This window comes from Veillonella nakazawae (assembly GCF_013393365.1).
GTDB lineage: Bacteria > Bacillota > Negativicutes > Veillonellales > Veillonellaceae > Veillonella > Veillonella nakazawae.
This window is the reverse complement of sequence record NZ_AP022321.1, coordinates 1,279,731-1,337,401: the sequence shown is the minus strand read 5'-3', so window position 1 is coordinate 1,337,401 and position 57,671 is coordinate 1,279,731. Positions and strand designations below refer to the sequence as shown.

At 37.6% G+C, this 57,671-nt stretch carries 51 protein-coding genes (2 of these 51 cut by a window edge); 45 read left to right on the top strand and 6 right to left on the bottom strand.

Translation table 11 applies throughout. The features are described 5' to 3' along the window. The 4 genes from ppx to VEIT17_RS06040 form a co-directional block, all read left to right on the top strand. On the top strand, window positions 1-1,545 hold the 3' portion of the coding sequence (gene ppx / locus VEIT17_RS06055) for an exopolyphosphatase (RefSeq protein ID WP_178885272.1). 3 nt of this gene lie to the left of the window's left edge; the window shows 1,545 of its 1,548 coding nt (coding positions 4-1,548); the start codon falls outside the window, past its left edge; it ends in the stop codon at window positions 1,543-1,545. Next, the gene (locus VEIT17_RS06050) at window positions 1,545-3,110 is read left to right on the top strand and encodes a Ppx/GppA phosphatase family protein (protein ID WP_129822828.1); all 1,566 of its coding nucleotides are present in this window, start codon (window positions 1,545-1,547) and stop codon (window positions 3,108-3,110) included. The genes ppx and VEIT17_RS06050 overlap by 1 nt, the downstream gene beginning before the upstream one ends. Next, window positions 3,100-5,217: a polyphosphate kinase 1 gene (gene ppk1 / locus VEIT17_RS06045; protein ID WP_129822830.1), complete on the top strand. Its 2,118-nt coding sequence runs from the start codon at window positions 3,100-3,102 to the stop codon at window positions 5,215-5,217. Before VEIT17_RS06050 ends, ppk1 begins: the two co-directional genes overlap by 11 nt. Before the next feature lie 426 nt (window positions 5,218-5,643). After that, the gene (locus VEIT17_RS06040; RefSeq protein ID WP_005387109.1) at window positions 5,644-6,621 is read left to right on the top strand and encodes a resuscitation-promoting factor; all 978 of its coding nucleotides are present in this window, start codon (window positions 5,644-5,646) and stop codon (window positions 6,619-6,621) included. Window positions 6,622-6,778: 157 nt separating this feature from the next. Here the strand turns inward: VEIT17_RS06040 and msrB are convergent, their stop codons facing one another. The 3 genes from msrB to VEIT17_RS06025 all read right to left on the bottom strand — a co-directional run bounded on the left by msrB (window position 6,779) and on the right by VEIT17_RS06025 (window position 10,111). Continuing rightward, window positions 6,779-7,717, bottom strand: coding sequence for a peptide-methionine (R)-S-oxide reductase MsrB (gene msrB / locus VEIT17_RS06035; RefSeq protein ID WP_178885270.1), 939 nt, complete (start codon window positions 7,715-7,717; stop codon window positions 6,779-6,781). Next, window positions 7,718-8,839, bottom strand: coding sequence for a 5-methyltetrahydropteroyltriglutamate--homocysteine S-methyltransferase (locus VEIT17_RS06030; RefSeq protein WP_178885268.1), 1,122 nt, complete (start codon window positions 8,837-8,839; stop codon window positions 7,718-7,720). It abuts the gene before it with no gap. Between the two features lie 333 nt (window positions 8,840-9,172). Next, window positions 9,173-10,111, bottom strand: a complete 939-nt coding sequence (locus VEIT17_RS06025; RefSeq protein ID WP_178885266.1) for a LysR family transcriptional regulator — start codon at window positions 10,109-10,111, stop codon at window positions 9,173-9,175. A gap of 104 nt (window positions 10,112-10,215) precedes the next feature. On the opposite strand from VEIT17_RS06025, the gene rnmV reads away from it, so the two are divergent. Both rnmV and rsmA read left to right on the top strand, forming a co-directional pair. Next, on the top strand, window positions 10,216-10,743 hold the full coding sequence (gene rnmV, locus VEIT17_RS06020) for a ribonuclease M5 (protein ID WP_129822838.1): 528 nt from the start codon (window positions 10,216-10,218) through the stop codon (window positions 10,741-10,743). A 13-nt stretch (window positions 10,744-10,756) separates the two neighbouring features. Beyond that, window positions 10,757-11,611, top strand: coding sequence for a 16S rRNA (adenine(1518)-N(6)/adenine(1519)-N(6))-dimethyltransferase RsmA (rsmA, locus tag VEIT17_RS06015; RefSeq protein ID WP_105085385.1), 855 nt, complete (start codon window positions 10,757-10,759; stop codon window positions 11,609-11,611). 123 nt (window positions 11,612-11,734) lie between these two features. On the opposite strand, the gene VEIT17_RS06010 is transcribed toward rsmA, so the two are convergent. Together VEIT17_RS06010 and VEIT17_RS06005 are read right to left on the bottom strand one after the other, a co-directional pair. Then, window positions 11,735-12,982, bottom strand: a complete 1,248-nt coding sequence (locus tag VEIT17_RS06010) for a sodium/glutamate symporter (protein WP_060924806.1) — start codon at window positions 12,980-12,982, stop codon at window positions 11,735-11,737. Between the two features lie 451 nt (window positions 12,983-13,433). Then, window positions 13,434-15,029, bottom strand: a complete 1,596-nt coding sequence (locus tag VEIT17_RS06005) for a peptide chain release factor 3 (RefSeq protein WP_060924805.1) — start codon at window positions 15,027-15,029, stop codon at window positions 13,434-13,436. A 176-nt stretch (window positions 15,030-15,205) separates the two neighbouring features. Between VEIT17_RS06005 and VEIT17_RS06000 the strand changes: the two genes are divergently transcribed. Beyond that, on the top strand, window positions 15,206-17,515 hold the full coding sequence (locus tag VEIT17_RS06000) for a DNA topoisomerase 3 (RefSeq protein ID WP_178885264.1): 2,310 nt from the start codon (window positions 15,206-15,208) through the stop codon (window positions 17,513-17,515). A gap of 39 nt (window positions 17,516-17,554) precedes the next feature. Here the strand turns inward: VEIT17_RS06000 and VEIT17_RS05995 are convergent, their stop codons facing one another. Beyond that, window positions 17,555-18,853 carry a DEAD/DEAH box helicase gene (locus tag VEIT17_RS05995; protein ID WP_178885262.1) on the bottom strand — a complete coding sequence of 433 codons (1,299 nt, stop codon included), beginning with the start codon at window positions 18,851-18,853 and terminating at the stop codon, window positions 17,555-17,557. Window positions 18,854-19,402: 549 nt separating this feature from the next. Here VEIT17_RS05995 and VEIT17_RS05990 point away from each other — a divergent pair. The 38 genes from VEIT17_RS05990 to VEIT17_RS05805 all read left to right on the top strand — a co-directional run. Then, window positions 19,403-19,636, top strand: a complete 234-nt coding sequence (locus VEIT17_RS05990) for a FeoA family protein (protein WP_178885260.1) — start codon at window positions 19,403-19,405, stop codon at window positions 19,634-19,636. Between the two features lie 9 nt (window positions 19,637-19,645). Further along, window positions 19,646-22,015 carry a ferrous iron transport protein B gene (gene feoB, locus VEIT17_RS05985; RefSeq protein WP_178885258.1) on the top strand — a complete coding sequence of 790 codons (2,370 nt, stop codon included), beginning with the start codon at window positions 19,646-19,648 and terminating at the stop codon, window positions 22,013-22,015. Window positions 22,016-22,246: 231 nt separating this feature from the next. Continuing rightward, entirely contained in the window at window positions 22,247-22,453 is a 207-nt protein-coding gene (locus VEIT17_RS05980; RefSeq protein WP_178885256.1) for a FeoB-associated Cys-rich membrane protein, read from the top strand. A gap of 107 nt (window positions 22,454-22,560) precedes the next feature. Next, window positions 22,561-22,821 (top strand): DUF6110 family protein, encoded by a 261-nt coding sequence (locus VEIT17_RS05975; RefSeq protein ID WP_005376730.1) that lies wholly within the window; start codon window positions 22,561-22,563, stop codon window positions 22,819-22,821. A 16-nt stretch (window positions 22,822-22,837) separates the two neighbouring features. Beyond that, on the top strand, window positions 22,838-24,976 hold the full coding sequence (locus tag VEIT17_RS05970) for a heavy metal translocating P-type ATPase (protein ID WP_178885254.1): 2,139 nt from the start codon (window positions 22,838-22,840) through the stop codon (window positions 24,974-24,976). Window positions 24,977-25,091: 115 nt separating this feature from the next. Next, the gene (locus VEIT17_RS05965; protein ID WP_060924801.1) at window positions 25,092-25,496 is read left to right on the top strand and encodes a hypothetical protein; all 405 of its coding nucleotides are present in this window, start codon (window positions 25,092-25,094) and stop codon (window positions 25,494-25,496) included. Continuing rightward, window positions 25,489-26,331: a hypothetical protein gene (locus VEIT17_RS05960; RefSeq protein WP_119208339.1), complete on the top strand. Its 843-nt coding sequence runs from the start codon at window positions 25,489-25,491 to the stop codon at window positions 26,329-26,331. The genes VEIT17_RS05965 and VEIT17_RS05960 overlap by 8 nt, the downstream gene beginning before the upstream one ends. Before the next feature lie 49 nt (window positions 26,332-26,380). Beyond that, window positions 26,381-27,169 (top strand): ECF transporter S component, encoded by a 789-nt coding sequence (locus tag VEIT17_RS05955; protein WP_178885252.1) that lies wholly within the window; start codon window positions 26,381-26,383, stop codon window positions 27,167-27,169. Window positions 27,170-27,236: 67 nt separating this feature from the next. Next, window positions 27,237-27,380, top strand: coding sequence for a six-cysteine ranthipeptide SCIFF (gene scfA / locus VEIT17_RS05950; protein ID WP_004693318.1), 144 nt, complete (start codon window positions 27,237-27,239; stop codon window positions 27,378-27,380). A 166-nt stretch (window positions 27,381-27,546) separates the two neighbouring features. Further along, window positions 27,547-28,956 carry a thioether cross-link-forming SCIFF peptide maturase gene (scfB, locus tag VEIT17_RS05945; protein WP_039969275.1) on the top strand — a complete coding sequence of 470 codons (1,410 nt, stop codon included), beginning with the start codon at window positions 27,547-27,549 and terminating at the stop codon, window positions 28,954-28,956. A 35-nt stretch (window positions 28,957-28,991) separates the two neighbouring features. Next, window positions 28,992-31,271, top strand: coding sequence for a carbamoyltransferase HypF (gene hypF, locus VEIT17_RS05940; RefSeq protein WP_178885250.1), 2,280 nt, complete (start codon window positions 28,992-28,994; stop codon window positions 31,269-31,271). Between the two features lie 143 nt (window positions 31,272-31,414). Continuing rightward, on the top strand, window positions 31,415-31,657 hold the full coding sequence (locus tag VEIT17_RS05935; protein WP_156719259.1) for a HypC/HybG/HupF family hydrogenase formation chaperone: 243 nt from the start codon (window positions 31,415-31,417) through the stop codon (window positions 31,655-31,657). After that, on the top strand, window positions 31,626-32,744 hold the full coding sequence (gene hypD / locus VEIT17_RS05930; RefSeq protein WP_178885248.1) for a hydrogenase formation protein HypD: 1,119 nt from the start codon (window positions 31,626-31,628) through the stop codon (window positions 32,742-32,744). Before VEIT17_RS05935 ends, hypD begins: the two co-directional genes overlap by 32 nt. A gap of 1 nt (window position 32,745) precedes the next feature. After that, a complete protein-coding gene (hypE, locus tag VEIT17_RS05925) occupies window positions 32,746-33,753 on the top strand; it encodes a hydrogenase expression/formation protein HypE (RefSeq protein WP_178885246.1) in 1,008 nt (335 codons plus the stop codon). Window positions 33,754-34,011: 258 nt separating this feature from the next. Further along, complete coding sequence (locus VEIT17_RS05920) at window positions 34,012-34,458, top strand: hypothetical protein (protein WP_005387067.1); 447 nt, start codon at window positions 34,012-34,014, stop codon at window positions 34,456-34,458. Window positions 34,459-34,566: 108 nt separating this feature from the next. Then, window positions 34,567-35,685 carry a hypothetical protein gene (locus VEIT17_RS05915; RefSeq protein WP_178885245.1) on the top strand — a complete coding sequence of 373 codons (1,119 nt, stop codon included), beginning with the start codon at window positions 34,567-34,569 and terminating at the stop codon, window positions 35,683-35,685. Window positions 35,686-35,722: 37 nt separating this feature from the next. Then, window positions 35,723-37,276 (top strand): LptA/OstA family protein, encoded by a 1,554-nt coding sequence (locus VEIT17_RS05910; protein WP_178885243.1) that lies wholly within the window; start codon window positions 35,723-35,725, stop codon window positions 37,274-37,276. 13 nt (window positions 37,277-37,289) lie between these two features. Beyond that, on the top strand, window positions 37,290-38,153 hold the full coding sequence (gene galU, locus VEIT17_RS05905) for a UTP--glucose-1-phosphate uridylyltransferase GalU (protein WP_155086914.1): 864 nt from the start codon (window positions 37,290-37,292) through the stop codon (window positions 38,151-38,153). 189 nt (window positions 38,154-38,342) lie between these two features. Further along, on the top strand, window positions 38,343-38,909 hold the full coding sequence (locus VEIT17_RS05900) for a hypothetical protein (protein WP_178885241.1): 567 nt from the start codon (window positions 38,343-38,345) through the stop codon (window positions 38,907-38,909). An 8-nt stretch (window positions 38,910-38,917) separates the two neighbouring features. Beyond that, complete coding sequence (locus VEIT17_RS05895; protein ID WP_105094437.1) at window positions 38,918-39,430, top strand: biotin transporter BioY; 513 nt, start codon at window positions 38,918-38,920, stop codon at window positions 39,428-39,430. A gap of 66 nt (window positions 39,431-39,496) precedes the next feature. Beyond that, a complete protein-coding gene (locus tag VEIT17_RS05890; RefSeq protein WP_178885239.1) occupies window positions 39,497-40,603 on the top strand; it encodes a thiolase family protein in 1,107 nt (368 codons plus the stop codon). A gap of 1 nt (window position 40,604) precedes the next feature. Continuing rightward, on the top strand, window positions 40,605-41,900 hold the full coding sequence (locus VEIT17_RS05885) for an AMP-binding protein (RefSeq protein ID WP_178885236.1): 1,296 nt from the start codon (window positions 40,605-40,607) through the stop codon (window positions 41,898-41,900). A gap of 27 nt (window positions 41,901-41,927) precedes the next feature. Next, window positions 41,928-42,926, top strand: coding sequence for a nucleoid-associated protein (locus VEIT17_RS05880; protein WP_178885235.1), 999 nt, complete (start codon window positions 41,928-41,930; stop codon window positions 42,924-42,926). Between the two features lie 86 nt (window positions 42,927-43,012). Further along, window positions 43,013-43,504, top strand: a complete 492-nt coding sequence (ybaK, locus tag VEIT17_RS05875) for a Cys-tRNA(Pro) deacylase (RefSeq protein ID WP_178885233.1) — start codon at window positions 43,013-43,015, stop codon at window positions 43,502-43,504. Window positions 43,505-43,513: 9 nt separating this feature from the next. Next, window positions 43,514-44,224, top strand: coding sequence for a ribonuclease H1 domain-containing protein (locus VEIT17_RS05870; RefSeq protein ID WP_178885231.1), 711 nt, complete (start codon window positions 43,514-43,516; stop codon window positions 44,222-44,224). 22 nt (window positions 44,225-44,246) lie between these two features. After that, window positions 44,247-45,170, top strand: coding sequence for an NAD-dependent epimerase/dehydratase family protein (locus VEIT17_RS05865; RefSeq protein WP_178885229.1), 924 nt, complete (start codon window positions 44,247-44,249; stop codon window positions 45,168-45,170). A 20-nt stretch (window positions 45,171-45,190) separates the two neighbouring features. Beyond that, entirely contained in the window at window positions 45,191-45,469 is a 279-nt protein-coding gene (locus VEIT17_RS05860) for a DUF1294 domain-containing protein (RefSeq protein WP_178885227.1), read from the top strand. Between the two features lie 84 nt (window positions 45,470-45,553). Beyond that, window positions 45,554-46,990, top strand: a complete 1,437-nt coding sequence (locus VEIT17_RS05855) for a phosphoglucose isomerase-related protein (RefSeq protein WP_178885225.1) — start codon at window positions 45,554-45,556, stop codon at window positions 46,988-46,990. Window positions 46,991-46,999: 9 nt separating this feature from the next. Beyond that, a complete protein-coding gene (gene galE, locus VEIT17_RS05850; protein ID WP_178885223.1) occupies window positions 47,000-47,989 on the top strand; it encodes a UDP-glucose 4-epimerase GalE in 990 nt (329 codons plus the stop codon). Window positions 47,990-48,201: 212 nt separating this feature from the next. Then, window positions 48,202-49,314, top strand: a complete 1,113-nt coding sequence (locus VEIT17_RS05845; protein ID WP_105085552.1) for an IS1249 family transposase — start codon at window positions 48,202-48,204, stop codon at window positions 49,312-49,314. A 149-nt stretch (window positions 49,315-49,463) separates the two neighbouring features. Further along, window positions 49,464-50,294 carry a hypothetical protein gene (locus VEIT17_RS05840; RefSeq protein WP_178885221.1) on the top strand — a complete coding sequence of 277 codons (831 nt, stop codon included), beginning with the start codon at window positions 49,464-49,466 and terminating at the stop codon, window positions 50,292-50,294. An 89-nt stretch (window positions 50,295-50,383) separates the two neighbouring features. Continuing rightward, window positions 50,384-51,664 (top strand): type II secretion system protein GspD, encoded by a 1,281-nt coding sequence (locus tag VEIT17_RS05835; RefSeq protein ID WP_178886024.1) that lies wholly within the window; start codon window positions 50,384-50,386, stop codon window positions 51,662-51,664. Window positions 51,665-51,691: 27 nt separating this feature from the next. Next, a complete protein-coding gene (locus tag VEIT17_RS05830) occupies window positions 51,692-53,611 on the top strand; it encodes an ABC-F family ATP-binding cassette domain-containing protein (RefSeq protein ID WP_178885219.1) in 1,920 nt (639 codons plus the stop codon). A gap of 109 nt (window positions 53,612-53,720) precedes the next feature. Then, window positions 53,721-54,869 (top strand): ABC transporter substrate-binding protein, encoded by a 1,149-nt coding sequence (locus VEIT17_RS05825; protein WP_060924779.1) that lies wholly within the window; start codon window positions 53,721-53,723, stop codon window positions 54,867-54,869. 17 nt (window positions 54,870-54,886) lie between these two features. Next, the gene (locus VEIT17_RS05820; RefSeq protein WP_105086569.1) at window positions 54,887-55,768 is read left to right on the top strand and encodes a branched-chain amino acid ABC transporter permease; all 882 of its coding nucleotides are present in this window, start codon (window positions 54,887-54,889) and stop codon (window positions 55,766-55,768) included. Then, complete coding sequence (locus tag VEIT17_RS05815; RefSeq protein ID WP_178885217.1) at window positions 55,768-56,778, top strand: branched-chain amino acid ABC transporter permease; 1,011 nt, start codon at window positions 55,768-55,770, stop codon at window positions 56,776-56,778. The genes VEIT17_RS05820 and VEIT17_RS05815 overlap by 1 nt, the downstream gene beginning before the upstream one ends. 11 nt (window positions 56,779-56,789) lie before the next feature. Further along, complete coding sequence (locus VEIT17_RS05810) at window positions 56,790-57,551, top strand: ABC transporter ATP-binding protein (protein ID WP_060924776.1); 762 nt, start codon at window positions 56,790-56,792, stop codon at window positions 57,549-57,551. A gap of 1 nt (window position 57,552) precedes the next feature. Further along, window positions 57,553-57,671, top strand: partial view of an ABC transporter ATP-binding protein gene (locus VEIT17_RS05805; protein ID WP_060924775.1) — the 5' portion only. The gene runs 592 nt beyond the window's last position; only the first 119 of its 711 coding nucleotides appear in the window; its start codon is at window positions 57,553-57,555; the stop codon falls past the right edge of the window.

Here is a 57,671-nt window from a genome sequence, read left to right as displayed (position 1 = left end):
AAACGTATTGCATTTATAGATTTAGGATCCAACTCCGTTCGTTTTGTCATTTATGAGATTTCTAAGACCGGTAGTTATCGACTCATATATCAAGAAAAAGAAAGTGTCCGCTTAAGTGAAAATATGTGGGGCACTCATGAGTTAACGAAAGAGGCAATGGAGCGTTCTTTACGCGCATTAAAAGGCTTTGTTCATATGGCGGATGCTATGGGGGTAGATACCATAAAAGCTGTTGCTACGGCTGCAGTACGTCTAGCTAAAAATGGAGATGCTTTTATTAAAGCTGTAAAAGAACGAACTGGACTTAATCTAGAATGTATTGCTGGTGAAGAAGAGGCTCGCCTTGGGTTCCTTGGGGTTATTAATACGATTGGGCTCAAAGATTTTATTATCTTTGACTTAGGTGGTGCTAGTACAGAGGTAACGCTAGTAAAAAATCGACATATCGTGAAAGCTGTTAGCTTACCTATAGGGGCTCTAACCTTAACAGGAACCTATCAAAAAGGTGATGAGTATACTCCTAAGGAACTAGAAAAGATGACGAAGGCCGTAAAGAAAACCATTAAGGAACATACGTGGCTTCAAAATATAAAACTACCTCTATTAGGTATAGGTGGTACAGCTCGTAATATTGCTAAAATAGATCAACGTAAACTATCATATCCTATTACGAAGCTACATAATTATGAACTACCATATCATAGATTTCACGAAATCTTGGAAGATGTAAAAGGTAAATCCTTAGAGGCTCGTAAAAAAATTAGTGGTTTATCATCGGACCGTGCAGATATTATCATTGCAGGGCTTACTATTGTGGATGAACTATTTAACTATGTAAATACTAAGACACTCGTTGTGGGCGGTTGCGGTTTACGGGAAGGTTTGTTTTACGATTATTATGGAGAGAATTATTTAGGTGGAAATTCAATTATCGAAGATATTTTAGTCCACTCTGCGGAAAATGTACTGCTAGGTATGACAAAGCATGAGCTAGTGCATGCTAAGTATATTACGAAATTATCTACCACTTTGTATGATGCATTAGAGCCACTTCATAAGGCGGATAAGAATTTTAGACGATGCTTAATCGCAGCGGGATTATTGCATGATATAGGCAAACGAGTTAACTATTATAGTCATGCCCGCCATGGTTGTTACATGTTAGTTAATAGTAATTTATATGGTATTTCCCATGTGGAACAAGCTTTTAGTGCATTTTTAGTGATGAACTCTCATGGATTGACGCCAAAGGAATATAAAAATTTCTTATATGGTAAATTATTAGATCAAGAGCAACGCTTATTAGGGCAAAAACTTTCCATTATTTTAGCCATAGCAGAGGCTCTTGATGAAAGTCATGAACAATTTATTAAGCGGTTAGAGGTAAATATTAAATATACGAGTGTAGTTATAAAGGTATTTTACCTAGAGGGACGCAATGTAAGTGTCACAAAAACTGCTGTAGAAAAGCTTTCAAAATCTTTCAAAAAGGAATTCAAGAAAATATTAGAAATAGAGTGGCATGAATCTCGTAAGGAGGCATAATGGCATTACCAAAAGCATTACGATATGCAGTGTTACATGTGGGCTCCAGTAGCATGAGCATTACCATATTAGAGTATAAAGGCATAGACGATGTACGTGTCATCGATTATGCAGCGCGAGAAGTAACCTTTGGGGAGGAGTTATTTCAAACCTCTCGGTTGAGTTTTAAAACAATTGAAGAAATCTGTCATATTTTAAAGGGATATAAGCAATTAATGGCCGATTATGGCGTGACTCGTTCCAAACTATATGGTACGACAGTAATACGTGAGGCTACTAATCGTCGTAGTATTTTAGATCAAATTTATATTCAAACAGGGATGCGTGTTGAGGTCATCGATATGCCGAAAGAGGTATATTACAAATACGCCTTACTATATTACAAGATGACACATCAATACCATCTAACTGATCCTACAAAGGCTACATTATTCTTAGATATTACATCTGGTGGGGTCGGTTTAACAGTTTGGCGCGGTGAAAGCTTACTGTTCCAACGCAATATGCATAGTGGTTCCTTACGTGTTATGGAGTCATTTAATCGAAATCAACGATCTTCTATATCATTTCCAAGGGCTATTACGGAATATTTACATCGTATGATTGGACCACTCCGTGAAGAACTACAAACCTTTAATATTGATAGTATTGTCTTATCTGGTGACGAAGCGCAATATATGACTCATTTAATGGGACAAGAAAATAATAAAGAAGATATCATTACTGTTGAGCCAGAACGATTTAAAGGTCTTATTAATTCTTTTGATGGTGTAACTGCAACAAAGTTGATGAACCGTTATAAATTACCTGAATATAAGGCTAATATTTTAATGCCTACCATGATTTTATTTAATGAAATTATTACGGCTATAGGGCCGAAATCTTTAATTTTTAGTAGCTTTTCATTCTCTCAAGGCATTAGTTGGTTCTATGGGGTAGAGTCAGAGAATAATCCATTTATGTATCAGTTGCGAGAGCAAAATGCACAGTTAGCCCGTGCTGTGGCCGCCAGATATCATACAGACCGTATTCATGATGCGGAGGTAGAAAAGTTTAGCGCTTTATTCTGTAACGCTTTACGCCATAAAGGCTTACCGGAACGATGGGGATATTTATGTCGTATAGCTTCCATTCTTTGCTCGGTTGGCAAGTTTGTAAATTTACGAAATCATGGGGAGCATGCGTATCATATCGTAATGGGGACCGATATATTTGGGCTTTCAGAAGAAGAAAAACAAGTAGTAGCTAATGTTGTATATTACCACTACAAGGGAACACCAAATGATGACGATGCGTATTTCAATGCATTAACAGAATTACAAAAAATTCAGGTTACGAAGCTAGTAGCAATTATTCGTGTTGCTTGTGCACTCGACGCGGGGAGCAATCAAAAAATCTCTGATGTAACATTGGAAGAAAGAGATAATGTACTATATGTATTCTGTCGTACTAATGAGGATATCTCCTTAGAATGGTGGACCTTTAATCGCGATTCTGAATACTTTACAGAGGTATTTGGTATGGAAATCGTACTAGTAAGGGGAGGGGATCGTCATGTTCAATAATGCAAAGTATTATTTTAATCGTGAATTGTCTTGGTTAAAGTTTAATCAGCGCGTCCTATTAGAGTCTATTGATACAAATACTCCGTTATTAGAACGACTCCGATTTATTGCCATTGCTAGCTCTAATTTAGATGAGTTCTTTATGATTCGCGTAGCTGGTTTACGCCATCAAGTTGTGAATGGCATTGTTAAGTACGATGCTGCTCATATGGATGCTAAGGCACAGTTAAAGGCCATTGATGAGTCTGTACAACGACTCGTTTCTATGCAAAGTACATATTTAAACAATGTACTAACTGAACTTGAAAACTACGGTTTCTTCTTTACTAATCCGGATCTACTCGATGTTAAATCAAAAGCTTGGTTACGTCATTACTTTGAGGAACATATCTATCCTGTTGTAACGCCATTAGCCGTTGACTCTGGTCATCCATTCCCATTTTTAACAAATCATACCATCAATGCTATTGTGCGTATCTTTCAAATACAACCAGATGGTACTAAGGATTATAAGATTGCTATCTTGCCAATTCCATCCGTACTCGATCGTATTATTGAAATCCCAAGTCGAGGGAATAAGGAACATCGATTCGTTTACCTAGAGGACGTCATTACATATTACGCAAATCAGTTTTTCCAAGGTTATGGCATCGAAGATTATATGGTGTTTCGAATTACTCGTGATGCAGATTTAGAAATCGATGAAGAAGAAGCTACAGATTTGCTATCGGAAGTAGAGGCATCTTTGCGTCGTCGCCGTCGTGGTGATGCGGTACGATTAGAGGTGTGCGGTGAGGTAAAGGATAATTTATTAGACTTTGTGCTTACCAGTGTTGAATTAGAACCAAAGGATGTATACCGTATAGACGGTCATCTTGATTGTCGTATGTACTTTAATTTCTGTAACTACCCAGGCCTTGACCAGCTTCGTTATGTACCATTTGAACCTAAACTACCTAGTGAATTAGTTAATCATGAAGGTGAAAGTCTATTTTCTGTTATTGGAAAACAAGATCTTTTCGTCCACCATCCTTTTGAGTCTTTTGCTGTAGTAGAACAATTTATTGCACAAGCAGCTACAGATCCAGATGTGCTCGCTATTAAACAAACCTTGTATCGCGTAAGTGGGGATTCTCCAATTATTGCATCCTTGATTAAGGCTGCGGATAATGGGAAGCAAGTAACCGTACTTATGGAGGTTAAAGCACGCTTTGATGAAGAGAATAATATCCATATGGCACGCCGCTTAGAAAAGGCAGGTTGTCATGTAATTTATGGTTTGAAAGGTCTTAAAACTCATTCTAAGATTACCATGGTTGTGCGCAGAGAGGATGCAGGTATTAGACGTTACGTTCATTTAGCTACAGGTAACTATAATGGTAAGACGGCTCGAATGTATACGGACTGTGGCATATTTACGTGCAACGATGAATATGGCGATGATGCATCTCGTTTCTTTAATTTAATTTCTGGCTATTCCGATCCTCCAATTTGGAATAAATTTATTGTAGCCCCTTTAAATTTGCGGGAAAAAATAATGGAATTAATTGACCGTGAAATAGAATTCGCTAAACAAGGCGAAGAAGCATATATTATTGGTAAAATGAATTCCTTGCTTGATAAAGAAGTTATTGCTAAATTATATGAAGCCTCTGCTGCAGGTGTTCGCATAGATCTTATAGTTCGTGGTATTTGTACACTAAGACCTGGTATTGCCGGTGTCAGCGATAATATAACGGTACGTTCAGTGGTAGGACGGTTCTTGGAACATCATCGTCTATTCTATTTCCGAAATGGGGGAAATGAAAGTCTATTCTTATCTAGTGCAGACTGGATGCCAAGAAATTTAAATGAACGTGTAGAACTTATGATTCCTATTGAAGATAAACGCCATAAGGAGCGCGTTAAAGCTATATTGGATTTATATTTAGAAGATACCTTAAAAGCTCATATTATGAGAGCTGATGGTTCATATCGTAAAATTAATGATCGAGAACATCCAATTTCTGCTCAAGAAGAACTTATGAAAGAGGCTATTGCCCATGAGCATAAGGAGTCAATGACCGTAATTGAGCGTTTACAACCAATGTTTAAGATGAATAAATAGTGAAATTCATACGTAGTGTTGAATGATGAATTTTAATACATTTTCATAATAGTGAAAAAGCCTGTTTTTACAGGCTTTTTTACATGTATACATATTTAAAAATGAGATAAAAATGAAGTTTCGGGATGTGTAGAAAAAATTGGTAACAATTCAAAAACACATAAAAATACAATTTATATTATAAAAAAAACTCACATACTATATATAGTAGTGGTATCGTATATATGTACACAATTCGGAATATATTGTATAGTATTGAAAAATATCAATATGTACGTATACAGTGGACTTTTACAAAAAATATAGAAAATAAAATAACATAAAACTCAGTATTTACAAGTGCTTACGCACTATTGTTAACCTATAGCGTTTGACAGGTTATATCTATCTGTAGTAGAATAGTTACATTACAGGAGGGATTACAATATGAGAATTCATAAGACACACAAACGATATATTTCGTCTGTTGTTGCAGGATTGATTGTAACAGCTGTAACTATGACAGGTTTTTCTTATAATGATAAAACTGTTACCGTTATGGTAGATGGTGCAGCACACACTGTTAGAACGCATTTAAATTCTAACGAAGGTATCGTACGCGATGCTGGGGTTAAATTAAATCCAAATGATAAAGTTATTTCCAGCTCAACATCTGTTCAAAATGGTACAACATTAACTGTTGTACGCGCCATTCCAGTTTACGTAACTGTTAATGGTAAAACTAGAGCTGTTTTCACTACAGAAACAACTGCACAAGGCGTTGCTAATGAACTTGGTTTTAAAATGCCTAACTACGCCGTAGTAGGTGATGCAAATGGTTCTGTATTAAGTGGTACACATATCACAATTGCACAAGTAACAAGCCGCTCCTTGTCTACAGTAGATCAAGAAATTGCTATTCAAGTAATTCGACAAAAAGATGATACAATGGCACAAGGTGAAGAAGAGGTTGTTCAAGTTGGTCAACCTGGTTTAGAACGTGTACAACGTGAAACATTATATAGTAATGGTACGGTTATTAAGACAAATGACGTATCTAAAGTAACACAACGCGAAATGGTACCTACTATTATTAAAGAAGGTACTCGTGAAGTGACTACATCTCGTAATATTGCTGGTCGCTCATCTCGTGCTATTGTAATGGAAGCTTCTGCTTACCTTGCTGGCGATGGTGATGGCGCTGGTATTACAGCTACTGGTGTACCTGCAGTACGTGGTATTGCAGCTGTTGACCCAGATGTTATTCCATTAGGCACACGTTTATTTATTCCTGGTTACGGTGAAGCTATTGCAGCCGATACAGGTGGTGCTATTGTGGGTAATAAAATCGACCTTGTAATGGACTCTTATGGTGAGGCTATGGACTTTGGTCGCCAAGACGTTACAGTATACGTGTTGGATTAATATAATAATTTAGAGGATATATCTAATAGATATATCCTCTTTTTATATGGTTTATATAGTTACCGTCTACTTAGTAAATATGTATCATAATATATTATACTTAGTAAGCAATCATTATGTATACTAAAAGGACGCCTTATGATTAAGGCGCCCTTTTTTAGTCTTCAATATATGGAATTAGATATTCGTATTTTGTACCTTTTAATTCATCTTTCGGGATAAATCGTAAGGCAGATCCATTGATACAGTAGCGAAGTGATCCATTAGGTCCATCTTCAAATACATGGCCTAAATGGGCGTTACCAATGCGGCTACGCACTTCGATACGCTTCATGCCATGTGAGTCATCTTGATAATATTTAATAACATCCTTCGCAATTGGCTTTGTGAAACTTGGCCAACCACAGTGAGATTCGAATTTATGAGCAGAAACGAAGAGAGGTTCTCCCGTAGTGATATCTACGTAGAGACCTGCTTTAAATTCATCTGTTAATTCATGACTAAAAGGCGCATCTGTAGCAGAGTTTTGTGTAACTTCGAACTCTTGCGGAGATAAAGCCTTAAGGTCTTCTTCGGAAGGCTTGTTATATGCGTTGTCATCTATAAGTGGTTCATTGGATAAGCCTAGTGGAATGTGACAATAGCCATTAGGATTTTTATCTAAGTAATCTTGGTGATATTCCTCTGCAGAGTAGTAGTTTGATAGAGGTAATACTTCAATGGCAAATGGCTTACCTTCGAAGGATTGAGCACGTGCTAATGTACTTTCAATAATAGGCTTGTCTGCTGTATCGATATAGTAGATACCAGTTCGATATTGAATACCTACGTCACCACCTTGTTTATTAACACTGAATGGATCAATGGCGCGTAAAAAGTATTGAATTAAGTGATCTAAGGAGAGTACGTCTGCATCGTATGTAACTTTTAGAGCTTCCACGTGACCACTATCATGACAGACATCTTCATAGCTTGGATTTTCAGTAGGCCCATTTGCATAGCCTACTTCGGTCGAAAGGATACCTTCAATTTTTCTGATGTATCCTTGCAGGCCCCAGAAACAACCGCCTCCTAAATATATAGTGTGTTCATTCATTTAATCACCCCAAACTTCGTGAGCTATTTCTTTAACTAATGCAAGTTTAGCCCATTGTTGTTCTTCAGTCAATTGGTTACCAATTTCACAAGATGCAAAGCCACATTGAGGGGATAGGCAAAGTCTATCGAGTGGAATATATTTGGTAGCTTCTTTGATTCGTTCTTTGATAACTTCTTTATCTTCTAATTCTGGGCGTTTAGAAGTAATCAAGCCTAATACAACCTTTTTATTAGGGGACACTTCGCGCAATGGCTCAAAACCACCAGAGCGATCATCATCAAATTCTAGATAATATGCATCTACATTTTCTTTGGCGAATAGAATTGGTGCAACTGGTTCATAACCACCGCTAGCAGCCCAAGTAGAGTTGTAATTACCACGGCATACATGTGTAGTGAATGCTAAGTCATGAGGGCGCCCTTCGAGTGCCAAGTTATTTAAGCGTAGGTATTTAGCTGTTTCACCTTCGATAGTGACGCTTTTATCTTTTTGGCGACCAGTCCAGTATGCGTGGTCACAGCACATACCCCAAGTACAATCGTCAAATTGAATGTTGCGGCAACCTGCCTCGTAGAGGTCTTTAATTACTTGACGATATGCAGCAGCAATGTCTTGAATTAATTCTTCTAAGTCAGGATAGAAGGAGCGTGTTGTGATACCATTATCTTCGCGGAATAATTCAGCTAAGAACTGGGATGGAGCAGGGATAGTTTGACGTGCTGTAGTATGCTCATCTTCAAATTGTTTTACAAATTTGAAATGCTCTACAAATGGATGGTTAGTGCCTGTAATTTTACCAGTAAGAGCGAGAGAACCAGGCGCTGTTTCTTGACCAACGAATTTGTAACCGTGTTCAAGTTCAATTTCTTTTACGCCATTAAATCCCCACATGAAATCTAAGTGCCAATAGGCACGGCGGAATTCACCGTCAGTAATAACAGGAAGTCCTGCAGCTTTTTGTTTTTGAATGAGGTCTGTAATGAGACGATCTTCTACAGCTGTTAGTTCTTCCTTAGTAATATTTCCTTTTGTAAAAGCTTCACGAGCTTCTTTTAATTCTGCTGGGCGTAGGAAAGAACCTACGATATCAAAATGGAATGGTGCTAATTGTTTGGACATAATTAAAATCCTCCTTATATAAACGGTAAAACCGATAAATTCGATAGGTTTATTATAACTAAGTCTGAGCATATATAAAAATATCAATATATTGATGTTGTACATAGCTTTTAGTTATATCTGAGCGTTATTTTATGGATTTAGTTATATCAAAATGTGATATTAATTTATAGTATCTACTCTGTTGTACAGTACTGAATGCTTTGGAAAGGGTTAATTTATAGTGTTGAGTTTTATGCATATGCAAAAAAGCACTCCCTAATAGGAGTGCTTTTACCTGTAGTTAAACTATTATGTAGAGGTATTTAAACTATCATCAAATATAATACAATATTATTCCTTTATTTTAGGTAATTTAATGTGTCTACCATAGTTACCAACATATTGTTCTAACGCATGGATATATTCTTGACCTAAACGGCTACGATGCATTTTGTTATTTGTAATGTAACCGATATGCATTAAACCTTCCTCTGCAAGAGGCACGGAAATGATATTTTCACCGTTTACTTCCTCATCTATTACGCCACTAGATACGGTATATCCATCTAGTCCAAGCAATAAACTGAAGAGGGAAGCCCGATCGCGTACCCGAATATGTTTTGGACGGACAACGGTACTGAAAATCTCTTCAGAGAAATAGAAGGAATTGTGATCGCCTTGTTCGAAAGAAATATAAGGATATTCCTCAAGTTCATCCATAGACACTACATCTTTATTTGCTAATGGATGGTTTTTGCCAATAAAAATATGAGGATGAGCAGTAAATAGTTCTGTAAAGGTTAATTCATTAGTGTGAATTAATTTTTCTAATACAGGGCGATTAAAATCATTATAGAAGAGCAAACCGATTTCGCTCTTCATATGAGCTACGTCATCGATGATTTCATAGGTTTGTGTTTCTCGTAAGGATACATCATATTGATCAATATCTGCACCTTTTAAAAGCTCTACAAAGGCATTTACTGCAAAGGAGTAATGTTGTGTAGAAACAGAAAATTGCTTTTTGCCACCGCTTTGGCTTTTGTATTGTTCTTCCAATAATGCAGCTTGTTCTAGTACTTGGCGTGCATAGCCGAGGAAACGTTCCCCTTCCTTAGAAACAGTAATCCCTTTATTGGTGCGGTCAAAAATGGTAATACCCATTTCCTTTTCCAATTCTTTAATGGCCTTTGTTAAGCTTGGTTGAGAAACGAAAAGTCTCTTAGCAGCCTCACTAATACTGCCTATATTTGCAATGGTTGTGACATACTTTAGTTGTTGTAAGGTCATAATGGCCTCCTTTTATATATTACACTACTTATACTACTCGATTATAAGTATTTAAGCAATGTTATATATGTGTTACAATGTACTAATAGAATAAAGGAGGACCTATGCTTAAACAAGTCATCGTGGTAGAAGGAAAATCTGATATACAACGTATTGCACAAGCTGTGGAAGCAGATTGCATTGCGACAGAGGGTTTCACACTCCGTAAAGGTGTTATTGATATGATTCGCGTAGCCTATGAAAAACGAGGTATTATTATATTAACAGATCCTGATACAGCAGGGGAAAGAATTCGTCGTGTATTAACAAAAAAATTCCCTAATGCTCAGCATGCTTTTGTTCCTCGTGATGAAGCTTTTGCAAATGATGATATTGGCATAGAACAAGCATCGCCTGAATCCATTAGAAAGGCACTATCTACATTACATGTAGAATCGTTGGAATCATCCAACGAATTTTCTATGGTGGATCTAGTTCGTCATGGACTTTCTGGTATGCCAGATAGTGCTGCTCGCCGTGCGATTATTGGTGCCAAGTTAGGTATTGGTTATGGTAATGGCAAGCAGTTCTTATACCGCTTAAATCATTATGGTATAACTCGAGATGCTTTTGAAGAGGCTGTGAATAGTTAAAATAGGAGTTAAGATGTTAGAATCAGTAATTGCAAGCCCTGAGGTAGTGCATTATATATGTAAACGCTTCGATATTAAAATGAGCAAGAAATTAGGGCAGAACTTTCTTATTAAACGCGGTATTGTTGATGAAATAGTACATGCTGCAGAATTGACACCTGGTGAACCTGTACTAGAGGTAGGTCCTGGCATCGGTACATTGACACAGGGCTTAGCACAAAGTGGGGCAGATGTAACGGCCATTGAACTCGACAGACGTTTATTAGAGGTCCTAGACACTACTTTGGCCTCCTATGATAATGTACGTATTATTCATGGGGATGTGTTGAAACTTGATGTACCATCCATCATGAACCATAAACCATTTAAGGTGGTTGCCAATTTACCGTACTATATTACAACACCTATTATTATGTCTTTATTAGAAAGTAAATTACCAATTGAGCGCCTCGTTGTAATGGTGCAAAAGGAAGTTGCCTTGCGAATGGTAGCTAAGCCAGGTACAAAGGATTATGGTGCATTATCTGTGGCGGTACAATATTATACTGAACCGGATATTGTGCTTGATGTACCACCTAAATCCTTCTTGCCAGCTCCAGCGGTAACGAGTTCTGTCATTCGCTGCGTATTACGAGATAAACCACCGGTTGATGTGATTGATGAGAAACTATTCTTCCGAGTAGTGAAAGCTGGTTTTGCGCAACGACGTAAAACCTTTTCTAATACGATGAAGACAACGGGATTATCAAAAGATCGAATCGAAGAGCTGTTAGCAAAAGCGAATATCGATGGTCAACGAAGAGGGGAAACATTTACCCTTCAAGAATTTGCCGATGTAGCTAATGCATGGGCTTCTTTAATTAAATAGTATAATGTAAAAAGAGCTTATTAGATTGATAATATCATTCTAATAAGCTCTTTTATGTTAATAAGCTCTTATTAAGCTAATAAGTTTTTTGCATAAAAAAGGACCCGAATGGGTCCTTTTTGATTAGTAAAGAATGCCAGCCATTGTTGTAATGAGGAAAGCATTTGCAAAGTCAATTAAGAATGCACCTACTAAGGAAACTACGAGCCATGCACGAGGGGATGGACCGTGTTTGCCCGCCAAGGATAACATGTTAACCAAAGCATTTGGTGTAGCACCTAGACCGAAACCGATAGCGCCCGCACCAAGCATAACTGCATCGTAGTTGCGACCAAAAATAAAGTAGATAAGGTATGCAAATACACAGATAAGTGCCATTTGTGCAACTAAGATTGTAATAAGAGGTAATGCAAGATCAATCAATTGAACTAGTTTCAAGCTATTGATAGCCATTGTTACGAATAAGGATAATGCTACATTGGATACTGCATCGAGAGCTGCATCGTTGATTTTGTAAGCTTTTGTAAAATCACCAAAGTTACGAATTACAGCAGCACAAATCATTGCGCCGATGTATGCAGGTAGTGGAGTAAGGATGGATAAACCAGCACTTACGATAGTACCGATACCTAGAGCAAGGCCAATCCACATACAGATTGTTAAAAGATCTTGAGCGTTGAATTGTTTGCCACCACTTTCAACGTGATCTTCGATCATGTCGATGCCTTCATCTTCCATTAACTCAGGATTTTCGTAAGGTGTTTTAACTTTGTGCATTTTAATAATGCGTTCACCTACAGGAGCACCGAGAATTGTACCAGCAACCATACCGAATGTTGCTGCCGCAACTGCAGCAGATGCTGTACCAGGGATACCAAGTAATTGTTCGTAGTATGGACCAAAGGCACCAGCCGTACCAAGACCACCGATCATAGATACGGAGCCAGCCATAATACCGATGATTGGTTCAATGCCTAAAGCTTTAGCAATCATAATACCTGCAGTATTTTGAACAACAATCCACACTGCACAAGCTAGGAAGAAGAAGATAATGAAAATGCCGCCTTTTTTGAGGACTTTCAAGGAAGCCATTAAACCAATAGTGGTAAAGAAAGCGAGCATTAAGAATGTTTGTAGGGAGCCTTCAAAAGTAATGTTCAAAATCTTGTAGTAAGAAAGAATAGCAGTTAAAAACGCAAAAGGCAAAGCCCCTACAGCTGGTGCAGGCATACACATACGTTGTAAGAACTTGGAATGTTTGTTAATCCAAGTACCTATGAATAACGTGATTACAGCAAGGCCTACAGTTTGGATCATGGACAGTTTTAAAGTCCATACATCGTTGACTAAAGCTAAGTCAATAAGTGGCATAAAATCACTCCTTTAAAATAAAAAATAAAACTTATTTTATGGTATCATGAATGGTCGAAAAAGACTATAGAATATATAAGGTATAATAATTATATATTATTTATTTTCAACACTCACAACAACATTAAAACCATTTAGTTATTATATATCTATATTGGATATATATCTTTTATAATATATTTATATTATATACAAAAATACGAGAAAGTAATAGTATAAATCACTTCTTTACATAATCATACTATATGTATTCGACTAAATTCTGTGATATTCCTGCCTAATATAAAAAAATAAACTGGAATATATTTCTAATTTTTATATATTGAGAAATATATTCCAGTCTTGAGCTATAAAGTCTTTACATCTTATTATATGCTATTGTGATTTGAGCTCATACTACCATATATAATATAGCAACTCTCTTATCTAGAGAAGGGGATGAGCTTCCATACTATAGTTCGTGATGAAGTTTTGGGGTTGTTAAGAATGTAACATCAGGATTACGCTCTTGAACCCAACCCATTTGCCATTCATTGGAGATAAGCACTACAGTACGATCGCGATTATCCTTGACAATCATCGCATTATCTACACCTTTTAAAGAAGCGATATCTACTTCACCATCGATCCAACGAGCAACACTGTATGGTAATGTATTATTTAATAAATCAACACCATATTCATTTTTTAAACGGTATTCCAGAACCTCGAATTGAAGCATACCTACAGCACCGACTACGAAGGAATCAAGAGCACCTGGTTGTTCAAAGATTTGAACAGCGCCTTCTTGTGCTAATTGCGTCATCCCTTTTTGGAACTGCTTACGCTTCATAGTATCTTTTGGCGATACGCGAGCAAAGAACTCTGGTGGGAATACAGGGAAGTCACCAAAGGTTACCTTGTGTTTTTGAGCACACAGTGTATCACCTACACCCATTGTACCAGCGTCAAAGACACCGATAATATCACCAGGATATGCATCTTCTACTATAGTACGTTCTGTAGCCAAAAACTGTTGAGGCTGAGATAGACGAATCGTTTTATTAGATTGGCGATGCAATACGGACATGCCCTTTTCGAACTTACCAGAACAGATACGCATAAATACGATACGGTCATGGTGGTTAGGGTCCATGTTCGCTTGGATTTTGAATACTAAGGCAGAGAAGTCTTCGCTTGTAGGCTGTACCATTTCTTCCACAGCTTGGCGTGGAGCAGGAGATGGAGCAAGTTCTAAGAATTTCTCTAAGAATGGTTTTACCCCAAAGTTAGTCATGGCAGAGCCGAAGAACATAGGCGTTAATTCACCAGCACGAACCTTGTCAAAATCGAATGGATCGCCTGCAACATCTAATAATTCAATATCATCAAGCAATGCTTGGTATACATCGTCGCCCAATAATTCTTTCATACGAGGGTCAGTCAAAGCTCCTTTTTCAGAGGCTAACTTTTCTTGACCATGTGTTTCATCTTTTGCGAAAAGCTCGATGGTTTCATGCTCTCTATCGTATACGCCTTTGTACTCACCATTAATACCAATTGGCCAGTTCATAGGGCATGTTCGAATGCCGAGAACATTTTCGATTTCTTCCATCAAGTCAAATGGGCTACGACCGAAATGGTCAATTTTATTTACAAATGTAAAGATAGGAATACCGCGTTCTTTAGATACAGCAAATAGTTTTTTCGTTTGTGCTTCGACGCCTTTTGCTACGTCAATCAACATGACAGCACTGTCGGCAGCCATTAAGGTACGATATGTATCTTCAGAAAAGTCCTGGTGACCAGGGGTGTCTAGGATATTGACGCGACAACCATCATAGTCAAATTGCAACACAGAACTTGTTACGGAGATACCACGTTGCTTTTCGATTTCCATCCAGTCAGATACGGCGTGTTTTGCTGTTTTACGAGATTTAACGGACCCTGCTAAGTGGATAGCACCACCATATAAAAGTAATTTTTCTGTTAATGTAGTTTTACCCGCATCCGGGTGAGATATGATAGCAAACGTACGACGACGTTGCACTTCCTCTAAAAATGTCATAGTTCACCTCTATTGTTTCGTTTGTAAAAGCCTTGTCTCATTATATAACTTTCACATCATTCATATCTTTAAAATTATACATGATTTTGGTAGTTATGACCACTAAATTGTAGTATAATGAGATTTCAAAGAGCGGCTTAGGGGAATAGCCGTTATTTTATGTTAAGGAGGGGACCATGCGGTTATTTATTGCGGAAAAGCCATCCATGGCTCGCGAAATTAGTAAATGCTTGCCGGAAAATAAGAATATCCAAAAACGGAATGGCTACTTTATCCAAGGTGATGATGTGGTGACATGGGTTGTAGGTCACGTATTACATCAAGCAGAACCGGGTGATTACGATGATAAATATGTTCGCTGGCGCCCTCAAGATTTACCCATTGTGCCTGATGAGTGGAAATTATTGGTTACGGATAGTAGTCGTCAACAGTTTGAAACGGTGAAAGACCTTATCGGTAAAGCTGATATTATCGTTAACGCCGGTGACCCGGATAGGGAAGGGCAACTCTTGGTTGATGAAGTATTATATTATGTAGGAAATACAAAACCTGTACAACGTATTTTGTTAAATGCATTGGACGAAAAATCTGTTCGTGCCGCCCTAAATGATCTACGGAATAATAAAGACTTTCACAATTTATATCAATCTGCATTAGCCAGAGCACGTGCAGACTGGCTCATTGGAATGAATTTATCTCGTGCATATACCTTATCTGAACGATATAAGGGGAATAAGGTAACATTACCTATAGGCCGTGTTAAGACCCCTACATTAGCCCTTGTGGTACGCAGAGAACGAGAACTAGCCGCTTTTAAACCGGTAGATTATTTTACATTAAAGGTTTTATATAATCATCCAAACGGTGTGTTCTGGGCTACGTGGCAGCCTACAGACGATCAAAAGGGGCTTGACCCAGATGGACGCCTTATTAATAAAGCTATAGCCGATGAATTAGTAGAGCGCTTACAGGCTGGTCCAGATGGAGTTATCAAAGCTGTTACAAAATCTAAAAAGAAAGATGTACAGCGGTTACCATTGTCTCTATCATCTTTGCAGGTATTAGCTGGTAAAGCATTCTCCTATGATCCGCAAACTGTACTTGATACAGCACAGAAACTATATGAAAAGAAATTGACTACGTATCCTCGTTCTGATTGTGAATATTTACCACCAAATCAGTATGGTGACCGCAATGCAATTCTCAATAATTTACAGAATGCAGGGGATGAAAAATTAGCACAGTGGGCTACTGATGCAGACCGCTCAATTAAAAGCCGCGCTTGGAATGAAAAGAAGATTACAGCCCATCATGCTATAATTCCTACGACCGTAGCTTGTAATGTAAATAGCTTGTCCCGTGAGGAACGCAATATTTACTTCCTCATTAGTCAGGCCTATATTGCTCAATTTTATGGGGAGCACATTTATGAGCAAACTAAAATTGTAGTAGAGCAATGTAAGGAAGAGTTTGTTGCTAATGGTCGTGTAGTTATAGACGAAGGATGGAAGTTGCTTTATAAACGACAAAAGTCCAAATCGGTGACAGATAATGATGAACCTGATTTAACGGATGAACGTGGTGCAGAATCTGACTCTAAAAAAGAGGCTATTGAAGAAACAGATCATTTGCCGGCTGTTAAGAAAAATGATTCCGTTCTTTATACAGATTCCTCTGTAGACGCGAAACAAACAAAACCACCCTCTCGTTTTACACCATCTACATTGTTGCAAGCGATGAAGGAAATTCACAAGTTTGTAAAAAATGAAGACTTGAAAAAGCAATTAAAGGCTGTATCTGGTATAGGTACAGAGGCGACCCGTGCTAATATTATTGACGAACTCATCAGTCGTGGTTTTATGAAAACTTCGGGGAAGAAGCAAGTTCTATCACCTACGGAAACAGGCTATCTTTTAGTAGATGCATTGCCTGATGAATTGTTGTATCCTGATGAAACGGCAGTTTGGGAAGAACGTTTGGCCCTCATGAGTGAAGGGGAGGATACGTTGGATTCCTTCTTGTCTGATCAAGTTAAGTTTTTACAGTTATTGATTGATAAGCTTGGCTTTGATAAACAGGTAAACTCTGGTCAAATGATGCCAAATGTAGTTCGCACGATAACGAATCAAAATCGTAAACGACCTATGGATAATGAAAATGTAGACTTATCTACTTTGCCTATATGTCCGAAATGTAATAAGGGCCGAATGCAACAGCGTAATGGTAAATTTGGCGCTTTTTTAGGCTGTACTAATTATCCTGCTTGTAAGCATACACAACCAATCGATGGAGAGACTTCAACAGGTGAAAGTAATATCACTGTATCTGAAGAAGAAAAGAAATATAAATGCCCACGATGCAAAGAAGGTTATTTTGTTAAACAAGAGGCGAGAGGCCGCATTAACTGGGTTTGCAGTAATCGATCTCAATGTAAGACACAATGTTCTGATGTAAATGGCACGCCAAGTATTTATGCGAACAAATAAAAAAGACGCGTACAGATTAATCTGTACGCGTCTTTAGTTTTATCTGCGTTTACCACGACGTCCAGTTTGAGAGGTAGAAGTGCGGCGTTGGCGTGTATTAGCACCTTTGTGGCCACGAGCTTTATGAGCTTTAGCCTTTGTAGATTGATAGGAACTTGTAATCTTAGGTTTGCCAGAAGATTTTGCACGTTTTGGCGCAGTACTTGCATTACCTTTAGTCTTAATTTGTCCATCTTTAGTGTATTTAGTAAGCGTTGCCTGGATGGCGCGCTCAATACGTCGTAGCCAAGATTCATCCTGTGGTGTGGCAAATGTAACAGCTACACCGGAATTGCCCGCACGACCAGTACGGCCAATACGGTGGATATAGTAATCTACGTCGCGTGGTACGTCGTAGTTATAAACATGTGTAATGCCTTCGATGTCAATGCCGCGAGCCGCAATATCTGTAGCTACTAAGATTTGTGTTTTAGCTTTTGCGAAATCACGTAATATTTGAGTGCGTCGACCTTGTGTCAAATCGCCATGCATTTCAGCAATATTTAGGCCTGCTGCAGTTAACTCATAGGATAAGCGAACAGCACCTTCACGCTTATTACAGAACACAATTGCTAAGAATGGGTTGTCTTCTTCGATCATTTTGATGAGACGTTGCGTTTTTTCTTCTGTGTTCATCATGTATACGCGTTGATCGATAGATTCAAGTGTTACATGTTTACCCTCAGCTGTTACAGAAGCCGGTTTAGACATATACGCTTTTGCAAGATTTCTAATCTTATCAGGAATTGTTGCAGAGAATAGTAAAAGTTGTCTATTAGCATCTGTTTGACTAATGAGGTTTTCAATGTCCAGTAAGAATCCCATGTGAAGCATTTGGTCAGCTTCATCGAGTACGACACGACGAATGCAATCTAAGTGGAGTGAACCCCGTTTTGCGTGATCCAATAGGCGACCAGGAGTGCCTAAAATAACTTGAGGGCGACGTCCTAATTGTTGTAACTGTGCTTCAATCGTTTTACCGCCGATGAGAGGGAGGATGTCTACATTTAAAATAGAACCTATTTCTTTTGCCTCATCGGAAATTTGTTTTACAAGCTCACGGGTAGGTGCAATGATGAGCACTTGTTCTTGATGCACATCAGTGTGAACACGTTGTAGAATCGGCAATAAGAAGGCTAATGTTTTGCCTGTGCCTGTTTGAGCTTTTGCTATAACATCATTCCCTTTAAATACAACAGGAATGGCTTGTTCTTGAATTGGAGTTGGCTCCTTGATACCTTGTTTTTGAAGGGCTTGGATGAGTTCATCACAAACGCCTAGAGATTTAAAAGATTTCATGGATCGTCCTTTCTATAATACATATTATATTAATTATACCTTATGCACATAGTAGGGGCAAATAAATTGAATCATTACATAGCGTACTAATTTTGCATGGCGCTATAGTAAATTTGTAAAACTAATGATGCGATTGTTAAAGATACTAATTGATAATAGATTAAGAAATGACGATGTAGATAGATGTTTATGAGAATAAAAAACATTAAAATATTTATATTTGAATAAATTTTAAAAATATAAATGAGAATGATTAAATTATCAATAATGATTATCTTAGTAGTGATTCTTATTTTTTAGGTATTCTTTTTTATTGGTGACAGCGCGAATGCTACCATACCATATAGGGGTTCATGGAGGATTGATAAATCAATCCTCATATTTAATATGAGAAAAAAATATATATATGAGATAGAAAATTACCAAAAAAATGATAATAATTGTTGAAATTAATGATTTCTTTGATATAATAATTTAAGATATTAATACGCATTATTATTTGGTGTGTTTAATATGAGGTTGTTAGGTACAATAATTAGGAGGTGTCGTATGGCTATCAAAAAGTTAAAAGACATGAAACCAGGTGAGTCTGGTCTTATTGTTACACTACATGGCAGTGGCAACGTTAAGCATCGTCTAATTGACATGGGTCTTGTACATGGTACAAAAATCCATGTTATGAAGTATGCCCCTTTGGGGGATCCGGTGGAAATCAAAGTAAAAAACTTTGAATTAGCACTTCGTAATAGCGAAGCTGGCATGATTGATGTAGAGGTTCAATAGGAGGTTCACATGGCAGAAAAAGGGCAAATTCGCATTGCCTTAGCAGGTAACCCTAACTGTGGTAAAACTACAATGTTTAACAATATCACAGGGGCGAAGCAACACGTTGGTAACTATGCCGGCGTTACAGTAGAAAAAAAGGAAGGCTATAAGAAATTTGATGGCCATGATTTATTGTTTATTGACTTACCAGGTACATATAGCTTAACTGCACGTTCCTTGGATGAGTTAGTAGCGCGTAATGTTATCGTAAATGATAACCCAGATGTAATTGTTAATGTTCTTGATGCATCTAATTTGGAACGTAACTTATATTTAGCTGCACAATTATTGGAACTTGAAAAGCCAATGGTTATTGCTCTAAACATGTCTGATGTTGCTGAAGATATGGGCATCAAATATGACCTAAAAAAAATGGCAGAAATGACAGGGGCTACAATTGTTAGCACAGTAGGTCGTACAAACATTGGTACAAATGAGTTGTTAGCAGCAACAGTTAGTGTAGCTGCTTCTCAAAAAGCTCCTGGTGTAACAATTAACTATGGTGATTTGTTAGAAGGCAAAATTAGTGAACTTGTAGAAGAGCTAAAACAAGCTGGTACTGTTACATATCCACTTCGTTGGGTTGCTGTTAAGTTGTTAGAAAAAGATGCGGACGTTATTGGCAAAGTTATGCGCTTTGATAATACGGAAGCTGTTATTCAAAAGGCTGAAGCTATTCGTGAAGAAATTAAGGATCAAGTTGATCTTGATATTGTCTTCCAAGAATATCGTCACCGCTTCGCAGTAGAAGTATATAATACATGTTTAACACAGGCTCCTACACAATTAGAAACGCGTTCTGACCGTTATGATAAAATTTTAACTCACCGTATTCTTGGTTTGCCAATTTTTATGGTTGTAATGTGGTTACTATTTAACTTTGTAAATACTGTAGGTGCTATTCCTCAAGGTTGGATTGAAGATGGCTTTACTGCATTACAAGCATGGGTTGTAACAGTTATTCCAGAAGGTCAGTTACAATCACTTATTTCTGACGGTATCATCGCCGGTGTAGGTGCTGTACTATCCTTCGTACCATTAATTCTATTATTATTCCTTGGTATCTCTTTCTTGGAAGATACAGGGTATATGGCACGTGCTGCCTTCGTTATTGACCGTGTAATGCGCGCTTGTGGTTTACATGGTAAATCGTTTATTCCTTTATTATTAGGTTTTGGTTGTTCCGTACCATCCGTAATGGGTGCACGTATCCTTGATAACTACAAAGATCGTATGGTAACAATCTTAATTACTCCATTCATGAGTTGTTCTGCACGCTTACCTGTTTATACTTTGTTTGCAGCAGCATTTTTCCCTCCTGAATGGGCTGGTACTGTAGTATTTGGTGTGTATGCACTAGGTATTGTATTTGGTATCGTATTTGCTAAAATTTTCCGCAAATATTTATTTGCTGGCGAAGCAGAACCATTCGTAATGGAATTGCCTCCATATCATTTACCAACTTTAAAAGCTACATTAACTCATATGTTTGAACGTGGTATTATGTACCTTAAAAAAGCAGGTACTTTCATCCTTGCTGCCTCCATCCTCGTATGGTTTATCACAACATATCCAATGGATGTAGAATACTCCAAAGATTATGATGCATTGCATGATCAAGTAGCTCAAACATATGAAATGAAAGATGCAGAAACTTTGGCTCATTTTGGTATCGCTACAGATGAACAAAAAGACCAAGTTAATGAAATCGTTGACAATATGAAATCTACTGTAGCAGATGCCACTACACAAGCAGAGGATGCTGGAGAAGCTGCTCCTGAAATCGAAGTAGAAGATGATTCTGAAGCACCTGAATTGTTCAATGACATTAAAGAACAAAATGAACAATTATTCCCAGTAGCATGGTCTATGTACAAAAATAGCGTTAATTTAGATGATGAAAATCAAAAAATTGACCAAGAAAAAAATTCTGAAAAATTGGAACAATCCTATGCTGCTATATTCGGTAAAGCAATCAACCCAGTTCTTAAACCATTAGGCTTTGACTGGAAAATCGGTGTATCTCTCGTGGCTGGTTTAGCGGCTAAAGAAGTTGTTGTATCTACATTGGGTACTATCTATGCTGTAGGTGGCGATACAGATCATCCTCAAGCATTGACTGATTACTTACAAAATGATCCACACTTTACACCATTGATTGCATTAACATTAATGCTATTCATCTTGATTTACCCTCCATGTATCGCAGCGCTAGCAGTTATTAAACGCGAAACTGGTTCTTGGAAATGGATGCTATTCATGTTCTTCTATGAAAATGCTTTCGCATGGATTGCATGCTTTATTTTCTACAATATTGGTTTGGCACTAGGCTTCTAATTAAAGCGTAGCTAATCACTATGGTTTACATTCCTTAGATACCTAGAACTAAATTGTATTGACATAATGTGATTTAATTATAGAAAAATTTAAAAAAAATCTTGCCAATTATCATTATTTATGGTTAAATGATAATGAGAAAAGGGAAATATCCAAATATATTGCTTTTAACTCATTTATCATATATCAATTTATGAAAATTTGGTGGATATTGAGAAAGAAGGAATTATAATGGATAACCTAATTATAGGACTCATAGTGATATTAGCATTGGCTTATCTTGGTACAAAAATTTATAAACAAGTGTCTGGTAAAGGTGGCTGCGGCTGTGGTAGCGGTGGCTCCAAGTCTGGCTCTAAAAAATCTTCTGGTTGCGGTGGTAGCTGCAGCTGTGATGGTTCCAATAAAGCACTAGGCATTAAACGTACCGCTAAGTAAGCTAATACGAATTCTGAATTTGAATGAGGGGTCTCTATAATGGGCTCCTCTTTTCAAATATAGTAAGTAAATTTTTTATATATTTATTAGTAGAAAGGGATATTATCATGTTCAACTTCAACCAAAACAATCTTAAAAACGCTAACTTATTCGCAGCAGGTCTTGCATTGGGTACTGTAGGTCTTAAAGTGTTAACTTCCAAAGACGCAAAAAAAGTATATGCTGGTATCGTAGCAGCTGGTCTTCGCGCTAAAGAAACTGTATTAGAAACAGCTGAAAAAGTACAAGCATCCGCATCTGATGTATTGGCAGAAGCTCAAGAAATCAACGAAGCACGCAACGAAGAAATCTTTGAAGAAAACAAATAATTAGAGGATTGCAGATATGTTACAATTTTCTGTTGTACGAAAACTCAGAAATCGCTTGCATGTTAAGGTAACTGGTCATCGCTTTACAGAGGCTGAAGCAGCTTATGTAGAGGATACATTACTCCTTAATGATGCAATTGTAGATGTAACCTTCTACACTCGTAGCAGTCAAATCGCCATTAAACATAATGGCGATTCTGATTCTGTGCGTGATGCAGTGTTAGCTCTACGCGATTTAGATTTGTCTGAAGCTCCTGCTTTAAACGAATATTCTCCTCGCTTGGTAAATAAAAAATACCGTGAAATGATGATCAACCGTACTGCACTTTACTTAGGTAAAAAAGCAGTGCTTCCTGCACCGATTGCAGCTGCATGGGCTTGGTTTGACGGTATTAAATTTATCGGTAAAGCGATTAAAACATTGTGGCAACGTAAGTTAACTGTCGAAGTACTTGATGGTGTAGCTATTGGTGCTGCATTACTTCAAAAGGATTACCCTACAGCTGGCGCTGTTATGTACCTATTAGGTATTGGTGATATCTTAGAAGAATGGACTCACCGTAAATCCGTATTAAATCTCGCTCAAAGCATGTCCTTGAACGTAGATAAAGTATGGGTTTTAGTTGATGACATTGAAGTGAGCAAGCCAGTTAACGAAGTTGTGGCAGGTGATAAAATCATTATTCGCCAAGGCGAAGTGATTCCATTGGATGGCGTCGTTATCGATGGTGTTGTTCTTGTTAATGAAAGCTCCATGACTGGTGAACCAGAAGCGGTTCGTCGCGATCAAGACAGTTCTGTATATGCAGGTACTGTTGTTGAAGACGGTAAAGCTATTGTAGAAGTACGTAGCACATCCAAAACATCTCGTTACGAAAAAATCGTTAACCTCATTGAAGAGTCTGAACAAATGAAATCCGGTATGGAACAACAAGCATACCGCATGGCTGATAAATTAGTTCCAATAAGCTTTATTGGTGCTGGTTTAACATACTTGTTGACTCGTAATGTAATGAAAGCATTGTCTTTCGTAATGGTTGACTTCTCTTGTGCTCTAAAATTATCCATTCCATTAGCAGTACTTTCCGCTATGCAAGAAGCATCTAAACGCGGTATCACTGTTAAAGGTGGTAAGTTCTTAGAACAAATTGCACAAGCAGATATGATTGTGTTCGATAAAACTGGTACTCTTACAAAAGCAGAACCTGAGTTTGAACAAATCATCCCGTTCAACGGTCATGATGCAGATGAAATGTTGAAATTAGCTGCATGTATTGAGGAACATTTCCCTCACTCCATGGCAAAAGCAATTGTACGCGCTGCTAAGGATCATGACTTGCCTCACAAGGAAATGCACTCCGACGTAGAATACGTTGTAGCTCATGGTATTGCATCTAAAGTCGGTCGCTACCGTGTACGCATTGGTAGTGCTCACTACATCTTTGATGATGAAAAGACAAAAATTCCTGCAGATGAACAAGAAAAGTTCAATAATTTACCAAATTCATCTTCCCATATTTACCTCGCTATTGGAGGTACACTAGCAGCGGTTATTTGTATTAAAGACCCTGTTCGTGAGGAAGCAAAACAAGTTATAGCTGATTTACACACTTTGGGTATTAAAAAGGTTGTCATGATGACTGGCGACTCCAAACGTAATGCACAACGTGTAGCTGACGAACTCGGCATCGATGAATTGCATGCTGAAGTATTGCCAGAAGATAAAGCGGCTTATGTAAAACAAGCAAAAGCTGAAGGCTATACTGTTATGATGGTAGGGGATGGTATTAACGATTCCCCAGCAATTTCTGAAGCACATGTTGGTATCGCTATGAATGAAGGCGCTCCAATTGCTCAAAAAATTGCAAATGTTACTATTTCTTCCGACCATCTACAAGCTCTTGTAGATTTACGCCGCATTTCTATGGCATTGATGAAACGCATCAAAGCAAATTACAATGGTATCGTTGGTTTCAACGGTGCTCTTGTAGGTGGTGGCGTACTCGGTATTATGCCGCCAAGCCAAACAGCATGGTTGCATAATCTATTCACATTGGGTATCGGCTTAGAAAGCATGACTCCATTGTTGAAGAAAGAAGAACAAAAGGAAACTGTTCCTACAATTGATGTAACAGCTGACTCTGTAGTAGCTTAATTAAGAACCTCTATATAAGGTATTCATTTACCTGTATGGAGGTTTTTCTTTTTTGATGACATTTATCTATGATTATTGTAAAATACAAAGAGATTACATATCATAGGAGATCTATATGAACACATTAATGGATATTTGTAAAAGATCCGTTTATTTGAATCTATTTATCGTAGTAATTCCTATTATTGCATATATGATTCATAATGGATCAAGTGCTACCGTAGCACTTGTATGGTATTTACTTTTATCACTAATAATGCCTTGGGCATATTTATCGTTTAAAAGTAGTACCTTTGGAGATGGAAAATCGATTAGCCGTATTGCTTATGTTGTAAGTTGGATTATAATCCACGGCATTAGCTATAAAGGTATTTTTCTCGGTGTAGATTTATCGATGCTATGGAGCTGGCCTACAGCTGGCCGAGATGTAGCTTTTTTAGTAGCTATGTATATTGGTGTTACTATTAGCTTGCTTTTGGCATATGGTCTTACTCGTTTAGTAGGAGGCCGTAATGAATAAGAATTTCTGGTTATTCACCGTTGTCTGTGCATTATTTGTAAGTGCTGTAACAACAGTTCTTTCTTTGAGTGGAGCGCTAGCTTTACCAATCTTAGTATTCCCCGTGTTGTCCCTCGTAATACCTCTTATGGTACGAAGACTTAAGAATGCTAAATTTAATGACGATTTACCATTGAGTATGGGATATCATACGTATAGTTGGGCTTGGTGGACAGTATTTTCATTTCTTCATACGCCCTTTAGCTTTACTGCAGATAGTAGAATTGTAACAGCGTTGCTTCTTTTCGTGGTGTATTTTATAGTTCAAGTACTTATTGAACTTTGTGGGTTGCTAGCTACTAAGTTTTTCAATCGAAATCATCGATGGGGAATGGTAGATGAAGCACTCGATATAATTGGATATACTATTCCAATTCCATTCTTATATATTGGTTCACTCCTCTATATTGATCTACAAGATCCAATGGTTTATTTCATGTATGCGTCATCTATGAATGTAAATATACTCTTTGCAGAATTGGTGTCATTACTTATATCCTTATTGGTATTCGTATTCTATTTATACCCAAGAGAATTAGCCTATAAAGGTATACGATTATTTCGTATTGTTTTAACTGCTGGTTTATGGCTCGCTATGAATGCCCATATTTTATATGGTGGTTATATTCCAGAGTTTGTTTTATCTTTAGTTCCCACCGTTTTTCCAACGTATCAAGGTAATCCACTAGTGTTTGTTACCCCAACTTTGTTAGAAGCTGGTGTGACAGGTGTAGCAGTGATTATAGGTGCATTGGTAGAGCGTGGTATTATTTCACGACGCCGTGAACGTATTTAATTTCTAGTTTCGACTTATATCCGTAAGGAATGAGAACGAAGGAGGATCTATGAACAACAATGAACGTCCAGTGGATGATAACTCAACTGTATCAATCCAAGACAATGAAAAACTGAAGCAAGTTGAACGTAAAGAGCCAAAAAAGAAGAAGAGTGGCATTACGATTCGCGAATTAACAATTATTGGTCTATTAGCGGGGATTACTATTGCATTAGGTGTATCTGGCTATGGTATTATTCCATTAGGCCCTCTTAATGTAACTACGTTGCATGTACCCACACTTATTGGTGCTATCGTAGAGGGACCTAAAGTGGGTGCTTTTGTAGGCTTCATCTTTGGTTGCTATAGCTTGTGGCAAAATATTACAGCACCTAATATTTTATCTCCACTATTTATTAATCCAATCATTTCTGTGTTACCACGTATACTTTTCCCTGTATTAGCATATTTAGTATACTTATTATTGTGGAAAGCACCTCAAGGTCCACGCATTCTTGTATCTGCATTTATGGGTACTGTATTCCATACAATTATGGTTATGGGACTTATCTTCTTGCTTTACGCAGATATGTTTGCTGTTAAAATGAATCTTAGCCCAGATCAAGTATTAGGTTCTATTGTATTCTTATCTGTTACACATGGTATTCCAGAAGCAGTGTTTGCTGCTGTTATCGTGACACCAGTTGCATTGGCATTACGTAAGGTATTGCGTAAGGATACTCCTAAGAAAGAAAAAACTGATGCTGTTACAAGCGCTGCAACAACAGTAGGAGCGGATGAAAATAAAACTACAGAAGTTAATAAAATCAAATCTGTAGAAGAAAACATAACTAAATAGTATTTTACAGGCTTTTCATAAATATGATAAAATAAATATCATTCGATAAGTATTGAGGAGGATAACCATGGCTAAACGTATTCGTACTATCAACACTGAATCCTTGCAAAAAACTGCTAAAACTGGCGGTTGTGGGGAATGTCAAACATCTTGCCAATCTGCTTGCAAAACAAGCTGCACAGTTGGTAACCAAGTTTGCAAACAAAAATAATAAAGAGGCTCGCTTAGCGGGCCTTTTTTATTTATGTGTATAATACATACTTTGTATGGTATATCTTTATGACTCTTTTCATAACGTTTAGCATGGAAATGTGGTACAATTATCTAGAAAGTTCTATATAGTAGAACTTTTACCATACATATTAATTGGAGGTACCATGTTAGAATTAAAACCAATGATCCATAAGTTTCGGATGAAGGATAACTATTACTGCTTAGATGTTAATAGTGGTATTATTCACGTTATCGACGAACTCATTGATAGAGTTCTTGACATATATGATGGCACTAATCGCGATGCAGTACATGCTGCATTAGATGCTAAGGAAGATGCCGTAGAACTTGATGAGATTATGGATGAGTTAGATGAGCTCATTAAAGCAGAGCAATTGTTTGCTCCGATGAGTACAGAGTTTAAACTTGTAGTAGGTGAAAAACCTATTGTTAAGGCATTATGCTTAAATATTGCTCATGATTGTAATTTAGCATGTAAATACTGTTTTGCCAGCCAAGGTGATTACGGCGGTGTAAAACGTGAATTAATGAGTTTTGATGTGGCGAAGCGTGCAGTGGACTTCCTCATTAAAATGAGCGGCCCTCGTCAACATTGTGAAATAGACTTCTTTGGTGGAGAACCTTTATTGAACTGGGATGTTGTTAAACAAACAGTTGAATATATTGAATCCATTCAAGAAAAGCACAATAAGATTTTCAAGCTTACATTGACTACAAATGGCATGCTGTTAACACAAGATAAAATCGACTATGTAAACGAACATAAGATGAGCCTTGTATTATCTTTGGATGGTCGTGAATCTGTACATAATGCGATGCGTCCTGTAGCTGGTAGTGGTGCGGAATCTTATAAATATATTGCTAAAAACCTTATCAATGCGGTAAAACAACGCCATGGTCTTGAATACTACGTACGTGGTACGTATACACATAAAAACTTAGACTTTACAAAAGACGTTATGGCTATGTCTGATCTTGGCTTCGAACATTTATCCATGGAGCCTGTAGTAGGTGAAGAGGGGGACTATGTTCTTCGCGAAGAGGATTGGCCTGTATTGGAAAAAGAATATGAAAAATTAGCAGATATTTATTTACAACGTCAATTAGATGGTTGGGGCGAGAAGTTTAACTTCTTCCACTTCCGTATGGATTTGTATCGCGGTCCATGTATGGCTAAACGCCTTCGTGGTTGTGGGGCAGGTCATGAATATATGGCAGTCGTACCAAATGGCGATATTTACCCATGTCATCAATTCGTAGGTAAAGATGGATATGTGCTTGGCAATGTGTATGATGGTTTACAAAATACAGAAATTCCTAAAGATTTCCGTAATACACATGTATTCTCTAAACCAACTTGTGCTGAATGTTGGGCGAAATTCTTCTGTTCTGGTGGCTGTCATGCTAACAACATTACATTAGGTGGCGATTTAGAAACACCTTATGAATTTGGCTGCCGCTTACAAAAGAAACGTATTGAATGCGCTATTATGATTCAAGCCGAGCTAGAACAAGCTGGCATTGATGGCAGTATTCCTGTAGCATTAGGTTAATAGCCATTAATTCTCCGTCTATAGTAGGAGTTTATATGAAACAAAATAGTAATCAAACTATAGAACGCTGGGGAATTCGTTATACCGGTATAGTTCAAGGGGTCGGATTCCGGCCCCTTGTTTCTATGTGGGCACATTCCCTAGGTTTAACAGGTTTTGTATATAATGATAGTCAAGGTGTTTACGTCGAGATACAAGGTTGTACTAGTGATTTGCAGTTGTTTTTAGATGCGATTCAAGATGACCAACCTCGATTGTGCCGCATTACAAGTCAAAGGGTACAACATCTTACTATACAAAATAATGAAGTTGAGTTCTCTGTGAAGACCTCTCCATTAGGCGAAGAGGTTAGTACGTTTATTAGTGCTGATACAGCGCCATGTGATGACTGTCTTAAAGAACTAGAACGGGACAAGCGTAGGAAAGAATATCCTTTTATTAATTGCACAAATTGTGGCCCTCGGTATACGATTATTAAATCTCTACCTTATGATCGTGAGCGAACGACGATGGATGAGTTTCCTATGTGTGAAGCTTGTAAGGCTGAATATGAGGATATAGAGGGGCGCCGTTATCGTGCTGAACCTAATGTGTGTTCTCTTTGTGGGCCGCATTATACTCTATATAAACCTAATCGTACGGTTGTAGATACAGTAAATGTATGGAATACAACTCGTGAATTAATTAACGAAGGTAGTATTATCGCTATAAAGGGGATTGGCGGCTATCATTTAGTTTGTGATGCTCGAAATGATGTAGCGGTCCAACGCTTACGTAAGCGTAAAAACAGACCACATAAACCACTAGCAATTATGGTAGGGTCTCTAGATACGGCAATCGAGCTAGTCCATCTTAGTGATGTAGAACTAGATATTTTGACTGGAATGGAACGTCCTATCGTATTATTAGAAAGAAATCACGATAGCTTAGTCCATTTGAGTACCCATGTAGCGCCAGATAATCATATGCTTGGCGTAATGTTACCATATACACCGATGCATGAGGTACTATTACCATCAGATGCGGCGTGGGTCATGACGAGCGGCAATCGTAGCGGTGATCCCGTTTTATATGATGATAATCAAGCATTTGAAGAGTTAGGGGCAGTGGCGGATTATTTTTTGGTCCACAATCGGAAAATTTATGCACCTCTCGATGATTCTGTTGTAACTGTTATTCATAAGAAACCTCGATTTATTCGTCGTAGTCGTGGCTATGTACCAGAACCTATTCATTGTGAAATTTCAGGGCAAACTTCGATATTAGCCATGGGGAGTGATTTAAAAAATGCTTTCGCTATGAATAAAGGTTCTGAAGTTCTTGTAGGACCACATATTGGTGATCTACAGAATGCATCCACTCATGCAACTTTGGAGTGGACTATTGACCGATATGAGAAATTATTTTCTATACAACCAGAGAAAATTATGGTAGATAGTCATCCTCAATTTTTCTCTTCTCACTTAGGGGAACGTATTGGTAAAAGTTCACAGATTTCTGTTATACCTGTCCAACATCATCATGCTCATATTGCATCAGTCATGGCAGAACACAATCTTGAAGGCCCTGTACTAGGTATTGCCATGGATGGTACTGGATATGGTCCAGATGGAAGCGTATGGGGCGGTGAATTTCTCCTTTGTAAAGGCAACGAATATCAGCGATTAGCTCATATCCATGAAGCGCCGTTACCAGGTGGAGAAAAAGCGGTTTCTGAGCCATGGCGTCAAGCCTTATGGTATATCAGAAATTATTATGGTAATGATATTCCACCTATTTACCAAGATTGGATGAACAGGCTACCTAAAGGTTGGGAAATATTAGATAAAGCATTACAATCTACAATGCCTATGATTCAAGCAACGAGCTGTGGACGTTTATTTGATGCAGCAGGTTCTCTTTTAGGCCTAGGCATGATTCATACCTATGATGCGCAAATTGCTATTGCATTAGAATCTTTATGTGGTGATGAAAAAGGCATATTGCTTGATTATAACTATGACGGTCGAATTCTTGATTTTACTCCAACTGTTCAATCTATTATGGATGGTGTCGTTAAAGGTGAATCTAAAGCTCATCTTTCAGCATCATTCCATAAAACCGTTGCCATTGCATTATGTGAAACTTCAGCCGATTTAATGGAGCGATATAATATTAGTGATGCGGCCATATCAGGCGGTGTATTTCAAAATCGCAAATTAGTAGAGTCAATATATCGCGCTTGGCATGTAGGCAATTTATATATGAATGAGGCTGTTCCTTCCAATGATGGGGGCTTAGCACTCGGCCAATTATGGATTGGTAATCAGAAATAGTTATATACTCATGTAGCTAGTATCACTTAATGAATACTATAATTGTGATACAATAATATTAGAAATATTTATATATAATGAGTTTACTTACATAAAAGTAAACTTATAGAATTTGTTATTAAAGTAATATATAAGGAGATAATATGTGCTTAGCTGTACCAGCACAGTTAATAGCTGTGAATGATGTTATTGGCACTGTAGAATTAACAGGTGCTACCCGTGACTGCAGCTTACTCCTCGTACCAGAAGCAAAGGTAGGGGACTGGTTGTTAGTCCATGCAGGTTTTGCTGTACAAATTGTTGATGAAGAAGAGGCACAAAAAACATTAGAGGCCTTTAAGGAGCTAGAAGAACTTGAAGAAGCTTACTTTGCAGGAAAAGCATAACAGTGCTGATGCGTTATTAAAACGTATCAATACTCTTCATAAGCCAGGGGAAACCGTGAGACTTATGGAGGTTTGTGGTACACATACTGTATCGATTTTCCGTGAAGGTCTTCGTCAGTTATTGCCAAGTGGCATTGAACTTGTTAGTGGACCAGGATGTCCTGTATGTGTAACGGATCAAACGTATATGGATAAGGCTTTGGCTTATGCTGAACGTGATGATGTTATTATTGCAACCTTTGGGGATATGTTAAAGGTGCCAGGTAGTTATAGTAGTCTTAGTGAAGCTCAAACAAAGGGTGCGCATATCCATGTAATTTATACGCCTTTAGAGGTAGTAGAACTTAGTAAGAAATATCCAGAAAAGAAAATCGTATTTTTAGCCATAGGTTTTGAAACGACTATTGCCGTTATTTGTGCAACTGTAAAAGCAGTTCATGCAGCAGGCTTGAAGAACGTTTTCTTCCTTGTATCTCATAAATTAGTGCCTCCTGCATTGCGAGCTTTATTAGATAAACAAGAAGGTCATATTGATGGTTTTATTTTGCCGGGTCATGTGAGTGTTATTATCGGAGAAGAACCATATCAATTCTTACCTGAAGAGTATCACATACCATCATGTATTGCTGGTTTTGATGGAATTGAAATTTTATCTGCTATAGCAAATATTTTAGAGCAACGAAAAACTAGTAATTTTATAGTAGGCAATACATATCATTCTGTAGTTATGCAGAAGGGTAATCCCGTAGCGCAAGCGATGATCAAAGAGGTATATGATGTATGTGATGATGCGTGGCGTGGTATAGGTGTCATTCCAAATTCTGGTTTAAGATTAAAGGACGAATATGCAGCCTATGATGTAGAACGTGCATTACCTATCCATCTTGAACGACCTTCTCTTGATCCGAAGGGTTGTCAATGTGGCCGTGTATTGCAAGGTCTTATTAAACCGAGTGAATGTCCATTGTTTGGTAAAAGTTGTACTGCTGACCATCCAGTTGGTGCCTGCATGGTATCTGTAGAAGGTAGTTGTGCTGCATGGTATAAATATGGTTATTCCAGTGGTGGATCGACGTGGGAGGATTAATATGGAGCGAGTTCGCTTAGTCCATGGAAACGGTGGTCGATATAGTCATGAGTTGACCGAGCGTTTTATTTTGAAATACTTTACAAATGATTTATTGGCTCCTTTACATGATGGTGCTCAATTTCCCGTTACAGCAGGACGTATGGCGTTTTCTACAGATTCCTATGTAGTACAACCAACGTTTTTCCCTGGCGGTAATATTGGTAAATTAGCTGTCTGTGGTACTGTGAATGATTTAGCCATGAATGGTGCTATTCCACAATATTTGAGTTGTGGACTTATCTTAGAAGAAGGATTGGCTTTTGATGAGCTAGATGAAATTCTTCATACTATGTCGGATATGGCTAAAGCTGCAAATGTACAAATTGTTACAGGAGACACTAAGGTTGTTAAAAAGGGCGAGGTAGATAAAATCTACATAAATACAGCGGGGATTGGCATGATTCCGGAGGGGATTGATATTGGTCCGCATCGTGTGAAAGCGGGAATGGATGTTATCTTATCTGGTGCTATTGGCGATCATTCTATTGCTGTTATGGGACAACGATTTGGATTGGATCTATCTGATGCGTTAAAAACTGACTGTGCTCCTTTAAATAACATGGTTCATGCTGTACTTGATAAAGTGGGACCTCAAGTGGCTCTATTGCGAGATCCTACACGGGGTGGCTTAGGGACTGTTTTAAAAGAAATTGCAGATCAAAGCCAAGTGGGTATTAAGGTAGAAGAAGCGGCTATACCAATTCACGCCGAAGTACAATCTGTTTGTGATATTTTGGGATATGATCCGTTATATTTAGCAAATGAAGGAAAGGTTGTACTCGTAGTAGATCCATCCGTTACAGATGAAGTTCTATCTATTCTTCACAGCTTTGAAGAAGGTAAAGAATCGGTGCTAATTGGCAAAACATTAGATAAGAATATTGGCAAGGTTGGTTTGCAAACTGCTATTGGTGGTGTTCGCTTAATCGATTTGTTAGGTGAAGATCAAGTTCCTCGTATCTGCTAATTATATAGACTAAGATTATTTTATATTTAGCTGATTTTATATGTATAAAAAGAATTTTTGTACTTATAGAGTGTGAAGAATAGTAGATATTGACAATAATCTTTTATGATAGTAGCATTAAATTAAGTTGTGTAAAATTCATTGATTGTTCATCGGACTTTTATACAATGCTAGTATCTTTATGTGTAAGTTCTTATACTTTCACTAGAATCTATGTATAGAATTTGTTAAAATATAAGTATCTATAGGAGGCTTATTATGAAAAAGAAGATTATTACAGCTGTTCTAGGGATTTGTTTAACTACAACTGCATTTGGTGGCATCTTGACTACTCAAGCTGGCGGCCTTAGCAGTATTCTTGGTGGTGCAGCTAAAATTGGTGGCATCGGTATTGTTATCAATAAATTCGGTCCTCAAATTGACTCTTTCTTAAATAAATTATTGAAACAAAATAACTTAAGCACAGAGTATACAACTAAAGTTGTACCTATTATCAGTATTGGTACAAAAGGTTATATTGGTGCTGCTCAAGTAACTGGCCCAGCATCTAGCATTGAACAAGTTAAAGCGGTTGCTCAAGTTGAAGGTAGCTTTAACGGTATGGTTCGTGTAAAAGGTTTAGTACCAGTTGATAGCACAAACCCAGTTGGTGCATCTCGTGTTCAAGGCGTAGGTGTATCTGCTATTATCGATTTGAAAATTTAATGGCCACTGAGCATATAAAATAGTAGACTCAGGGAATAAGCACGGTCTTAGGCCCGTGCTTATTCTGTTGTATAACAGTTATACATTAGATACGTTGTGGAGGAATTTATGAAGAAGCAAGTACTTACACTTTTAATGGCATCCTTGATTTCAGGCACTGCGTTTGCTGCTCCTGGTACAGTTACAGAAAAAACAAATGTTTTAGAAACTACTGTATATGGCGCTGTACAAGATGGTGCTGTAGTGGACCGCATTAATCAACTTGATGAAACCGTGTATGGTACTGGTTTCAATGGCAATTCTGCTACATTGAGCAAACGTGTCGATTCTCTTTATAACTCCGTAGAAGGTAGCGGCACAAATATTTCTTTGCGCGAAGAAATGGACGCACTTGAATATACATATCAAAATAGCATTAATGCAGGTTCTCTTGTTGATCGTGTAGAAAAGATGGAACGTAGCGTTAATGGTCGTATTGGTAGTGGCTCTTTACAAAAACGTATCATTTCTTTAAAAACAAAAGTATATGGCAGCAATGTAACGCTCACAAATCAAGTGGGGACATTAGCTGGGAACCAAGTTTTCAAAGTTACATTGAATGATGCAGTTTCTTCAAAAACTAGCCATGAAGGCGACACTGTTGCTTTCACAGTAGCTGAAAATGTTATGGATGGCAATGTGTTATTAGTTCCTGCCGGTACAGTAGGTTCTGGTACAATTACTTCTTTGAAAAAGGCCCGTTCCTTTGGTCGTAATGGTGCATTAGATATTACATTCGATACTATTCCTGCTATCGATGGTACAGAATTCACTGCTGTACAAGGTAAAGAAGCTAAAGACAAAACTCGTAATGAAGTAAAAGCTGCAGGTGCATCCGTAGCTGGTGCTGTTTTACTTGGACCGATAGGTTTAGTAGGTGGCGCTTTTGTTAAGGGGAAAAATATTGAGTACCCTGCTGGTGCAACAATTTATGTACAACCTCAAGATTCTGTAACAATTCAAGGTCTTGTAATTGGTGGTGACGGTTTGGCTCATAGTGATGATGAATTGGCTGAAGCTGTAACTGTACCGAATGCAGCAGATGAATCTGAAGAGACTGTAGATACTAATGAATCCACTGTTGATGAAAATGAAACAACAACAGAGGAACCAGCAGCAGTAGAAGAACAAGAAGAGCAAGTAGAAAATGTTTCTCAACCTATCGTAGTTGTAAAGCGTAATCAATAATTAACAAATTCTTAAAGCAAGAGGAGTTCTAGTAACCATGAGGAAACGTAAAGTACAATGGCTGGCAGCGGCATGTGTTTTCTGTTTAGCACAACCAGTATGGGCCGCTACAGAGTCAACCACGGTATATCAAGATCAATTGGATAGCGTTGATCAATCCTATCTTGGAGAAATCTCTAAAGCATCTACACCTGACAATAGTAATATCCGTGTTGTACGTCGTGGTGAAAAGGCAAAGTCTGATCAACCTACAGAACAGTTGCCGACTCGTATTGATGCAGATAAAATGTCCTATACAGGGTCCACTGGTGATGTATATGCACAAGGTGATGTAGTAGTGACTCAAGGTAATCAAACTTTGATGTCTCCGCGTATAGAAGGTAATACGAAAACTACAGAATATCGTACTGTTGGTGGATATCACTTTTTAGAAAATGGTGGTAAAACTAAGGATATTACAGGTCAAAATATGACATATCGTACTAGTGATCACCATTTTACAGCCGATCAAGCTTTTGGTTGGAATGACCCTTACTATGTAAAAGGGCAAAATGCTACATTTGATGGTGAAACTGGTCATATGGAAAAAGGCATGGTTACCACAAAACATGCGATGGCTTTTAAACATACACCTGACTATCGTGTAGAAGGTCAAGATATCAAGGTATATCCTGGCGATAAAGTAGTTATCAAAAAACCATCCTTCTATATTAAAAACTTCAAGGTTTTATCTTTGCCTTCTTATACAGCATCTCTTCGTCATGATAAAGAGGGTAAATTTAGTATTTTTTCCTTGGTTCCAAAACCTACATATAGTAGTGATGATGGCATTGGTTTGCATGGTAGTACAGAGTATCCAATCGGTAAGCATGGTGAAGCCTATATTGATTACCGTTGGTATTCAAAGTCTGGATTTAAACCAAAAGTAGGCTATAGACATTATTTGCCTTGGGCTACTGCATCCATAGGTTACAGTAAAGAATCTAATGAGTATAACGATGAAACTGTATGGGTAGAAAAGATTGGTGAAGTTCGTTTAGATACTCATACATATCATGTTGGTAAATCTCCTGTTACTGTACGTGGTGGTGTAAACGCGGGCTATTGGAAAGAGGGTTCTGTAAAAGGTTCTCATAAAGAGTATTATACAGAAGTATCTCATGATCCAATTAAGCTTTGGAAAAATGCAGATTTACGTTTCTTAGGTGGTTACCAACGAGATTATTATGGTTATAATGGTACGATTCGTAGCATGCCTTATTGGGGCGCTCGTTTCCAATCTAAAGTGGGAAATCGTGCTAATGTATGGGTTAGTTATAATCAACGTAATATTTCTTATAACAACTCTCCATATCGATTCGATACCACAGAGCTTCCTAAGGAGCTTATTTATGGTGGTTCTTATAAATTAACTCGCTTGGATGATGTTTCTGTCAGTGTGAAAACAAATATGATGAGTGGTGACATTGATTCTGTGTACTATACATGGCATCGTGATTTGCATTCCTTTGATATGTATTTGACATATAGAGATGCTCATAGAAGCAACAATGATCAATGGAAGATCAAATTTGTGGGCAAAGACTTTTAATTAGGAGATAACTATGCAACGTATTAGAAAGGCCGTTATTCCAGCAGCTGGCTTTGGTACACGGTTCTTACCAGCTACTAAAGCACAACCAAAGGAAATGCTTCCTATTGTAGATACACCAGCTATCCAATATATTGTGAAAGAAGCACTAGATTCTGGTATTGAAGAAATCCTAATCATTACAGGTCGTAATAAACGTGCTATTGAAGATCATTTTGATAGCAGTGTTGAACTAGAATTGCTTTTACAAAGCCAAGGTAAAAATAAACAGTTGGCTATGATTAAGGATTTAGCGGATATTAAGGTTCACTTTATTCGTCAAAAAGCTCCACGTGGTCTTGGCGATGCTGTACTATGTGCAAAAGCTTTTATTGGTGATGAACCATTTGCTGTATTGCTTGGTGATGATATTGTATATAATCCTGAAAATCCATGCTTAAAACAGTTAATTGAGTGTTATGACGAACATCCTGGTATTATTCTAGGGGCTCAATTTGTACCGGAAGATAAAGTCAGCTCTTATGGTATCGTATCTGGTGAAGCATTAGCGGATAATTTATATCGCGTTCATAACTTGGTGGAAAAACCAAAAAAAGAAGATGCGCCGTCTACACTTGCTGTATTAGGTCGTTATATTTTAACTCCAGATATTTTCAATATTTTGGAAAATACAAAACCAGGCGTAGGTAATGAGGTTCAATTGACTGATGCGTTAGCAGCATCTAAAACTGACACCTATGCATTGGCCTATGAAGGCATTCGTTACGATACAGGTGATAAACTAGGTTACTTGAAAGCTACTGTTGAGTATGCATTGCGCAATGAAGAATTAGGTGAAAACTTCAAGGCATACTTAAAAGAGCTAGATCTTAAATAACAAATCTATAAGATTTAACCTTATGAAAGAACCTATGATATATCATGGGTTCTTTTCTTTTGGTAGTACATTTAGCTAATATAGATATATTATTTTATATTTGTTAACAAATGGATAATGACTTTTGTTGACGAATGAAAAGATGTTGATTATAATCAATTTATTGAATAAATAAAGGACTGTGATTATATGAGAACATTATTTAAAGCATTATGTAATAATGACTTAGATCTACCAGGACATAGTGTTATTAAGCATATGCATTATGATGCTTCAGGAAGTGATCAATCTATCTGTGGTATTTTATATCAAATCGCTAAAACTACTACAATTGGTATTATGGATAAATCAGGTTTTTTAATGGTTGATTTACGACCGGTGCCGAAACAATTTAGCATTCGCACTACCGTACATCATGATGAAATTAGTGGCGCTATATCGTTTTCCAAGAACGATATAGTACAATTCGTAAATGATATTAATGATACGAATCCAATTCATCGAGAGGATCCTTATGTCGTACCGGGATGCATGATTCTTGAAACATTGTGGAATTATTGGAATATTAGTAAATCTGCGCTGCAAATGGCGATTTACTTTCATGCCCCTGTCATTGCAGGGGATATGGTGACTTTAGTGGAAGTCCCTGAGGATGCTCATGTAGAAGGTTATGTAGGTGATACATTGGCATTTTCTGCTACTTTTTTTGGTGAAAATGAAGATTCAACATCTTTGAAACAAAGATGTATTAGTTAGAGGTAATTATGGAAGCAAGACGTTTAACAAAAATGGCTTTATTGACAGCCTTATTATGTATTTCAGCATATATTTCATTTCCATTGCCATTTAGTCCGGCAATGGTAACCGCATTGACTTTGGTGGCGACATTAACAGGCTTATTATTGCAACCAAAGGATGCTTTTATAGTATTTGTCGTGTATGTTCTGCTAGGAGCCGTTGGTTTACCTGTATTCGTTGGGGGGACGGCTGGTCTTGGTAAATTATTGGGACCTACAGGGGGATTTATCTTCTCTTGGCCAATAGCATATACTTTACTAAGTGTATTTAAAGGGCCTAAAAAGAGCTTTTTCTCTTATGCATGGCGCTCTCTTGTAATTACAATTCCTGTAGTATACCTATTTGGTGTGGCAGGCTTTATGATTGTTACGAAAACAGAACTTTGGGCGGCGTTGCCTGTAGTTATGTTCCCATTTATTCCTGGGGATATCGTAAAATGTCTCGTTGCATCCTGGCTAGCAACTAAAATTAAAATTTAGCATGTAATAATGAAAAGAGGCATTCCTTGGGGTGCCTCTTTTGTGCATTTTGTTATAGGAGCTTATATGTCAGTATATATTCATGGTGGGCTTAGAAGCCCTATAGGCGTGTTAAACGGCCAATATAAAAATACAAGACCTGAGATATTGGGTGCACAATTGATTAATGAGTTAATTAAAGGACATGAAATTAACTCTGTAGATTGTATTTTTTGTGGTAATGCAGTTGGTACAGGTGGAAATATTGGACGATTAATGGGTTTAATGTCTAATTTATCAGTATCGACGCCTGCTGTAACAATTGATATGCAATGCGCATCAGCATTGATGAGTATTGAGATGGCCTATACACATATTGCGTCAGGCGTGATGAATTCTGCTATTGCTGGTGGCATTGAGAGCTCTTCATTACAACCAGACCGAATTTATGCAACTGGAGATGATCGAGACGGTTTATATAAGGTGGCTCAATTTACTCCTCAAGATCGGTCTCCTTTAGCTATGTTAGAAGGGGCAGAAAGAACCATTCATAAGCACAATATAACTAAGGAAGAGTTATATCCATATATTATAGGAAGTCATCAGAGAGCTACTAAGGCTTTAGATAATTCATTTTTGCAATCTTATATAATGCCTTTTTCTATAGATGGAAAAGAGTGTGTAGATGAATGTATTAGGCCAAAGATGAATGAAAAACTTTTATATAGGATGAAACCATTATTAGGTAAGGACTCTATTACAAATGCTGGCAATGCTTGTTTAACTCATGATGGTGCTGCTTTTGTATACATATCTAATGAAAAAGGGCCGTTTAGAATTCATAGTATCATGCCTTGGGCTGGAAATCCTCAGTTTAGTCCAGAAGGTGCTCTTGAAAGTACTAAAGCTATTTTAAAACGGACAGATTTAACCATGGATGATATGGACGTGGTGGAATGGAATGAAGCCTTCGCCATCATTGATGCTCTCTTTGATAAGTCCTACCCTGATCATATGGGGAAATATAATATGCTTGGTGGTGCATTAGCCTATGGACATCCTTATGGCTGCTCTGGGGCTATTTTAGCTCTTCATTGCATGGCTGCTTTAGAATCCTGTAATGGTCGATACGGTTTATGTGCTATTGCCGGCGCAGGCGGTACAGGAACTGCTTTAATTATGGAACGAATGTAAAATGACAATTATTGAACGTTTACGACAATATAAAGAATTAGATCCTCACAAGATTGCTCTAATTGTAGATGATAAAAAGTATACATATGGTGATTTGTATGATGCTATTTTATCCATAGATATTAATGATGCTAGTCGTATAGTAAATGTTGCTCAAACTAAAGAATCACCGAAACATATAGTTGCTTTAATTCAGAGTCAATCATTTGTGGAACAACTTGTACAGTGGCTGGCGGGATTGTATACCGGTTATATTCCTATGGTATGCCATAACGAGATGGATACAGAGTATGTTGAGGAATTGGCTCGTATTATAGCATATAAAGGGGTGGCACCTTTAGCTGACTTTGGTGTACTTACCTCTGGGACTACTGGGCGTCCAAAACCTTTGTGGCGTAGTGAAAGCTCATGGAGCGAGTTCTTTGATATCCAAAACGATATTTTCCATATAAATAAAGATACAAGAATATTCTTACATGGAAGCTTTAGTTTTACTGGTGTTAGTAATATGGTTATCGCTGTGCTATGGTCTGGAGGAACAGTTATTACAACGAGTTCGTTGCGCCCAAATCGATGGATACAGCTTATTGAAGAATATCATGTGGACCATATATATGCATTACCAACAAAATTACGATTATTAGTACGTCATTGCAAAAGTAAAGTAGACTCTATTAACTATATCATCGGAGGATCACAAGTACTGGATCGACAGTTGATGGAACAGTTAGAGCAAATATGTCCGAACATGGAGTTCATTCTTTATTATGGTGCTACTGAGCTTAACTATATAACATATTGTACAGGTAAAGAGTGGTTAGATAGAGAAGGGACTGTGGGAAGACCATTTCCATCTGTCCAAATAGAAGAGCAGAACGGTGTTATTTATGTGACTACAAAGCATCATATTGAAGGTATTCCCGATACTTATACTGTAAATGATTGTGGCTATATTGATAGAGATGGATACCTTATGTTTAACGGACGACAAGGTGATGTCATCAATAAAGGGGGATATAAAATTTCTATTCCCGAAATGGAATTGTATTTACAATCCTTACAGGGCGTTTCTGAAGTGGCTGTTATTACGATTAATGATGATATACGTGGGGAAGACTTTATTGCTTATATGGTATTAGAGGATAATACTGAATTAAGTAAAATTATAGAACTTATTCATCACGAAAGACCTTCAGTAGAATGGCCAAAAGCAGTTCTAGAAATTCCTATGTTACCACTTACAGAATGCTCAAAAGTTGATAAACGAAAACTAAAAGAGTGGTATAATAAAGGGTAATCGTTTTTGCTATTATAAGGAGGCGTCATGCAGATTAACAAGGCGGCACTAGAGATTTTCGACTTTACGTCCTCTTTAGCCGTATACTCTGAACATGAATTAAAGGTTGGAGATCAAGCTATACAAGATTATATTGCCAATCATGTAGTTAAGGCGTTCAAAGATCCAGCTGCTAGAACAGGTACCTTGCATGATGCAAGTCCATTTGGTAAACAATTAGTTGATTATAAAAATGGAAATCTTAAGTTTATAGATTTATCTAAGAACTTAGGTGAAAGCTTGTTTACCTATATGAAACAAGCAACGGATTCTGTTGTTATTGATACGATTATCTGTGAAGCTATTACAGATGCATCTTATATCTGTATTCTTTTGTGCCAAGCTCATGATGCTTTTACACATCAACTATTTAGTGAAGATGATGGCAGCTTAGCCACAGAACTTGTTTCTCATAAGGCTGTGTTGCCGATGCCATCACAGAAATTACGAGCTTTTGCATCTATTAATCTACTTGATTTTAGTGTTCGTATTTTTGAACCGAAAGGTGAATTTGATGGTGAAGTATCCTATATTTTAGCCGATAAGGTGTTACAATTAGGTACTAATCAATCCTCTCGAGATACGGTGAAAAAGGTAAAAGCCATTGTAGACAAGGTAGCTCAAGCACACGAGTCGGACGGTGTTGTTGAATTGACGACGGCAAAGTCTATGATTGCTAAAAATGCTGAAGTATCTGATACAGTGGATCCTGTTCGTATTGTGGAAGAGGTATTTAAGGCGAACCCCATTCAACAAGAGGCGGCTAAAAAGGAATTAGCTGATGCAGATATGATGCGTCCATTACCTGTAAACCGTGAGTTTGCTACGAAGGTCGGTGAGCATCACAAAATTAAAACTGACACGGGAATCGAAATTTCATTTCCCGTAGAATATATGAAAAATCGTGAATTCATTGAAATTAAAACTAATGATGATGGAACTTTACGCATTGAATTGAAAAATATTAATAAAATTGTAAATAAATAAGAATAATGCTAATTCTATTGATATATAGAAATTTATTATATATTGATAAGATTTATTTGTTACGCTAATATATAAGGTGGGATATAGTGAGTAAAGAGAAACATAAAAAAACAAACGCATTACGTATTTTAGACACCCATAAGGTTCCTTATAGTATTAGTGAATATGAGTGGTCTGAAGATCGGGCAGCTGGTCTTCATGTAGTGGAAGCATTAGGACTTGATGAAAAACAAGTTTTTAAAACATTAGTTGGTAAGGGCGACAAAACAGGATATGTAGTATTTTGCATTCCTGTTGCAGCTGAATTAGATATGAAACAAGCTGCTCGTGTCAGTCATAATAAGTCTGTAGAGCTTGTTCATGTCAAGGACCTGCTAGGTATTACGGGCTATCTACGAGGAGGATGTTCTCCAGTGGGAATGAAAAAATTATTTCCCGCATATTTTGATGCTACTATGGAGCCTCAAGACTTTGTATATGTAAGTGCTGGTCTTCGAGGGATGCAAATGAAGGTAAATCCAAAAGATTTGGCATCTGTTGTTAATGCTGAATTTATAGCACTTACAATGGATCATTAAGAGGTACGTATGGCAAAGAAGTATTATGCAGTTCGTCAGGGTCGTGTACCAGGTGTATATACCACATGGGCTGACTGTGAGAAACAGGTAAAAGGCTTTGGTGGGGCTATCTACAAGTCTTTTCCTACGGAAGCAGAAGCTCGTGCCTTTGTAGAAGATTCTGGTTTATCCTTAAGTGATTTTATGAGCGCTCATAAGGGTGAATCAAAATCTTTACAAGGGACGAAGAAGATAACTACAAAGGTTAGTTCTGGCATTCAAAATAAGGCATCCGTAGGTGAGGCAAAACCAGATTTTTCTCACCGAAATCATGTAGTTGCTTATATTGATGGTAGTTATAATAAAGGGACTAATACTGTTGGCGCAGGTGGTGTTATCTTCTTGAATGGGACTAGAAAGACTTTTTCCTTTCCCTCTACTGATGAACGATATACGGCTTTTTGGAATGTGTCTGGCGAGCTATTAGCTGCGATGTATGTTATGAAATATGCTGTTGATCATGGTATTCCTGAATGTTCCTTATATTATGATTATATGGGAATTGAAATGTGGGCTACCAAAAGATGGAAACGCAATAATGCACTAACTCAACAATATGCTGCATTTTATGACTCTATAAAAAATCGTGTGCGCGTATACTTTCACAAGGTGGCAGCACATACGGGCGATACATATAATGAAATGGCTGATGTATTAGCCAAAAAAGGTGCGGGAATTTAGATTTCTCAGAAAGGAGGGTGCTATGAATATATGTGTTACTGGTGGGGCTGGATTTATTGGCTCTCATCTTGTTGATCGATTAATTGGATTGGGGCACAATGTGCTCGTTATAGACAATCTATCTACAGGTATGCGTTCTTTTGTACATGAGTCCGCTCAATTTATTGAGATGGATGTACGGGACCCAAAATTATTATCTGTATTTGAAATGTTTAAGCCCTCTATTGTATTCCATGAGGCTGCTCAAACTATGGTGCAGTCCTCAATGGAGAATCCGGGATATGACTGTGATGTTAATTTACTAGGGCTAATAAATGTACTTGATGCCTGTCGTAAGGTGAAAGTTGAACAATTTTTAATGCCATCTTCAGCTGCTGTTTACGGGGACTTAGCAGTGTTACCATTGACTGAAGAACTTAGTGGTATGCCATCATCCTTCTATGGGTTAACCAAGCTTACTGCAGAAGGGTATTTGCGTATTTATCGTGAAGCTTTTGGATTAAATACAGTATGCTTTAGATATGCTAATGTATATGGACCACGTCAAGGTGATGGTGGTGAAGGCGGCGTTATAAGTATTTTCAATCGCTTAATTGTTGAAGGTAAGCCTTTAACCGTATATGGTGATGGGGAACAAACAAGAGACTTTATTTACGTAGAAGATGTGGTAGAAGCTAATATTAATGCTATGGGAAATAATAACTGCACAGGTATTTATAATGTTTCTACCAATACGGGAACATCTGTAAATGAGTTGATTACGCGATTCAGAGCTATTAGTGGTGCCGACTTTATGGTTCATTACGAGGCTGAACGGATAGGTGATATCAAACATTCACGGTTAAGCAATGCAAAGGCGGAACGCGATTTTGGATTTGTAGCATCTACAACATTAGATGATGGCTTACAAAAAACATTAGAATATTTTAAGGCTCATCATAAGTAATAAATATAAGGTTTGGGGACATGAGTGATACACAATTTTGGGTTACTGTAGGCGTATGGAATCTAATTGTATTTAGTATGTATGGCTATGATAAGTTATGTGCTATAAAGGGATATGATCGAATTTCAGAGTTTACATTATTATTTTTAGCATTTGCCTTTGGCGGCATTGGTGCTCTATTAGGTATGGTTATTTTGCGTCATAAGACTTTAAAGCTTAAGTTTAAACTAGCTATTCCTATCGCATTGTTATGGTCTGTTTATGCAGTGGGTTTTGGCTATGGTTTGTGGGTAAAATGATTGCATAAACTAATATTTTATTCATTGTTTTATGATATAATGAGTAGAATATTGTACATAAAATGTCAGTAAAGGAGATATTTGATGTTGCGGTTACAATCGGGGTTCGAGTTAGATTACGATAACATATATAATGAAAGTTGCATACAAGAACGAGACGTAAATAACTTTGAGCGTGCTATACAAAATGTTTGGCGTCATACAAATATTTTGCGTTCTACAGGCTTTGAAGAAGGACATGTTTCTAAGGATGGCTTGCCTGAACCGGTATTGTTTTACCAACTTCCTTATATTTCAGAAGATGGTATCAATACACCTGCAATGTTGAAACGACTTTATGAACTGCGGGACTATGCTCGCCATAATATTGACACAGTTGTATCTGTAGGCATTGGTGGCTCTTACTTGGGGAGTAAGGTTATTTTCGATGTCCAATGTGGTGCGTTTTGGAATAATCTTAGTACGGAAGAACGAAACGGATATCCACGCATGTATTTTGCAGGCTTTAATGTAGATGGTGACTATTTAGCTGGTCTTATTCGCACTTTAGAGTACCAAGCTCAGACAAAAGGATCAGACTATAAGGTGATGCTCGTTATTACATCTAAGTCAGGTTCTACCATCGAGCCAATGGCTAACTTCATGATTTTGGAAAAAGCTTTACAAGAGCGTAATATAAATTATGAAGTGGTAGCTGTTACCGATATGTCTGATGATGAACATCCTACAGTTTTACGCTCTATGGCGATAGAGAATCATTGGAAGACCTATAGTATTCCTTATGGTGTCGGTGGTCGTTTCTCTGTATTTACTGAAGTAGGTTTTGTTACAGCTGCTCTCGTAGGATTTGATATTGAAGGTTTCTTGGCAGGTGCAGCTTCAATGGATGCGGCCTGTCAAGAAGAGGATATTTTTAAAAATCCTGCTTTATTAAGTGCTTTACTAAAATATATTGCGTCTGAACGGTACGGTCGTATTATTGAGGTGTTTATGCCTTATGGTGAAGCGCTTCACTCCTTATCTGATTGGTATGTACAACTATTATCCGAATCTTTAGGGAAGATGAGTAATACTTGCTTACCATATGGTCGTACACCGGTTGCTGCAGTAGGGACTATGGATATGCATGCTCAAGTACAAGAGCATCAAGAGGGCCGTCTTAATAAGGTGGTTCAATTTATTAAGGTTAAGGATTGGAAGCATAATCTTGTAGTGCCTAATACACATAGTCAATATGAACGATTACAAGCACTTGGAAATGTAGGTATTTGTGATATTTTGAATATTGCTTTAGATGCCAATAGAGAGGCCTTATCTAGCGATAATCGTTTTAATATGACGATAACTGTACCAACATTAAATTCATTCCATTTAGGGGAAATTATGTTTATGCATTGTTGGGCAGTTTATTTTGAATCTATTTTTGCTGGTGTTGATGCCTTTGACCAACCAGGGGTTGAAGTTTATAAGCGTCTCATCGGGCCTAAATTAGCTCGTGCAAAGGATACACATAATTCATAAGGGGGAACTATGAATATTTTAGTAACAGGTGGGGCTGGCTATATTGGGAGTCATACTGTACGTGCCTTACAACAAGCAGGTTATACACCAATCATTGTAGATAATTTATCTCGCGGACATGTAGAATCTATTCCTGAAGGGGTACAGTTCTACAATATGGATATAGCAGATCCAAAATTAGTAGATATTATGAAAGGTCATAATATCATTGGTGTTATGCATTTTGCGGCTCATTCACAGGTCGGTGAATCTATGGTAAATCCAGCTATTTATTATGAAAATAATGTAGTTGGCTCATATCATCTTATTGAGTCTGCTCGTAATGCTGGTGTAAAACATTTTGTATTTTCCAGTACAGCTGCTGTTTATGGGGAACCAGAGATAGTGCCAATTCGTGAAGATGCGCCATTGCATCCAACTAATGTATATGGTCGTACTAAACTGATGATTGAAGAAATGCTATCTGATTATAGTGCTATTTATGGTTCTACGTATGTTGCATTGCGTTATTTTAATGCGGCTGGCGCAGATTCGTCTGGTACGATTGGGGAAGATCATCATCCGGAAACACATTTGATTCCGCTTGTGCTAGATGCAGCTCGTGGTAAAAGAGAGCACATAACTGTTTTTGGTACTGATTATAATACAGCTGATGGTACATGTGTACGCGATTATATTCATGTTAATGATTTGGCTACAGCTCATGTGTTAGCAATGGATTATTTGCGTAACGGTGGTGAATCTCAAGTGTTTAATCTTGGTAGTGGCAATGGCTTCTCCGTTAAGGAAATTATTGAAACTGCTAAAGAGGTAACTGGTATCGATATTCCTGTTCAATATGGTGATCGTCGTGCTGGCGATCCAGGTACATTGATTGCTTCCTCTGAAAAAATTAAAGAATTACTTGGTTGGGATCCTAAATTCAGTAATGTAGCCGATGTTATCAAAGATGCTTGGAAATGGCATACATCTCATCCTGATGGTTTTAAAAGCAAATAAAACAAGAACAAATCCGGCTTATAGGACAAAAAGTGTGTGTAAAAACCCTTATAACACTAGATATTTACTAGTGTTATAAGGGTTTAATCTTTTTTTGGAGAAGTTTGAGGGTGGACAAAAAGTGTGGGTGAAAACATCAATTAACCCTTGTAATTACTGACTAAAATGAGGTTATATCTTCCTATATATAAACAAATATGGAGGAAGAGTTTATGCGACAAATAAAATGTCCTGATTGTAATGAAACATGTATTAAACACGGTGTTTTAAAATCTGGTTCTCAGCGTTGGTTTTGCAAACATTGTAAGGTGGCATTTACCGTTAAAATTAATAATTTAAGTAAAGAGTTAAGCCTATTCTTGAATTGGTTATTCAGCACCAATATTCAAGCTGATATGCCTGGTAAAGGTCGTACATTCAGGCGTAAAACCGCTAAATTTTGGTCCATATGGCCATTGCCACCAAAAGTGGAAGAAGTACATGATGTGGTATATCTTGATGGAATTTACTTAGCTAGGAATTTATGTGTTTTGATTTGTTGCAATGATACTCATGTTCTAGGATGGTATGTCTGTCGTTATGAGCATGCTAGAGCTTGGCAGTGTTTAATGGAACGGATTGCCGAACCTAAAGTTGTTGTGTCTGATGGTGCTAATGGTTTGCCTAAAGCATTACGTAAAGTTTGGCCTCATAGCAGTCACCAAAGATGCTTGTTTCACATTTTTTGTCAGGTTAGACGATATACGACAAGTAGACCTAAAACGTTAGCAGGAAAGGATCTTTATACTCTGGCTAAAGATTTATTTAATGTGAAAACAATGGATCAAGCTCTTGTATGGATTAATGAACTTTCAGCGTGGCGAATGACATATTCTGATTTTTTACGAGAAATGACGATTGATGAATTCGGGAACAAACGCTCTACACATGAGCGTTTGCTTAAAGCCGAATCATCATTATGGCGTCTGATTAGGCAACAAACTTTATTTACATTTTTGGAATGTATTGATATTACAGTACCTACAACAAATAATCGTATTGAAGGTGGAGTAAATGCTCAACTAAGAAGTATGTTACGATCTCATAGGGGCCTTTCACTTGAAAGAAGACTAAAAGCGGTCTATTGGTGGTGCTATATGCACTCACCAAGACCGCTTTCTATTTCAGATATATTAAATTGTATGCCTACAGATGAATCGATTGCTGCTATCTACAAACGGTTATCTGATTATTGCCAAATAGATCGCTCAATACCTCAATGGGGTGATGCTCCTGTTTGGAATGAGCTACATATGTCTACAGATTTTCCAACTTATTGGGATTAGTCACACACACTTTTTGTCCTATAACCCACAAATCCTTTTGATTTGTCAATATAATGAATGACTCTATTAGTCACCTAGGTGACTGGTAGAGTCATTTTTTTGTAGGAATTTAAAAGGACCTCCTAGAATATGTCAGCAGGAGGTGGAATATGAACTTACAAGATTATATACAACGCATTAAATTATGGATTGATAAACAGTATTTTATTATTCGTCACTATAAAATTATTATTTCTGTTTTTCTTGTAATTATAGTTGGCATATTAATCGTTGGTGTTTTATATCCTCACGAAGAAGAACGTGTTCATATACAACCTGAGCATGTTAATGGTGGGGAAAATAATCAGACCCGATTAAGTTCAAAAGAATCATCAGAAGGAATATCACATAATAGACAGAAACATCATAACAGTGATGCTAAAGAAACGAGAAAAGATGACAATCTAAAAACTAAAAGTGAAGGCCGTTTGTTATATGATGTGAGCAGCGTGGAACGCGGGCATCCTTGGAGAGAGGTTTTTAAAGATTTACCAGATAATGATGTACATGGTAGACATGAAGATACTAAGGATGTAGATGAAGTGGCTGATAGCATTAATGATATGCAAGGGTTTAATAATAGTAAGTACTCAGGCAGGGATACATATAAAGGACGGACTAATAGGTATAAAACCAGGAGAACACAGAATAAGAATAAACACACAGGGGATAAAACCATTAGTGATAGCAGTGATGATTTTACTAATAATCAAATTAATTCAAAGTCTCATAGTAGGTTAAATTCTTCTAGTATGGAACAGCCTGTTGAACTTGTTGGTATTGTTGAGGGCAATGAGATTATTGCTATTTTACGAAAAGGTACAGAGGAGCAAATGGTTACTGTTGGGATGGTTTGGCATAGCGTTACTGTCTCTAATATAAGTGCAAGTGGTGTAGAAATCGTTGAAGGAGGTTCATCACGGTGGTTAAAAATCAATTAGGTAAGGATTGCTTACGTAGTAGAGTGACCATAGTAAGAAAAAAACTATTCAAAGCTAGCATACTACTAAAAATAATTATAATAGTGGTTATGTTTCTATATGCATCATTAGGGGAATCTTCTATAGTATTAGCGAGTAATACAGGGCCAGCAGTAACTACTAATCTAGAAAGCGATAGGGACTCACTAGATAGAGAAATTAGTAATGGTAAATCAAATAATAATAATGACATAGAAAAGGATAACGTAATTAATGAAAAGGGCGAGCTGAGAAAATCAAAAGGATCAATTACGATATCCGTTCGTAATGCTTCTCTAAAAGAAACAGTATTAGGGATTTGTCGGAGTTATCGTATATCTGTTATGGGTGTAGAATCTTTAACAGGTAACATTACGGCTACTGTGCAAGGTGAAACACCAGAGGATCTTATAAAAGAATTAGGAAGGCTATATCATTTTTCCGTTTCAAAACAATATAATACGATTCTTATTGAGCCAGATGACAAAGCACTTGAAAATAGAGAATTATATGTTATAACACCGGAGCATTTGCCAGCAGAGTCTTTAAAAAATATAATGGGCACTGTTGTGAAACATGATAAAATGGCGGTACTTTCAGAACAAAATGAAGTGATTATGCATTTGACCAGTGGAGAGAAACGGCGTGTAGAAACACTGGTTAAAGCTATAGATAAGGAGCCTAAGCAAGTACAATTAGAAGCGACAGTCATTGCTATGGAACAATCTTATGCAAAGGAGCAAGGCATTCGGTGGTCGTGGCTTAGCTTGACAGGACATGGTGAAGATAAAACTAATTCTTACGGGGCCGTTACCTTTGGTAAAACACCCGGTGGTGAAGCCTATAAATTTTTTGTGAAACCCGAGTTGAGTCTTATGGAAAGTTCCGGTAAAGCCGCGCTAATTGCTAAGCCATCTATTATGGCCTTAAATGGTGAAACAGCACATATCTTGATCGGTGAACGTATCCCTGTTATAGAAGAGTCCGAAGTGAATGGCGAACGTAAGCGTTCTACACGTTATGAAGAGGTGGGGATTAAGTTAAACTACACGCCTATTATTACTGGGGATGGCGGTGTAGATGCAAAAATTCACGCTGAAGTAAGTACACCTATCATGGTATCCGAAATGAAAGCTTATAAAATTAGTACGCGGCAAGCACATACACGGGTGCGGTTACAACCTGGAGAGGTACTCGTTATAGGTGGACTTATGGATAATCGCGATCAACATCAAATTCAAAAAGTACCTATTTTAGGAGATATTCCTTTACTAGGTAAATTATTCCGACATAGTAGAAAAACAAAAGATTCTATAGAGATGCTAATATTAGTTCGGGCAATTGTGGTATAATAAAGGGTAATGATTAGGAGGTTATGAATGGAACGCATTCGAATGATAGGCCTTGGAAAATCATTTGGGGTGCGCCAAGTATTTTCCAATGTGTCTTTTGAGATAAAAGAAGGTGAGCGACTAGCCTTGGTAGGACCTAATGGGGCTGGGAAATCCACCTTGTTAAAATGCATATTAGGCTATGAAGAATTAGATGAAGGCAATGTAGTTAAGTCTCCTGTAGCCAGTATTGGTTACTTACAACAAGATGTAAATCTAGGAGATGATAGTTTAGCTACAGAAATTGAAAAAGCTTGGGCCGATGTCCATGTATTAGAGGAGCAACTAAAAGAACTTACCACGCGTTTGGAGTCTGAAGAAGCTAGTGAATCGGATCTGCAGCGATTGGATTATTTGCAAAATCGTTTAGAATGGCTAGGTGGCTATGATTATGAGCAAAAGACTAAACGTATCATTTATGGACTTGGTTTTACCGATGAGGATTTAGATAAGCCAGCTAGTGCTTTTTCTGGTGGTCAAAAGACTCGCATTAATTTAGCTAAAGCCTTGGTACGTCGTCCAGACTTTTTGTTCTTAGACGAGCCAACTAACCATTTAGATATGGACATGTTAGAGTGGCTAGAGGGTTATTTATCTGCCTATCCTGGCGGTATTCTCATCGTCAGCCATGACCGCTATTTTTTAGATCGTATTGTCACTGGTGTTGTAGAACTAGATAACCATAAGGCGACAATCTATCGTGGTAATTACAGCCGCTATATTCAACAACGGGATGAACGTTTGAAAGCAGATATGGTGGCCTATGAGAAACAACAGGAGTACATCAAGAAGACAGAGGCCTATATAGATAAATATCGTGCAGGTATTAAATCTAAAATGGCTCGTGGTCGTCAGTCTCAATTGAATCGTTTAGAACGACTTGATGCACCGGTAACTTCACATCATTTACAATTTTCTTTTCCCCCTGCTGCGATGAGTGCCGATAAGGTTCTTATTCTAGATCATTTATCAGTAGGATATGGTGAAGATCCTATCATTGATGATATATCACTCGTAGTACGACGTGGAGAATCAGTAGCCCTTATTGGACCTAACGGGGCTGGTAAATCGACACTCGTAAAAACTATAGTAGGTGAATTATTCCCTGAGAATGGTCACGTAGATATTGGTAACCGCGTACAAGTGGGATACTTCTCACAAGAGCATGAGGAATTACATGATTCTTGGCAGGTAGTAGAAGAGGTTATGAACCATTTTAACTATACTGAAGAAAAAGCCCGCAATGTATTAGGCTCATTCCTATTTAAAGGGGATGATGTATTTAAGATAGTAGGAGACTTATCCGGTGGTGAGAGAGCTCGGTTAGCATTGTTAAAATTATTCCTTCAAGGAGATAATTTCCTTATCTTAGACGAACCGACAAACCATTTAGATATTCCAACGCGTGAAATTGTGGAAGAAGCATTACAACAATTTGAAGGTACTTGCTTTATTATTTCTCATGACAGATATTTTTTGGATCAAGTTTCTACAAAAACCATTGTTCTAGATGATGGAAAAATTACTGAATATCTCGGTAATTACTCGTATTACAAAGAAAAGTTAAAAGAACAGGAAGATTTGTTAGCCATAGCTAACGAGCAAAACTTAGAAAACAGTGTTAGTGATAATAAACATACTTCTATTAATGAACCTATACTTTCAGTAGAAGAATCTACAGAGGAGCCTCAGAAGAAGCCGAATGCCTATATGATAGAAAAGCAATTAGCTGAGGTGGAATCTGAAATTGCTCGATTAGAAGCAACTATGAAAATGTATGAAGTTCAATTAGCTAATCCTGTAGTACAGCAAGATTTAGATGAAATGTCCAAAATTTCCATACAAATTGAATCAACACAAAGTGAGTTAGATGCATTATATGAAAAATGGGAACGACTATCTGAATAACTTATAATAGTATATATTATTATAGAGTTATTTTAATTGACAAAAAATTAAAAAATCTAATAATATAGATATAGATTTAAAGTTTTATGTTTCAAAGGAAAGGTGTAGCATGAATAAATCCATGTTAAAAAAAGCAGCCATTTTTGGTCTTGCTGGTGTAATGGCAGTTGCTGCTGGTTGTGGCAGTAATAAAGATGCAGGTAATGCAAATAGCAATGAAGCTAAAATTGCATTGTTAACAACAACAACTGGTGGTGCAGCGGCATATGGTGAATCCATTAAAGCTGGTGCAGAATTGGCAGTAAGCGAAATCAACGCTGATGCAAATGCTGTTAAAATCAACTTGTTAGTAGAAGATACTAAAGGTGATAAAAACGAAGCTATCAATGCAATGAATAAAGTAATTTCTAAAGATAAAGTTGTAGCTGTTATTGGCCCAATGTTATCTGGCGAAATGATGGCAGCAGGTCCTGTAGCAAACAAAAGCAAAATCGTAGCTCTTGGCACATCTACAACTGCTGAAGGTATTACAGATATCGGCGATTACATTTTCCGTAACGCTGTACCAGAATCCTTGGCTGTAGATACTGCAATTAAAGAAGCACATAAAACTTTAGGCTTCAAAACTGCAGCTATTATGTACTCCAACAACAATGACCAAATGGTATCTGTAAATAATACAGCTCGCAAAGCATTGGAAGCTGAAGGTGTACAAATTGTTGATACTGAAACATTTGCAGATAAAGATACTGACTTCTCTGCACAATTAACTAAGATTCAACAAGCAAAACCTGATGTTATCGTAGTTGCTTCTCTTTACCAAGAAGGCGCATTAATCATGAAAAAAATGCGTGAAATGGGTATGAATCAACCTGTAATTGGTTCTAATGGTTTCAACAGCCCTGAATTCATTAAAATTGCAGGCGCTGCAGCTGATGGTGTTATCGTAGGTACACCTTGGTTCCCTAACAAAGACGATCAAAAGGTAAAAGACTTCCGTAAAGCTTACAAAGATAAATACGGTAAAGAACCAGACCAATTCGCAGCTCAAGCTTATGATGCTGTATACCTCTATGAAGCAGCTTTGAAAAAAGCAGGTTCTACTACAGATCGTGAAAAATTCCGCGATGCTTTGAAAAATATTGCTGACTTCGTTGGTGTAACTGGTCAATTCAAGTTTAATGAAAAACGCGACCCTTCCATGGAAGTTCAAGTTTTACAAATTAAAAACGGTCAATTTGACGCATTAAAAAAATAAAAAGTTGAGGTAGTATAGTGTTTTTACAACAATTAGTTAACGGGTTAACCCTCGGTAGCTTATATGCTGTACTCGCTATTGGCTTAACACTTGTGTTTGGCGTTTTAAATATCATCAACATGGCACACGGAGGCATCTTTATGATAGGTGCCTTCGTTGGTCTTTTTATGGTAACTGTTTTTGACGTTAACATTTTTGTAGCCCTTATCGTAGCTATGGCTGTCGGTGCTATCCTCGGTTATCTTTTAGAATTTGTGGCGCTTCGTCCACTACGTAAGAAAAAGGTGTCTCACTTGGCACCACTTATTAGTACCATTGGTGTTTCTATTTTTCTTGAAAGTTTGGCATTATTGCTTTGGGGCCCTCAAACAAGATCTTTCCCACCAGACTATATTGGTGGTCTAATCGACTTTGGAGCTTTCAAAATTTCCATGGTACAAATTATTGGTTTAGGTGTTTCTGTTGTTTTAATGCTAATTCTTAATATAGTTATTAAGAAAACTAAAATTGGTAAGGCTATTCGTGCCGTATCTATGAGCACAGAAACAGCGGCTCTCTTGGGCATTAATCCAACAATGATTATATCTGTTACTGTTATGATTGCATCTGCCTTGGGTGCAGCTGCAGGTGTATTGGTAGGCTTGTCCTTCAATGCTATTGAGCCTACTATGGGTGTTATTATTGGATTTAAAGGCCTTGCCGTACTAATCTTAGGTGGTCTTGGTAATATTACAGGCGCCATGGTTGGTGGTTTTATTTTAGGTGTAGCAGAAATCTTCTCTGTTGCATATGGAGCCTCTACATTCCGTGACGCAGTGGCCTTTGGCCTCATCATCCTATTATTATTCTGGCGCCCACAAGGCTTGTTTGGTTCTAAAGATAAAGGGGGTAGACCTTAATGGATTTATTAAACCCGTATTATCTACAGATCGTGATGTTCTTCATCATCAATGCCATCATGGGTATTTCTATTTACTTCACACTTGCAAGTGGTCAGCTTTCTTTAGGGGCTGCTGGTTTTATGAGTGTTGGTGCATACGTAGGGGCTATCCTTTCTTTGAAAGCTGATTTGCCTATCGTTGTAGGCATCATTATTGGTGGCCTAGTTGCTAGCCTTGTAGCCGTTATTATCGGCTTACCAACAACACGTCTTCGCGGTTTATATCTTGCCATTGCTACTCTTGGTTTTGGCGAAGTTGTGCGTGTTATTTTCTTGAATTTGGACATTACTAATGGTGCGTTAGGCCTTTCTGGTATTCCATCTATTCCTCAAGAATTAACAAATTTAGCCTATGAACTTGATATCGATGGTTTAATGGGCATCGATGCTGTTGCATGGGGCAACTTAATGGCTATTATTATTTTGCTAATCATTTTAGTATTGATTATTGCCTTCTGTGTGCGCATTAATAATAGTCGTGTTGGTCGTGCCTTTGCAGCGATTAAGGCGGATGATCATGCAGCAGAATTAATGGGGATTAACGTTGTATACTACAAGATGATGGCCTTTATCATTGGTGCTTTCATCGCCGGTATTGGCGGTGGTTTGTATGCTCATATTACAAACTTTATCAATCCTACAGACTTTAGCTATCACAAGGTAGTACAAATCTTATTGTTCCCTGTATTTGGTGGTTCTAATGTAGTATGGGGCTCCGTATTAGGTTCTTTTATTCTTACATTATTGCCAGAAGTATTACGCTTCTTATCCGATTATCGGGACATCATCTATGGTGCATTACTAGTCATCTTGATGGCAGTTCGTCCAGATGGTATTTTAACAGAATCTATGGTAGACAAAATTAGTCGTAAATTAGGCTTTAAGAAAGCACCATATATTCCTGAATCACAAGTATTAACAGAACGTTTTGAAGCGTATAAACGTAAACAAGAAGAAAAACAAGGATAGGAGGGAACTGAATGCTATTAGAATTAAATGACGTAAGTAAAAGCTTTGGTGGCGTTGCAGCTCTCACAGGTATATCCTTTGGTGTAAAACAAGGTGAAGTATTTGGTGTTATTGGGCCAAATGGTGCTGGTAAAACTACATTATTTAACTTGATTACTGGTGTATTCCCTGTAAGTTCTGGCGAAATCGTATTTGATGGTATGTCTGTTGTAGGCATCAAGCCGCATAGAACTGTTGAAATGGGGATTGCTCGTACGTTCCAAAATATTCGTCTTTTTGGTAATATGACAGCTCTTGAAACTGTATTAACTGGTATGCATTGTCGTACTGGGTCTGGTTTCTTGTCTAGCTTCTTGAAAACAAAACGTCAACGCATCGAAGAAGAGCGTTGTCGTGGCATTGCGTATGAATTTTTAAAACTCGTAGGTCTTGAAGAAGATGCTGAAGAGGTTGCTACATCTTTGCCTTATGGTAAACAACGTCGCCTTGAAATTGCTCGTGCCTTGGCTACACATCCTCAATTAATTTTGCTAGATGAACCAGCAGCAGGTATGAATGATAGTGAAACAGAAGCGTTACGCCAATTGATTGGTAAAATTCGCGACCTTGGTATTACTGTTGTAGTTATTGAACATGCCATGGAATTAATGATGAATATTTGTGATCGTTTGGTAGTGTTCAACTTTGGTAAAAAGATTGCTGAAGGTACACCTCAAGAAATTCAAAACAATGAGGCTGTAATTGAAGCTTACTTAGGGAAAGAGGAGGCGTAATATGTTAAAGCTAGAAAACATCGTGGCTGGTTATGGACATATTACAGCCTTAAAAGATATCAGTTTAGAAGTACCACAAGGTTCTATTGTATCCTTGATTGGTGCTAATGGTGCTGGTAA

Excerpts from the sequence above, each read along its gene's own strand:
- VEIT17_RS06050 (WP_129822828.1), top strand. The coding sequence starts at position 1,545 with ATGGCATTACCAAAAGCATTACGATATGCAGTGTTACATGTGGGCTCC.
- ppk1 (WP_129822830.1), top strand. The coding sequence starts at position 3,100 with ATGTTCAATAATGCAAAGTATTATTTTAATCGTGAATTGTCTTGGTTA.
- VEIT17_RS06040 (WP_005387109.1), top strand. The coding sequence starts at position 5,644 with ATGAGAATTCATAAGACACACAAACGATATATTTCGTCTGTTGTTGCA.
- msrB (WP_178885270.1), bottom strand. The coding sequence starts at position 7,717 with ATGAATGAACACACTATATATTTAGGAGGCGGTTGTTTCTGGGGCCTG.
- VEIT17_RS06030 (WP_178885268.1), bottom strand. The coding sequence starts at position 8,839 with ATGTCCAAACAATTAGCACCATTCCATTTTGATATCGTAGGTTCTTTC.
- VEIT17_RS06025 (WP_178885266.1), bottom strand. The coding sequence starts at position 10,111 with ATGACCTTACAACAACTAAAGTATGTCACAACCATTGCAAATATAGGC.
- rnmV (WP_129822838.1), top strand. The coding sequence starts at position 10,216 with ATGCTTAAACAAGTCATCGTGGTAGAAGGAAAATCTGATATACAACGT.
- rsmA (WP_105085385.1), top strand. The coding sequence starts at position 10,757 with ATGTTAGAATCAGTAATTGCAAGCCCTGAGGTAGTGCATTATATATGT.
- VEIT17_RS06010 (WP_060924806.1), bottom strand. The coding sequence starts at position 12,982 with ATGCCACTTATTGACTTAGCTTTAGTCAACGATGTATGGACTTTAAAA.
- VEIT17_RS06005 (WP_060924805.1), bottom strand. The coding sequence starts at position 15,029 with ATGACATTTTTAGAGGAAGTGCAACGTCGTCGTACGTTTGCTATCATA.
- VEIT17_RS06000 (WP_178885264.1), top strand. The coding sequence starts at position 15,206 with ATGCGGTTATTTATTGCGGAAAAGCCATCCATGGCTCGCGAAATTAGT.
- VEIT17_RS05995 (WP_178885262.1), bottom strand. The coding sequence starts at position 18,853 with ATGAAATCTTTTAAATCTCTAGGCGTTTGTGATGAACTCATCCAAGCC.
- VEIT17_RS05990 (WP_178885260.1), top strand. The coding sequence starts at position 19,403 with ATGGCTATCAAAAAGTTAAAAGACATGAAACCAGGTGAGTCTGGTCTT.
- feoB (WP_178885258.1), top strand. The coding sequence starts at position 19,646 with ATGGCAGAAAAAGGGCAAATTCGCATTGCCTTAGCAGGTAACCCTAAC.
- VEIT17_RS05980 (WP_178885256.1), top strand. The coding sequence starts at position 22,247 with ATGGATAACCTAATTATAGGACTCATAGTGATATTAGCATTGGCTTAT.
- VEIT17_RS05975 (WP_005376730.1), top strand. The coding sequence starts at position 22,561 with ATGTTCAACTTCAACCAAAACAATCTTAAAAACGCTAACTTATTCGCA.
- VEIT17_RS05970 (WP_178885254.1), top strand. The coding sequence starts at position 22,838 with ATGTTACAATTTTCTGTTGTACGAAAACTCAGAAATCGCTTGCATGTT.
- VEIT17_RS05965 (WP_060924801.1), top strand. The coding sequence starts at position 25,092 with ATGAACACATTAATGGATATTTGTAAAAGATCCGTTTATTTGAATCTA.
- VEIT17_RS05960 (WP_119208339.1), top strand. The coding sequence starts at position 25,489 with ATGAATAAGAATTTCTGGTTATTCACCGTTGTCTGTGCATTATTTGTA.
- VEIT17_RS05955 (WP_178885252.1), top strand. The coding sequence starts at position 26,381 with ATGAACAACAATGAACGTCCAGTGGATGATAACTCAACTGTATCAATC.
- scfA (WP_004693318.1), top strand. The coding sequence starts at position 27,237 with ATGGCTAAACGTATTCGTACTATCAACACTGAATCCTTGCAAAAAACT.
- scfB (WP_039969275.1), top strand. The coding sequence starts at position 27,547 with ATGTTAGAATTAAAACCAATGATCCATAAGTTTCGGATGAAGGATAAC.
- hypF (WP_178885250.1), top strand. The coding sequence starts at position 28,992 with ATGAAACAAAATAGTAATCAAACTATAGAACGCTGGGGAATTCGTTAT.
- VEIT17_RS05935 (WP_156719259.1), top strand. The coding sequence starts at position 31,415 with ATGTGCTTAGCTGTACCAGCACAGTTAATAGCTGTGAATGATGTTATT.
- hypE (WP_178885246.1), top strand. The coding sequence starts at position 32,746 with ATGGAGCGAGTTCGCTTAGTCCATGGAAACGGTGGTCGATATAGTCAT.
- VEIT17_RS05920 (WP_005387067.1), top strand. The coding sequence starts at position 34,012 with ATGAAAAAGAAGATTATTACAGCTGTTCTAGGGATTTGTTTAACTACA.
- VEIT17_RS05915 (WP_178885245.1), top strand. The coding sequence starts at position 34,567 with ATGAAGAAGCAAGTACTTACACTTTTAATGGCATCCTTGATTTCAGGC.
- VEIT17_RS05910 (WP_178885243.1), top strand. The coding sequence starts at position 35,723 with ATGAGGAAACGTAAAGTACAATGGCTGGCAGCGGCATGTGTTTTCTGT.
- galU (WP_155086914.1), top strand. The coding sequence starts at position 37,290 with ATGCAACGTATTAGAAAGGCCGTTATTCCAGCAGCTGGCTTTGGTACA.
- VEIT17_RS05900 (WP_178885241.1), top strand. The coding sequence starts at position 38,343 with ATGAGAACATTATTTAAAGCATTATGTAATAATGACTTAGATCTACCA.
- VEIT17_RS05895 (WP_105094437.1), top strand. The coding sequence starts at position 38,918 with ATGGAAGCAAGACGTTTAACAAAAATGGCTTTATTGACAGCCTTATTA.
- VEIT17_RS05890 (WP_178885239.1), top strand. The coding sequence starts at position 39,497 with ATGTCAGTATATATTCATGGTGGGCTTAGAAGCCCTATAGGCGTGTTA.
- VEIT17_RS05885 (WP_178885236.1), top strand. The coding sequence starts at position 40,605 with ATGACAATTATTGAACGTTTACGACAATATAAAGAATTAGATCCTCAC.
- VEIT17_RS05880 (WP_178885235.1), top strand. The coding sequence starts at position 41,928 with ATGCAGATTAACAAGGCGGCACTAGAGATTTTCGACTTTACGTCCTCT.
- VEIT17_RS05870 (WP_178885231.1), top strand. The coding sequence starts at position 43,514 with ATGGCAAAGAAGTATTATGCAGTTCGTCAGGGTCGTGTACCAGGTGTA.
- VEIT17_RS05865 (WP_178885229.1), top strand. The coding sequence starts at position 44,247 with ATGAATATATGTGTTACTGGTGGGGCTGGATTTATTGGCTCTCATCTT.
- VEIT17_RS05860 (WP_178885227.1), top strand. The coding sequence starts at position 45,191 with ATGAGTGATACACAATTTTGGGTTACTGTAGGCGTATGGAATCTAATT.
- VEIT17_RS05855 (WP_178885225.1), top strand. The coding sequence starts at position 45,554 with ATGTTGCGGTTACAATCGGGGTTCGAGTTAGATTACGATAACATATAT.
- galE (WP_178885223.1), top strand. The coding sequence starts at position 47,000 with ATGAATATTTTAGTAACAGGTGGGGCTGGCTATATTGGGAGTCATACT.
- VEIT17_RS05845 (WP_105085552.1), top strand. The coding sequence starts at position 48,202 with ATGCGACAAATAAAATGTCCTGATTGTAATGAAACATGTATTAAACAC.
- VEIT17_RS05840 (WP_178885221.1), top strand. The coding sequence starts at position 49,464 with ATGAACTTACAAGATTATATACAACGCATTAAATTATGGATTGATAAA.
- VEIT17_RS05835 (WP_178886024.1), top strand. The coding sequence starts at position 50,384 with ATGTTTCTATATGCATCATTAGGGGAATCTTCTATAGTATTAGCGAGT.
- VEIT17_RS05830 (WP_178885219.1), top strand. The coding sequence starts at position 51,692 with ATGGAACGCATTCGAATGATAGGCCTTGGAAAATCATTTGGGGTGCGC.
- VEIT17_RS05825 (WP_060924779.1), top strand. The coding sequence starts at position 53,721 with ATGAATAAATCCATGTTAAAAAAAGCAGCCATTTTTGGTCTTGCTGGT.
- VEIT17_RS05815 (WP_178885217.1), top strand. The coding sequence starts at position 55,768 with ATGGATTTATTAAACCCGTATTATCTACAGATCGTGATGTTCTTCATC.
- VEIT17_RS05810 (WP_060924776.1), top strand. The coding sequence starts at position 56,790 with ATGCTATTAGAATTAAATGACGTAAGTAAAAGCTTTGGTGGCGTTGCA.